Genomic DNA, 57671 nt, shown 5'->3' on the forward strand with positions numbered 1-57671 from the left:
GACGTGGCGCTGGCCGTCAGGGCCGCGGGCGGCGCGAAGTTCCGCAATGCCGGCCAGGTCTGCATCTCGCCCACGCGCTTCCTGGTGCACAACAGTCTCCGCGAAGAATTCGCCGCGGCGCTCGTCAAGCACGCTGAAGGCCTCAAGCTCGGCGACGGCCTGGCCGAAGGCACCACCCTGGGGCCGCTCGCCAATGCGCGCCGTCTGAGCGCCATGAGCAAGGTGCTCGACGACGCGCGCAAGACCGGCGCCAGGGTCGAGACGGGCGGCGAACGCGTGGGCTCGGAAGGCAACTTCTTCGCGCCGACCGTGCTGACCAACGTGTCGCTCGAAGCGGACGTGTTCAACAACGAGCCGTTCGGCCCGATCGCCGCTATCCGCGGTTTCGACACGCTCGAAGAAGCGATCGCCGAGGCGAACCGTCTGCCGTATGGTCTCGCGGGTTACGCGTTCACGAAGTCGTTCCGCAACGTGCATCTGCTGTCGCAACAGATGGAAGTCGGCATGTTGTGGGTCAACCAGCCTGCTACGCCGTCGCCGGAAATGCCGTTTGGCGGCGTGAAGGATTCGGGCTATGGGTCGGAAGGCGGACCGGAAGCGATGGAAGCCTATCTGGTCACCAAGGCCGTTTCGGTGATGGCGGTGTAGCCTGGGCCAGCCGACACCGCGACGGACCGCAACGGCCGAAGAGGATGTACTCGTGGTGACTTCCTCGCCACCTTTTCGGCCGGTGCGGGCCCGTCGCGGGAGTGGGAAATACGACGCTGCGCGGGTGGCGCCCCTCAACTATTGTCAGTGAGTAAGCGCCGCCTGCGTTGTCGGTCACGCGCCGGACAGCAGCGCGCCCGCGCCAGGGACGATCGGCTCAAGCTTGAGCCGATCCAGCATGCCCCGGACGGTGCATACCGCGGTCGAGACGGTGCGGATGCCCAGCATGTCTTCGATGCGCTGAATCGCCGGCAATGAGGGCATTTGAACGCATGCGGACGCCACCACGACGTCCGCGCCTTCCGTGTTCAGGCCGCGAACGTCGTCGACCAACTGCATTGGGTCGCGCAGACCGACTTCAAGGTTATCGGGAATCTCAAAGGAGAGGGAATCGATGACCTCAATGCCTTCGTTCTCGATATAAGCGACGACCAGGTCCGTCAAGGGCCGCATGTACGGCGCCATCAGCGAAATCCGGCGCGCGCCCATGATCTTCAGACCTTCTACCAACGCTCCCGCGGAGGTCATGATGGGCGCAAGGCAATGATTGGCACGAGCAACCTCCAGCAGTTCGCGTTCAGTTTGCCGATGATAGCCGGGCCCCATTGCCATGATCGCGACCAGGCACGCCGTGCTCATGACATCGACACGAGCGTCGGCGAGTTCGGCCGCACAGCGCAAGCCTTCCTTGTTCATCGCTTCCAATTCTTCCTTCGTAACCTTGTGCATTCTCATCCGGCTCGAATGGAAAGTGAACCGCTCCGGGCGGATCGCTTCACGGGCACGAAACATGGCGGGAATTTCAGTTTCCATGGTCGTATTCGAGCTTGGGACGATCTGTCCGATACGAAAATTTTGAGTCATCTTTCTCTCCAGAATAGGGTTAGGTATCCAAAATACTGAGCGGAATTAGTCCGGCATGCCTGCGCCATTCGTCTCAGGCAAGAACCACGGCAGCACGATACCGAGCAGATACACGGAGCCGAGTGCCAGCGCGGCCTGCGACACACCACCGAACGATTTGATCATGCTGCCCGCGATGATCGGGAACACCCACGCGATCAGGCGCGCCGCATTGAACACGAAGCTGATGGCAGTGGAACGCACGCTCGAACCAAAGAGTTCACAGGGGTAGATCGCCATCCAGACATAAGCACAGCCCAGGGTGAAGAAGCCATTGATCGGCGCCACGATCATCATCGCTTCGACGCTTGTCGTCAGTTTGTACGTGACGAACGTTGTTACCAGCGCGCCGACGAAAGTGAGTGACAGGAACGCCCGCCGGCCGATCGCATCCACCACGAAGCCCGCGATCATGTAGGCCGCAATCGCGCCAAGGGTGTACGCGATCGATATCTTCGAGCCCCACGACAAGGCGTCGGCGATACCTTCGGCTTTAGCGAGCGACACGGTGTAGGTCGGCAGCCAGCTGGAAATGGCCCACCAGCCGACCGTCGTGACGATCGACAACACCAGCAGAAGCAGCGTGCGGCGCAGCGCTTCGGGTTCACTGAACAGTTGCGTGAGCGTGAAGGGGCGCTTGTCGGATGCAGGCGCGTCGCCAGCAACCGGCTGCGTGTTCGTCGTGCTCGTCGTGCTTGTCGCGCTCCAGCGTTTCTCGCGCACCGCGCGTTGCCATTTCTCCGACTCGCTGACTCCGCGGCGGATGTACAGCACAAAGAATGCCGGGACCGCGCCAAGCACGAACATCAGCCGCCAGGTTTCGGCACCGAGTGGATGCGTCGACGAAAGCGCGTACCACACGACGGCTGCGATCAGCGTGCCCCAGCCGAAGCCCGATTGCAGGAAGCCCGCCCCTTTCGCACGCGCCCGCTCCGGCCAGGTTTCCGACAGCAGCGCGACGCCCGTGCTCCATTCGCTGCCCATGGCGAGGCCAGTCAGGAAACGCAGCCCGCACAACACCCAGAAGGTTTGCGAGAACGCAGTCAAACCCGAAAACACCGCATAGAGGAATACGGACCAGAGCATCATCCGTTTGCGGCCGACATAGTCCGCGAGAATCCCGCCGATCAGACCGCCCGCCCCCCAGCCAAGCAGTGTGATGCCGATTACCAGGCCCGCGTAAGTCGTGGGGGATGCGGCTTGCGTCGGCGACAGCACCGAATGCAGCATCGGCCCAAGCACGACGACGAGTGCCAGGGCCTCGTAGCCGTCGAAAATCCAGCCGAGAAAGCTAGCCTTCAGCACACGCCAGTGCATTGCCGTGAGACCCGCGTACCAGTGAGTTCGCGAGCTCAAGGCGAGTTGTTTGTGTTCCATCTATCGTCTCCTTCGTATTTTCAACAGCGTTGTCAAGCGTTCCCGCCGGGCACCGGCTTGTGCTTCTGACAAAGCCAATGTTCCGGCGTCCAGGACAACGTCGCCTCCTCGACATAGAATCGCGGTGCGCGCTGCCCGGCCGCGCGCCTTGACCGATGGTCCTGCGAGGATCGAACGCTATGGCACACAGAATGCCGGTCGCGAGGCGTGTTGAAAACTTCTCAATGTTCAATAGAGGCATCGCCAAACGCGATGGGTGAAAACCGAGCGGATATCCAACCCGAAGGAGTGAGGATGCGTGTTTCAGCAGATCGGCCGTTGCGACTCGACATGGAGTCTCTGCGCATTTTCGTGGCTGTCATCGAGGAGGGCAGCATTGCTGCGGCGGCGGCCCGCACGCACATCGTGGCGTCGGCCGTCAGTAAGCGCGTATCGGATCTCGAAGACGACGCCGGCACGCCGCTGTTATATCGGCACAGCCGCGGCGTACAGCCTACGCCCGCGGGAGAGGCCCTCTATCATCATGCGAAGCGGCTGAGCGAGCACTTGCAGCAAATCTCCGACGAATTGTCTGAATATTCGGCGGGGTTAAGGGGACATACCCGGATTTATGTGAACTTCACCGCCATGGTCCAGTATCTGCCGGGTGTGCTGCGTGCCTTCCTGCGCACCAATCCGAAGGTGCGGATCGATATGGTCGAGAAATCGAGCGATGAAGTGGTGCAGGCGATCGCCAGCGGCGTTGCCGATCTCGGCATCTGCTCGGCCACCGAAGACTCCCTCGGCGATTTGCAGTGGCGTCCGTACAGCGTCGATAAGCTGGTTGTGATCGTGCCGTCGGATCATCGGCTCGCCGGGCGCGCAAGCGTGAGCTTCGCGGAAGTGCTGGAGGACGACGTCGTCAGCATGCCGTACGGCACGTCCATTTCGAAACTGTGTCGTACCGCCGCCGAGCGTGCGGGCAAGCGGCTTCGCGTGCGTATCGAGGTGACAAGCTTCGAGGGCGTGCGCAACATGGTCAGCGCGGGGCTCGGCATTGGCGTGCTCCCCAAGGGAAGCGTGACGCCTTATATGCATTCGGTGCCATTTCGCGTCGTTGAGCTTGACGAACCGTGGTCGCTGCGGCCGCTGTTAATCATCGCGCGCCATTTCGACACGCTGCCGCTTCCTGCGCGCATGCTGGTCGACCACCTCGACAAGCAGCAAGGCAGCGTGTCATGAAGGCTGTTGCAAGTCGATGGCCAGCCATCGCGGTTCGCGATGGGTCGCGTCGCCACTTATTGATTTACGTGGTGGGCCGGGTTTCTTAGCATTCAGTTGGCAGCAACGTCAATAACTTATGGAGCGCGCAACATGAACCCCAAATTGCCTATCAAGGTGGCCGTCCTCGACGACTATCAGAACGTCGCGCTGAGCATGGCAGACTGGTCGCCTCTTAAGAACCTGGCGGACGTTACGGTGTTCAACGACCACGTCGCTGACATCGGGAGCCTGATTCAACGCCTGCAGCCATTCGACGTCGTATGCGTGATGCGAGAACGCACACCGCTGTCCCGCGCGGTCATCGAAAGCCTGCCGAACCTGAAGCTGATTGCCTCGACCGGCCCCGTGAACGCGTCGATCGATCAGGAGGCGGCTGCGGAACGCGGCATCGAAATTCGTCATACGGGCTATTCGTCCACGCCGACGATCGAGCTGACGTGGGCGCTGATTCTCGCGATGGCCCGCAACATTCCCCTCGAGAATCAGTCACTGCGTCAGGGCGGCTGGCAGCTTTCGCTTGGCGATCAACTCGCGGGCAAGACGCTCGGATTGCTTGGCCTTGGCCATATCGGCTCGGCTGTCGGCATCATCGGACGGGCATTCAGAATGAACGTCATTGCGTGGAGTCAGAACCTCACCGAGGAGCGCGCCGCGGAAAAGGGCGTGCAGCGCGTCAGCAAGGATGTGTTGTTCTCCACGGCGGATTTCCTGTCGATCCATGTGCGGTTTAGCGAGCGAACCCAAGGTTTGGTCGGTGCTGCGGAACTCGCGCAGATGAAACCCACAAGCCGGCTGATCAATACGTCGAGAGGCGCGATCGTCGACTCTGCCGCGCTGCTTCGGGCACTCACGACCGGTCAGATCGGCGGCGCCGCACTGGACGTCTACGACGTCGAGCCGCTCGACAATCCGCACCCTCTGCGTGAATTGCCCAACGTGCTCGCGACGCCTCATATCGGCTATGTGTCGAAAGAGCTGTACCGCACTTTCTATGGCGATACTGTGCGTAACATCGTTCGCTGGCTTGATGAAACCGGACGTTCGGCGCAAGTTGTATAAAGCGCGAGCTTCCTGACAAAGCAGGCATGCGGGTTGAGCGGAATGGCGAGACATGCGCCACGGATGAGTTAAACGCGTCTATCCGGCCACCACACGGTTGCGGCCATCGTGCTTGGCCTGGTAAAGGCGCTCATCGGCGACGCGTAAGAGGGTGTCGATCGTATCGCCGTCGCGGCCGAACTCGGAGATCCCGACACTGACGGTAACGGCGACGGCCCGCCCGGTTCCGGTATAGAACTTCTCGGTAGCCACGGCGCCCCGCACGCGCTCCGCAATCGAGCGTGCCGCGTCTCGCGCGGCTTTAGGCAGCAGCACCATAAACTCTTCGCCACCGACCCGCGCGACGCCGTCGTAGGGGCGAATGGCATCAAGGCATTTCTGCACGAATCGCTGCAATACCTCGTCACCCACCTGATGGCCGTAGTTGTCGTTGATCAATTTGAAGTTGTCGAGATCCAGCGCCAGCAGCGAGAACGGCGCACCACCTCGCTTGGCTCGTGCGATTTCCGCCGTCACTTGATGGATAAACTCGCGCCGGTTCGCGGCGCCCGTCAGCGGATCGGTCGCGGCGAGATGCTCGAGCTGGTGATTGGTACGCTGGAGTTCCTGCAGCGCGCTTTCCGTGCGCGCCATCGCTTCGGCGAGGCGAGCCATCAGTTCTTCCTGGCTGTAGATCGTCGAAAAGGACCGCGTCGTGCGAAACGCTTGAACCACGCCATAACTCAGCAGGAAAAAACCGGCGGCGAAGATCGCGTGCGCCAGCCACCACATATGATTCCAGGGCTTGCCGAGAATGAACGCGAGAGACGCAAGCGCGAAGGAGGTGACCGAGATGCCGTAGATCACCATCAGCGGGGAGCGAATGCGACGCAGCATGAGCACCATGACGTTCAGCGTCGAGAAGACGAGCGCCCCACCTTCCATGGATAACCGCACTGCGGGGGTGCCCGCAATTGGCGAGTTCGCAATGAGTCCGACGACCAGGTCGATCAGGACGAACACGGCGATCCACGTCAGCCACGGGCGCGGTTTCGAGCGCCGCTCGACTGCGTCTGGCGTGCTGTGGTACGAGAGAAGCCCCACCAGCAGCAGCACCGACATCACCAGACGCGATGCCGGTCCGTAGAGCAGGAATAGCCAGATATTGTGGTGAGCCATGCCGGTGAACGCGCCGTGCAGCGCATAGACCAGCACAAAGCCTAGAAAGCCCAATGTCAGCCACCGTAATAGCGGCTCGCCTGACGACAGATAGCAACGCCATGTCACGTAGGTGACAAACAGACCCTCGAGCGTCGCTGCTGCGATCGCGATTTCGTGAAACGCGTGGCTTTCGAACTTCAGGCTCGGGTCCTGAAAGAAAGCCAGATAGGCAATCAGGTAAGCGGGAATCAGCGCGCAACCAATGATCAGCAAACCCGAGTAGATCTTGGTCACGATCCAGATGATGCGGCGCGGCTCTTCGATTGAGATGGTCGTGCTCATGGGCCCGTCTCCGACAGTATTACCGTGGTTTTTCGCATCGCCGGGCGATTGACGCGTGAATCGCCCGACCCGGGCACGGCACCATGCCGTTATGCCGAGCCGAGCATACCGCGCAGCGGACTATCTTCAGGCAATTGGCAGTATAAGCGCCAGGTTTCATCTGACAAGACGTCAATGTTGCACCTGACTATCCGGATCTCGATGGCACCCCAGTAGCGCCACGACAAGGAGGCTGGCGGCAATCACCGGCGAGGGCCGCCGAATCCGGTTCAGCCTAAGCTGCAGCGCCTCGTAAATCTCTAATATGCTGGTAGACGGTCGCGCGGCCCATACCTAGGACGTTGGCAACGTAGTTAGCCGCGCTTTTTCCTTTGAACGCGCCTTCCTCCCACAGTGCCTCGACAAGCTCGCGACGGTGCTCCCGGGTCAGGGAGTTCAATGCCAGTTGGCGTTCCTGAAGCCATGCGTGCAGAAAAGTGTTGATACGCTCTTGCCAGTCGTCCTTGAACAGCTCCTCAGGCTGCTTCACGAGGCCTGCGCCTGACACCACGCGGTCGATGACATGTTTCATGTCCTCAAAGACGGCGATGTTGTAATTGACGCACATCACGCCGACAGCCGCGCCGGCGTCGTCAAAGAGCACCGTGCTGACACAGCGCATTCGCCTGCCGTCCCAATTGATCTTTTCGTACGGACCGATCGTGCCCGACTGCGCCGAATGATCAATTTCTTCCAGCGCGGATTCATCGCCCAGTTCACGCTTTGACAGGTTGTTTGCAATGTACGCAACCGTCTGGCTCTGCAGGTCATGAATGACGATTTCGACGTACGGAAAGAAGAGCAGCGCAATGCCGTCGGCGACACGGCCGTAGCGATCCAGCAAAAGCCGGCGCGCGGGTGTGGTCTTAGTCTTTCGCATAGGGAAGCATGGGATTGTCAGTTACGCCGGGTCTGGCGGCGTGTGCGTGCGTCGAGGGACAACGGATATTCGTTGCAGTGCACTATTTTGCCACGGGAGGTGTTCATGCCTGGTTGGGGCAACCCGTTCACAGCCGCCGCGGTCCTGCTTAACTTATCGGCTGTCCAGCCATGTGCCTGAACAAGGCGTAAGCGATCGCCACATCTTCCAGTCCGAGTCCGATTGAGCGGAAGAAGACATGCCGTCGCCGGGAGGGTTGCCTGGCCGTGCCGGATACCAGTTCGGGCAAATCTCCCAGAACACTTTCCGGCGACCAGTCATGCAGTTGCGCCGCCAATTTCATTTCACCGGCGCTGGCAGGCGTGGTGCGCCGGTAGTCGCAATAGACGTCCATGTCTTGAATCCACGCCGGTGGGATCTCGTGTGCGTTGGCGACATTCGTGCTGATCGACGTGATGAGCGCCGGCTTGGTCAGCATCGTGTCCGACAGTACGGGCGTGCCCGAGGATGTGCACAACGCCACCACGTCGGCATCGCGCACGCAATCGTCAAGCTGGGTGCAAATCCGCACGCGCTCATGAAGGGCGGCGACCGCTGCGCGCTTTGCCTCGTTTCGCGCAAGCTCCGGCGAAAACACATTGATCGAGTCCCACGGCCGCAGTGGCGCAAGCTGGCGCAAATGCGCCTGCCCAACTGACCCCGCACCGACGATGGCGAGTCGGCGCGCCTCGTTCGTCGCAAGGTGGTCCACCGCAAGTGCCGTCGCACCGGCGGTGCGCTCGATGGTGAGCAGACCCGCATCGCACCACATCAGCGGCTGGCCCGTTTCCATCGACATCAGTGCGGTCCACGCGGTAATGACGGGTTTCGATTCCGTCACGATGTACGGCGACAGCTTGGCTCCGAATACCTTGGCGTCCGCCATGACGCCGAGGTATGTAATGAAATCGCCAGCCCCGTGTGGAAACGGGGTGAAGGTCTGAGGCGGCTGCACCGCGGAATCGTTCGCAAGCACGAGAAACATGCGTGTCAACGCGCCGCGCACATCGAGGTGGGGCAGTGCTTTACGCACCGCGTCCTGCTGGACGATCAACGGGAATACTTTGTCTGTGCTGCTCATGGGCCTGCTCTCCACATCGTTGCCGGCTTGCGGCGTTAGCGCAATTCTAAAGTCAAAAAGTCCAGTCTGGACTTTTATTTTGAAAATTGCTTGCATTTGCGAGTGTCCAGAATAGACTGTTGTTCCAGAACGAGTGTGAGGACAGGCCCTTTGGGCATCTCATTCGTCTTCTTGAGGTCGCGCCGTCAGTTAGCGCCCGTACCCTAAATTTGCGAACCCCAATTTCATAGGGAACCATCATGCGTCTGAAGCTTCCACTCTCACTTTTCGTCGCGGCTGCGTTAATCGGGTCGGTCGGCACCGTCAGCGCCGAGACTCAAAGCACCTTGCGTTTCGGCATCGAGGCCGCGTATCCGCCGTTCGAAAGCAAGTCGCCGGCAGGGCAATTGCAGGGATTCGACGTCGACGTCGGCAACGCGGTGTGTGCAAAGATGGGCGTGAAATGCGAGTGGGTGGAGAATTCGTTCGACGGCCTGATTCCCGCATTGCAGGCGCGCAAATTCGACGTCATCAATTCCGCGATGAACATCACGGACAAGCGCAAACAGTCCATCGACTTCACGCCGCCGATCTACGTGGTGCCGATCGTGATGGTGGCAAAGCGCGGTTCCCCCTTGCTGCCGGACGTGAAGAGCCTGCAAGGCAAACGGGTCGGCGTCCTGCAGGGTTCGTCGCAGGAAGATTTCCTCAAGCGCCACTGGGCGAATGCCGGCGTGTCGATCGTCTCGTACCAGGACCAGGATCAGGTGTATGCCGACCTCGTTGCCGGACGCCTGGATGCCGCCGTCCAGGAAGCGCAGACGGTTGAGGATGGTTTCCTGAACAAGCCGTCAGGCCATGACTATGCAATTGTCGGCCAGCCGCTTAGCGATCCGGCAACGCTTGGCGAAGGAACGGGCTTCGGCTTGCGCAAAGGCGACAAGGCCCTGGCCGGAAAGATCGATGCCGCGCTCGACGCTTTGAAGAAGGACGGCACGCTCAGCAATCTTTCGCAGAAGTATTTCAAGCGCGACATCATCGCGAAGTAACCGGTTCATGACCCGATGCGATCGGATTCGCATCGGGTTCCGATATGAACATTCGAGCGAGCTTATGGATTTCGATGTGATCGTGCTGGGAGCCGGGATTGTCGGCGTGTCGTCTGCGCTGCATCTGCAGGATCGCGGTCGTCGCGTGGCGCTCATCGATCGACGCGGCCCCGGCGAAGAGACCAGTTTCGGCAATGCCGGCCTGATCGAAAGTTCGTCCGTGGTGCCTTACGGCTTTCCGCGCGATCTCGGCACGCTGCTGCGCTACATGCGCAATCGGTCGACCGACCTGTACTGGGACTACAAGGCGCTGCCTTCTTTTGCGACATGGCTTGCGCGATTCTGGTGGGAGTCGTCTCCGGAGCGGCTCGAAGCGGCCGCGCGCGACATGCTGCCGTTGATCCGGCAAAGCGTCGCCGAGCACGATGCGCTGATCGGGCGTGCCGGCCTCCAGAGCCTCGCGCATGACGGCGGCTGGCTCGAGGCATTCCGCACGCGAGCGGAATATGAACGGCAGGTATCAGCCGCCGAAGTCACGGCGAGGACATATGGACTGCGTGTGGCGCCGCACGATGCCGACGCACTGGTGGCGCGCGAGCCCGGTATCGCGCCGGGATTTTGCGGGGCATTGCATTGGCAGGACCCGACGAGCATCTCCAATCCGGGTGCGTTGACGAAGGGCTATGCACGGCTGTTCGAGGAGGGCGGCGGCGTGCTTCTCACTGGCGAGGCGGTCACGGTGCGTCAGGAAGCCGATGCATGGACTGTTCAGACGCCGCAGGGCAGGATCAGCGCCAAAGAGGTGGTCGTGGCGCTCGGCCCGTGGTCCGACAAGGTATTCGAGCCGCTCGGATATCGGATACCGCTACGGGCCAAACGCGGGTATCACATGCACTACGAGGCCATGAAGCCGATGCTCTCGGTACCGCTGGTCGACACGGAAAAAGGATACGTGGTCGCGCCCATGCAAGGGCGCCTGCGGCTGACGACCGGCGTGGAAATCGCCCGGCGCGAGGCACCGCCGACGGGCGTTCAGCTGGAACGCGCGGAAGCCGCCGCCCGGCCGATATTCGGTCTGGGCCGCCGGCTCGATGATGCCCCATGGCTCGGGTTGCGGCCGTGTACGCCCGACATGCGGCCCGTCATCGGGCGCGCGCCACGCCATCGAGGGCTGTGGTTTTCGTTCGGGCATAACCACCACGGATTGACGCTCGGTCCCGTGACAGGCCGTTTGCTGGCGGAAATGATGACGGGGGGCGAGCCTTTCGCCGATCCCTATCCGTTCCGTCCCGAGCGATTCCGATAATTCTGTCACCGTTGCGACAGTAAGCTGGCAGTGCGGTCTTCATTGAAATCAATCGACCTGTGCAGCGTCTACTGCGCGGATCGATTGCACGAAGGGCGCACCCAGCAGACCGGGATTGAGCTCGACGCCATCGGCGTCGGCCTCGATCGCGCGGGGACATGCCGTATGCTGTCTTGAATGGGTGCTTGAAATGCGCGCCGTCGTTGAAGCGGCGCGAAAACGCGATATAGGTAACAGACGATGGCTCATCCGTTCATGAAGGGTAGTTCAAAAGGCGCCCTTGTCTATTCCACCGATGGCGGGCGGATGTGTCCCAGATGCAGTCAGGTGCTCGCGGAATGTGTCTGCAAGACGGTCGGCAAGACCGCACCGACAGGTGATGGCGTGGTGCGAGTGACTCGCGAGACCAAGGGCCGGGGCGGGAAGTGCGTGACGATCGTTAAAGGGCTGGCGCTCGATCCTCTTGCCCTGGCCTTGCTAGGCAAGCAGTTGCGCACGGCCTGCGGTTCTGGTGGAACGGTCAAGGATGGCGTAATTGAAGTCCAGGGTGACCATTGCGAGCGGGTTATTGAAGCGCTCAAAAAGTGCGGCCACAGCGCGAAGCGGGCGGGAGGCTAATCGCTTCGGTGCGCTCGTGCCCGCTGCTTTTCATGTAGCGGACAAAAGCGCTTGAGCCTGCTTGAGAAGCGCGTGCGACGCGGCAAACTCATTTCGTCCAGCCATGGTGAGTGCGGCGTGACCCGTGCGCGCGAACAGCGCGTCGTCGGACGTTGCGACCGCGTTCGAACCGGCACCAGGATGGTCGTATTGGCGAAAGAACGCGAGCATCTGGAAAGCATCGGACCGCCAGTCTTGGGGGCCGGCCTTGGCTAGAATCTCAGCGGCGGCTACCAGCTGTCGCGTGGCGGCAAGAAATTCAGCGCGTTCCATGACTTCGGTCTCCTCATGCCGCCGACAACAGCCATGTGCGAAAAGCCGCGGCGTTAGGGCGGTTCAGTGCTGCCGGCGGATAGACAAGCCATTAACTGTAGTCGTTGGGCAGCACAATGTCGAAAGGCCGTACCAGTCGGCCACTATTCTGGTGATGTTTTCGCAGTTTCCCGATCCGGCCCAATCGCTCCCGACACAGGTCCTCCAACTTGCGACCGCGTTTCTTTGCGTGTGCGTGGCCTGCCACTTTCCATGGACATCCGCATGATCTTCGTGGCGGCTTATGCCGCGTTCGCCTGAAACCAGAAGTTGCAGGTGCAAATGCGACGGCTGATCGAATCTCTGCAGGCGGCTGAAGCCGGTGGAACGACAGCCTGGGTGCCTGATTGAACGGCTCAGCCGATCGTCTGCACCGGCTGGCCCTGCTTACATGACACCCTGTCTATACAGGATTACGCAAGCTGGTAAGTGTAATATGTATATACAACTTCGGCGATTTTCATACGGAGAGCGCTCGTTCAATCTGTCGCAGGTATTTGTAAACTCCCGTAAATTCGTGCGTAAATCGCGCATCATGCGCGCAAACCCTAGTTGCGGTGTCGAAAGCGGACTCGCTACTATGATGTCTAGACAACATAAGGCGATTCAGGTGCATGCGAAGAAAAAATCGTCATGTCTATACAACATCGCTGGGCAAAATTCACGGAGTTAGGGGCAGCTCGCCTCCTGCACCGTTCAGCGCCTTGAAGACCGTTTCTGGAGAGTTTATGAAGAAGTTTGTCCTGTGCATCGCCCTTGCCGCCATTGCAACCGGTGCGTATGCAAAAGACTGGTCGACCGTTCGGTTCGGCGTAGATGCCAGCTATCCGCCGTTTGAATCAAAGGGCACGGACGGCAAGCTCGCGGGCTTCGACATCGACCTCGGCAACGAAATCTGCGCGCGCCTGAAGGCCAAATGCGTGTGGGTTGAAAACGACTTCGACGGCATGATCCCCGCGCTGAAGGCGAAGAAGTTCGACGGCGTGCTGTCGTCGATGTCGATGACGCCGCAACGCGCGGAACAGGTTGCCTTCTCGGCGAAACTGTTCAACACGCCGACGCGCCTTGTCGCCAAGGCCGGCTCGCCGCTGCTGCCGACGCCGCAAGCGCTGGCCGGCAAGACGGTCGGTGTCGAACAGGGCACGATTCAGGAAACGTACGCGAAGACCTACTGGGAGCCGAAGGGCGCAAAGATCGTGCCGTACCAGAACCAGGATCAGGTCTATACCGACCTGCTCTCGGGGCGCCTCGACGCTTCGTTGCAAGATGCGGTGGAAGCTGAACTCGGCTTTCTGAAGACACCGCGCGGCGCAGGCTTTGCGTTCGCCGGCAAGGATATCGTCGACGAGAAGGTCCTGGGCAATGGCGCGGGCATCGGCATGCGCAAGGACGACGCCGACCTGAAGGTCAAGCTTGACAAGGCCATCGCCGACATCATCAAGGACGGCACCTACAAGAAGATCGAGAAGAAGTATTTCGACTTCGACGTCTATGGCGGCTAAGCGCTAGCCAAGCGCTTTTCCCGGCGCGCTTTCTTGTCGCGCTTTCTTATCGATTTACACGATCCACTCGCCGCGCGGCGGCGCGGCGTCATCTGTTCAAGCGTCCGAAGTCAGCCGTGCAGAACAGATGCGCTGCGCGCTCAAACGCCTCGCCATCAAGGATACGTAAGCATGTTATTTCACGGGTTTGGCCCGCTTCTTCTTGCGGGCATGTGGGAAACGATCAAACTGGCGATGTTGTCGCTGGCCGCTTCGTTTGTGCTGGGCCTGGGCGGCGCGGCGGCGAAACTGTCGCCCAACCGGGTGCTGTCCCGCATCGGCACGATTTATACAACGCTGATTCGCGCTGTTCCTGATCTCGTGCTGATGCTGCTGCTGTTCTACGGGATTCAGATCCTGCTCAACAATCTGACCGACTGGCTGGGTGTCGATCAGATCGACATCGACCCGTTTGTTGCCGGCGTCATCACGCTCGGTTTTATCTACGGGGCCTACTTTACCGAGACATTTCGCGGTGCTTTTCTCGCGGTTCCTCGCGGGCAACTCGAGGCAGGCTACGCCTACGGCATGAGCTCCTGGCGAGTATTCAGCCGGATCATGTTCCCGCAAATGATGCGTTTCGCAATGCCCGGCATCGGCAACAACTGGCAGGTGCTGGTCAAGGCGACAGCGCTAGTCTCGATCATCGGACTCTCCGACGTGGTCAAGGCGTCTCAGGATGCGGGCAAGAGTACGTTGCAGTTCTTCTTCTTCACGTTGATCGCCGGTGCGATCTATCTTGTGATCACAACCGTGTCGAACCTTGTATTGATCTGGCTGGAAAAGCGTTATTCGATGGGCGTACGGAGGGCAGCGCTGTGATTGAACTCGTCAGGCAATACTGGCAAAACTATCTGTACACCGATGGCTATCACTACAGTGGTCTTGTCATTACCTTGTGGCTTCTCGTCGCGTCGATCGGACTGGGTTTTGGTCTCGCCGTTCCACTTGCCGTTGCGCGCGCGTCGCGTAACCGCTTCATCTCCGGACCGGTCTGGCTCTATACGTATGTTTTCCGCGGCACGCCGCTCTACGTTCAGTTGCTGCTCTGCTATACAGGCCTCTACAGCCTCCAGGTTGTGCACTCGCACGAACTGCTCGATGCTTTCTTCCGCAGTGCGATGAATTGCACGTTGCTCGCGTTTACGCTGAACGAGTGTGCGTACGCCACGGAGATATTTGCAGGCGCGATAAAGGCGACGTCTTATGGTGAGATCGAGGCCGGGCAGGCTTTCGGGATGTCGAAATTCAAGCTCTACACCCGCATCGTCCTGCCGTCCGCATTGCGGCGCGCGCTACCCAACTACAGCAACGAAGTCATCCTGATGCTGCACGCAACAACGCTCGCTTTCACCGCTACGGTACCTGACATTCTGAAAGTGACGCGCGACGTCAACTCTGCAACCTACGCTTCCTTCCAGGCATACGGTATCGCCGCCGTGCTGTATGCCGCCATCGTCTTTACGCTGGTATGGGCGTTTCGCCGGATGGAAACACGCTTGCTGGCCTTTCTGAAGCCGCAAGGGCATTAACCGGCTACCCGCAGCCAAGATGGAGTGTATTGAGAATGTATAAGCTGATTGTCGATGACGTGCACAAGAAGTTTGGTGACAACGAGGTTCTGAAGGGCGTATCACTCAAGGCAAAGGCCGGTGATGTCATCAGTATCATCGGTTCGAGCGGCTCGGGGAAAAGCACCTTTTTGCGTTGCATAAATTTTCTTGAGCAGCCTTGCTCTGGGCGTATCACCGTCGACGCGGAAGAGATCCAGACGAAGCGTGACAGAAAGGGCGCATTGCAAGTGAGCGACCGCAGGCAACTGCAGAAAATGCGCGCCAAGCTATCGATGGTGTTTCAGCACTTCAACTTGTGGGCACACATGACCGTGCTCGAAAACATCATCGAGGCGCCCGTCAGCGTGTTGGGTTTGAGCCGGGCCCAAGCGGAGACGCGGGCTCGCAAGTACCTGACCAAGGTGGGGCTCACGGCCGGCACGGAAAGCAAGTATCCGGCTCATCTGTCCGGCGGCCAGCAACAGCGGGTGGCCATTGCGCGCGCACTGGCGATGGAGCCCGAAGTCATGCTGTTCGACGAGCCCACTTCGGCGCTTGACCCGGAACTGGTCGGTGAAGTGTTGAAAGTCATGCAGGCGTTGGCTGAAGAAGGGCGCACGATGATCGTGGTCACGCACGAAATGGGATTCGCTCGCAACGTATCGAATCACGTGGTCTTTCTGCACAAGGGCAAAATCGAAGAGGAAGGCAATCCGCAAGACATCCTCGTCAATCCGAAAAGCGAACGGTTGGGGCAGTTTCTTGCTGGCAGCCTGAAATGACGCAGCGGTTCGCTTAAGGCTCAATGCCCGAGCCCGCTCAGGGCGATCTGCTGCTCCACGTACCGGGCGAACAGTGCATGCAGATGGGTTGTCGGATGAAGGTCGTCGGCGAACATATAGGTTTGATCGGCATTGGACGTCACGTAGGTCGACGGTGAGCACAACAAAGCGGTGTCATCCGGCGTTTTCGTGGGGTCGCAGGCCTGGCCGGTGTTGGTCACGGCGAAGCCGTTGGCCTGAAAGTTCGCGATGATCTGGTCTACCCAGGTATAAGAGTCGATCTGGATGACCTTGCCTTGCAGGCCATCGGCTTGCAAGGCAGCGTTCAGGTCCTCGTTGAAGAGTTGCGATAGCTGGGTCAGATTGGCCCCGCCGTCGGACGAGGTGATGCCTTTGGGCGACAGGCCGACATTCGGCACATTGACCACCACCACATGAGTAGCGCCGTTCTGAACGATCTGCCCGACAATCTGCGCGAGGGTGGATGCCGCCGTTTGCACGGTCGGCGCCGCGGCCGGCAGCGAACCGGCGCGAAGCACGTCGTTTGCGCCAGCCCAGACCAGCACCAGTTGACTTGAATTGAAGCTTCCGTGCGTGCTCAGGTAGCTCGAAACCTGCTGGTTGACCGGCATTTCGATATTGCCGATCACGTCAGAAAGAAAGTCGTACAGATTTGCCGGCGTCGCGACCGTGGCGCCGCCCTCCGCATAACCGAGGCCGCTTTGCGCACTCAGCTTATGCGTGATGTCGATGGTAAACGCAGCGCTTAGCGAGCCGCCGTAGTATTGTGCGACGTCCTGAGTCCACACTTGACCCGGATTGGTCGTGAAACGCCCCCCGCCCACCGCGCTAGCGATCGGCGCAAAGGTCCCGACGTCCGACAGGCTGTCGCCGAACGAAACGACCTGGAGGTTAACGCCGCCCGGCGAAGTAACAGTGCCACTGCCGCTGCTCGAACTGCCTCCATGGCCGCCGCATGCGGTAAGCAGTGAAATCATTCCAGCAAGAATTGCAATACGTACCGTGTGTACCGTGTCATGGATCGCTCGCATAGCTCCTCCACTGCGGGTCGGCCGGGCAGATGCCCCGTACGTGGCGGGCGGATTGCCCGCCTGTCCGTTGCCTTGCGACAGGTACTTACGTGAAGCAAAAAACATGCTTGTACCGGGACCCTGGCGCAATCGAAACGCCCTCACCAGTTGTCCCGCAGCGGAATCGACTCGACCGACCCGGTCGCCAGCGCAAGCGCCGCCGCTGCCGACAATGCACTGCTGTAACTATCCGCGTCCGCGTTCTGCGCCGCGAGCAATTGATTCTGCGCGAGCAGCGCGTCGGTCACCGAGCCGACGCCTTGCCGATAGGCGTCGAACGCGGCGTTGTAAGTCGTCTGCGCAGCAGCAAGCAATTCTTTGGCCGCAGCCTGTGCGGCAAGACTCGTTTGCAACGTGTTTTGCGCAGCGACGATTTGCCGGACCGCTTCTTCACGGCTGCGAGTAAGACGGGTCGAGGCGCTGTCCGCGTCGTTGCGTGCCTGTGCGAGCACCGCCGAGCGCAAGCCGCCGTCATACAGCGGAATCGTCACGCCGACGATCACGCTGCCGCCGTAGCGGCCGCCGCTCAGGTTCACTGTCGGCAGTTGCTGACCGATGGCCGGAACCGCCGAAATCGACGAACTGCCGTTGTTGTACGCCCCGGTCGCAGAGACGAATACCTTCGGCATGAAGTCCGACTCGGCCGCTTTCACTTTTGCCAGATTGACCCGCTCGGCCGCATAGGCGCTCAACACGTCCGGGCGTCGGGCGATGGCGGACGACACGATCCGGTCGATCGAATCGTTCGTCATGGCTGGAAGTGTGTGCGCCGGCATCTCCGCGATCCTGGGCTTCGAGAGTGGAGAAATTCCCATTGCGGAAATCAGGCCGAGATAGCTGCTGCTTTCCGCGCCCTGGGCCTGGACGAGTGCGAGCCTGGCCTGCGCGCGATTCTGACTGGCCTGCGCCACTTCGATGACGGTGCCGATACCATGCTTGTAGCGCGACTGTGCCGCGGCCAGGATTGCTTCGGCGTTGTCGAGGCCTTGCTGCGTCGTGGCGATGCGGGCGCGCGCGGCCTGGTACGCGTAGAACGCGACGCTGACGTCGAAAATCACCTGTTGGTGGACCGCGGTGAAGCCGATGTTCGCCATCACCGATGCCTGCGACGCGGCCTCGACCCGCGCGGCGCGTCCGCCGAAATCGAACAGCAGCCATTGCAGCGCAACCACCGAAGTCATGCCGTGCCCCGTTGCGGTCGCCGACGAATTGCCGAGCACGGATGAACCCGAATCATGCAGGCCGGCGTACTGCCCCATCGCCGCGACCGACAGTTGCGGAAGGTACGCACTCTTCGCGATGCCGGCGGCGAGCGCCACATTGCGCGCGTCGTTCCAGGCGATGCGCGTCAGCGGGTTCGCTGTTTCTGCCAGATCGATCAGTTCGGGGAGGTCGTATGCATGCGCCTGCTCCAGCGCAGGTGGAGGCGGCACGGCGGCGAGGGCGGGATTCGCGGGGAGTTGATAGCTGCGTGCGGCCCCAGCCGACGCCGCCGGCCCAGGCACGATCGCGCCCGCCGCATCCGTCTGCGGTTGCCACGGACGGTCGGGGCTGTCCGGCGCCATGTCCAGCGATGACGTGGCGCATCCGGCCAAACCCGCTGCGGCCAGGATCGCCAGTGCGAATGAAGGGTTACGCCGGCGCATGGGTCGCGAGTTCCTTCGCTGCGTCGTTCGACGCTGCGTGTTCGAGTTGAGTGAGGCGGGCGTCGCCGAGGTGCAGCAAAGCGGTGCGTGTGTCGTCGTCGGCTGCTGCTTCCCGTAAAGCCGCGTTGGGGGCGACCGGCAAAGCCGCGTCCTGCGCGAGCGGCACCGTTGGCCCACCCACAACCCGTTTAAGCCAGCCTTCAATCGCGGCATCGCCCGGCCGACGTTCGGCGAGCAGAAACATCGGCCCTTCCAGCGCATCGAGCCTGGCCAGCGCGCCGCGGCGCTCGGCGATCCACTGCGCTTCGGGGCGAACCCACGACGGCTCGTAATGCATCAGCGCGATGTCCTGTTCCAGCGCGCTGCACTGAGCCATGGCGCTTGCGGCCTGCGCGCGGCGCGTGATGGAATCAGGCAGCGCCGCCAGCCGCGCCCACTGCTGCCGCAGCGCGACGAGCCCGGTGTCGACGCGCGCGGCCACGCTAACCGGCCACACGCGCGTGAAAACCAGATAGACGACCACATTGCCGATCAGGATCCCGATCGTGCGATCTCGCGCAAGCGTCAGATCGTAGCCAGGCGCCGCGCCTTGCAACACGCACATGAAAAATACCAGGGCGATCTGGAAGCCGGCATAAGCCATCCGTGGCGAACCGAAGGCGACCCACGCCGATAGCCACGCACCGATCAGCACGAGCGCCATCAGCCCGGCGACGGATGTCAGCATGGGTGTCACGAACACGATTGCCGCCGTGCCGAGGAGCGCGCCCACGAGACACCCGGCGATCCGCAGCGTCATCTTCTCGACGGTCTCGGCGGTGGTGCCGAGCGATACCATGTAGACCGTGATGAAACAGGTGTGGATGCCCGGCCAGTTGATCTGCGAATACAGCAGATAGCAGAACATCGCCGCCACGGTGGTCTTCAGCGCGTAGCGGACGTGGTCGGGATTGGTGAAGGCATCCGGGAGGAAGAAGCCACCGCGCTTGCCGGCCGCTGGTGGCGGGGTCCCGGCTTCGACGTGAGCCTGGGTTTGCGTTGCGGTTCGCGCGTCGCTTTCAGCTGTGCCTTCGCCTTTGCCTTTGCCTTCGCCTTCGCCTTCGCCTTCGACATCGGTTTGCGCTTCGACCACGGCGAAGCGGGTGATTGCATCGCGCAGATCCTCAGCAACGAGTCGCGCGAGCGGCGTCAGTTCGGCCACATTGGGCAGCTTCAGTTCGATGTCGACGGGATACCCGCCCGCCTCGAGCATCCGCGCCATGTTCTCCAGCGTCTCGGTAATCGGCGCGGCGAACGATGCCGGCAGCCGCCCCGACGGTTCGCTGGCCGCCAGATCGGCCGCGACCAGAATCGCCAGCGTCGATGACACGGCTTGCCGCAGCGGCCCGACATCGTCACGTACCGACGACCCGTCGACCACCGAGAGCTTGAGCCACGTGCCGATTTCCGCGTCGCCCTCGCGCAGGCATGCGCTGAGTGCCTCGGCCGCCGCCTCGGGTTCGGCGAGGCTCCGGGCCGCGAGCCGCAGACGCTTCGCCAGCGCGCGGCCGGCGAGCTTGCGCGGCGACGGCGCGATCAACAGGCTGACGCCGATCGAGACACCAAACGGAATCGCGACCATCAGCCAGACATAGAGCAGGGCGCGCGTCGCCACTTCGCCGAACGGCACGCTGCCGAGTTCGTCGAGCGCAAAGCCGACGATCATTGCGATGATCGCGCCCACCGGCCGCAGCTTGCTCGCCGAGGTCACGAACAGCAGACCGAACGAAAGCCCCGCGATGCACGCAACCCGCCACATCGGATCGTCGAGCGCGAACATGGCCACCACCATGACCAGTCCGATGAGCATGGAGACCAGCACGAGCAGGGCCGAGCCCAGCACCGCGCTCGAGACCCGGTCGGGACGGTTCAGGAAGAACACGACATAGGCGGAGATCGCGGCTTCCGGTGTGCCGTACGCGCTCGTCACGAACGCCGTCAACGCGCAGATCAGCGCGATGCGGGTCGCCATCGCCGCGCGCCCGGGATAGGGCGCAAGCAGCTTCAGGATGTCGGCGGCGCCCGGCCGGGAAAGATCACCGGCAGGCTGCGCCATGCCGGACCTCGACTATCGCACTCGCACCGATCCGCACCAGCCGGGCGGCCGGCTCGTCGAGCCGCACTCGCACGGGAAAGCGTTGGGCGACCCGCACCCAGTTCACGGATTGCTGGACGATCGGCAAGGTCCGCGGCAGATTAATCCGGTCGGAATCGGCCACGCCCGCGCTGATGCCGACCACCTCGCCGCGAATCGCCTGGCTGCGGTCGATCATGGAGTAAACGGTCGCACAATCTCCCGGCTGGATCCGCGCGAGCGCCCCTTCCCGGAAGTTGGCGACGGCGAACCATTCGTCCGCGTGGACGAGCGTGAAGATCGACTGATTCGGCGCGATCGTCTCGCCCGCCAGCACCGACAGACCTGTGACAAAGCCATTCTGCGGCGCACGCACGACGGTGTCGTCGAGGCCGCGCTGCGCGAGTGCGAGAGCGGCCTCGCGCGCATGCACCGTGGCGACGGCGCCTGCTTCGTCGCCGATCGTTTGTGCGGTGGCCTGCTTCTGCTCCTGCGCCTGTTTTAGCGACAACGCCGCGTCGCGCTGCGCGACCTGCGCCTGATCCAGTTGCTGGACCGGCACGTAGCCCTTCGCCACGAGTGGTGTGAGCCGCTGCACGGTGCGCGAGGCCAGTTCGTAGTTGTGGGCCGCCTTGCCGGTCTGGTCGCCGGCGATGACCGCATTGGCGCGCTCGCCGACAATCGACCTGCGCCGCGTTTCGAGTGCCGCGCGGGCCAGTTCGAGGTCGGCCTGGGTTTGCGCGACCGCCAGCCGATAAGGCAAAGGATCGATCTCGAAGAGCACCTCGCCCTTGGCGACCCGCTGATTCTCCTGCACCGCCAGCCGGATGATCCGGCCGCCGACGGGTGACGCAACGTGTACGACGTCGGCGTCGATCGTCGCGTCGTCCGTGGATGGAAAGCGGGTGGTCCGGTCATAGCCGTACCAGGCTGCCGCGACGCCAAGTACGACGATTACGCCCGCGATCGCGCGGCCTTTGACAGAAGCTTTGCGCAAGCCGGCGATTTTCATAAGAGCTGTCCTGTTCCCGAAAGCCAGAAGAGCGCCGCGACCGTCAGACCGATGGCCACGCAGACCGCGAGCTGAAACGGGACGATCTGCGCCCACCCCGTGGAGACAAAGATCCGATGGGCGATGAGTGCGCCGACGAACCCGACTACCGCGCTCAATAGCCAGAGTGGGAAATACGCGCCGAAGATCTCATACGACGGCGCACCGCGTAGCGTACACCCCTGCAAGGACAGGCTCAGGGCCACGACGGCCGGAAGATGCCGCGTGCGGAGCACGATCGAGTCGCGGGCGCTTCTTTGATTTGGCTTGAACGGCATTGCGGCGTCGTGGGGTGGGTGAATACGTTAGGGGAGCAACGGAATCACGGGCACTTTACCAGCGCGCCAGTTTTGTTTCGACTTTTTCCTGTGTACCAGCCGGTTACCTGTTCCAAATCATTGATATCCAATCAGATGTTCGTATTTGAAGCGAGTGTGTGCTATGCGTTAGGAATATTAAGCATCGTACCAGTGCCGATGTGAATCGAAAAAAATGCTTTCCGTCAAACCTGCATTATTGAAAAGCGGTTATTCAGTAAACGTTAAAGCATTTTTTGCTGCCGTTTACAAGATTTCGCGATTTTTCACAGAGTATATCGAGGTCCAATTAATCGTATTGCGGCATTGAGAGTCCGCACTACGAACTAATAATATGAACACAAGGCAGCCGGCAATCCGGTGATCGCCTACGGTCAGCTGACGAAGCAGTAAGCCGGTTCAGGGCCACGGCGCGCGCTAGCTCGCCGTGGCCCACGGGGCTCCTGATGACCCGGTTTCCCCACGGCGAGTCCAATCCGCAGCGGAGCAGATGGCAACGTTGGGTGCGTTGTGTGTGTGGCCGTTGCGGGCGCCGCCAGGCGGCTTACTGACCGACGAAGATCAGTCCATGCGGCGTTTTCATACCGGTGAACACCGGCGTCATCGCTCCCGTCGACGTGTTCACCTGCAAGAGCGTGCCTTGGCCGGCGCTGTATGCGGTGCCGGCAGTGAAGCCAGCGGTCGCGTCGATGCGATAGACCAGCTGTGCCGAATTGTCCGCCAGCAACATGAACGAGTTGCCCGACGGCGCCCAGCGCGTGTCATCGACCGGCCATGCGTTGCCGTACAGCGTCAGCGGCAGCACGCTTACCGACTGATTCGCACCGGGGTTCGCGACGAACACCAGCTCCGAATCCTGCTGGCTATCCACAACCAGATCGCCGCTCGGATCGATCGCCATCGAATCCGGGTCGGTCATATTGAGCGTCACTTGCGTCTTGGTGGGGATGTTCGTCGCCGTTGCGTTACCCATCAGCGCAGGCGTCAGATGGAACGTTTGATGATCTGAATTCAGCGTCACGCTATAGACCGACGGCACCGAGCTCACGCCGTTGGGCGCCGTCGCCGTGGAGGCACCCACACTGGGATTGGAGGCGGCCGCATACACGACGCCGTTGAGCATTTTCATGTCGTCCAGCCCCCCGCCATGTATCGGCGTTGCGTCAGGGGTGAGCGTTTGCTGGGTATTGGCGGTCGTGTCGATCACGATCAGCATTGGGCTCGCGTCTTCGTTGGTGCTGACCCACACGGTATGCGAATCGTATTCCATCAGCCCATCCGGGTGACCCGGTACGTTGAACGTCCGGACGATATTCCCGTTCATATCGTATTCGATCACTTCGCTTTGCGGCGAGGTCCCGGCGACGGCCGTGCCGTCCGGATTGTTATTGTTGTCCTGCGCAATGACGAAGAGGTTGCTGCCGTGCATGAGAAGGTCATCGGGGCGCAGTGTGCCGGGAATCTGCGCAAACACGGAGATCTTGTAGCCCGGGAGCGCCGTGGCAACCGACGCCGGAACCGCAACCGAAGCTGCAGCATTCGTGGGCGCCGATACGCTACCGCCACCACCACATGCCGCAAGGGTCGAAATAAGGCCGGCGATGTAAGCAAGTTTCTTCGGAACCATGTGTGTTTAGCGTCAAGAATTGGAATTTCATTACCTTATATTTCCACATTGAATTCTTAATGACACTAAGACTCCGTTTCACCGACGATTCGCCGACAATAACCCTACATCGCGGAAAGGTCGGCTGTGCAACTATATCGGTATCCTATTTAATTATTCGATCCGGGTGCCGCCGAGCCTGGCGTCGCAAATGGATGTTGATTGAAAATCAGCGCGGCTCCAGTCATGCACGCACCTGTGATTTGCCAATGTCCCGGAACCACGCCGGTCAATGAGTATCAGGAGACAGAAATCCGTCTGGAGCGATTGCGCTCATGGGTGCCGTGCCGAAGATGCGCCCGCTGCAGCCCGAATCTGGGCCAGCAGTGCTTCGCCCGACCATGAGGGCCGCACGTCGCTTCGCTCGGCCTCGCGCACGAGCTCGCATAGCCGTTCGTTCACCGGCGCCGTACGCCCGAGGCGTTGCGCGAGGCGCACGACTTCGCCATTGATCCAGTCGATTTCCGTGGTGCGCCCCGCCGCAAGGTCGTCGGACATCGACGAGCGCGCGAGCGGATCGATCGTCAGCATCGTGCGGCCCAGCCGTTCGAACACCGCATCGGGTACGCTGAGCACACGCGGTATCCAGGTGGTGGGAAGCGGCGTCACTTTGACTGGCCGAATGTCGGCCCGTTTCAGAAGCGCGAGCGCTTCTTTCTGCGCCATGGCGAGGCAGATTCGATAGGCACGTTGCGAGAGCTCCGCCTTCAAAGGCTGGTTAGATAGCGCGTTGATCGCATTGTTGAGATTGAGGAGCAGCTTGGCCCACTGCACCGGCAGCATGTCGGCGTGCTGGGTCAGCGGCAGACCCGCTTTCCTGAAAGCGTCGACGAACGGCTGCAAGGCCGGCGCTTGCCGGATCTCCAGCTTGCCCGCCGAACCTTGATGAAATGCGCCGGGGCCGCGTTCGACGACATTGAATGGCACCATGCCTTCCAGCACCGTGTGATGCGGCAGCGCAGCGCGCAGCACGTCGGCATTGCCAACGCCGTTCTGGAAGCTGACCACGACCGCGCCGGGGCGAAGCACGCTCGCCAACTCCGCCGCGGCCGTGGGTGTCGCGGCAGACTTGACGGTCACCAGAACGAGGTCGGCTGCGGCGGCCGTCGCCGCGTCCGTCGATACGTCGGTCCGCTCCGGCGGCACATACCAGCGGCTATCGTCGTGCCGCGACAGTGTGATGCCTTGACTGCGCAACTGGTCGGCCATGCGCGCACGTCCAATAAAGCTGACCTCGCTGCCCCCGGCAAGAAGCCGTCCGCCGACATAGCAGCCAATCGAACCAGCGCCGTAAACACAGATTTTTGCCATACCGTTTCTCAAGTGACCTGCCTGATGACATCCGCGATGCGTTGAATCGGCGAACGCGGCGCATGACGTTTGCGCCGCTTGCTTCGCGCATCGTGCTAATCGACAGCGCTAGTCGGCATAGCCGGGGTTACGGCGGTCGAGTCGGCGCAGCAGCCCGGGCCACACTAGCGCCCCTGGCGAGACGCCCCTCGTCGCCATCCGGATCTGCTCCTTGATGCCGTCGAGAATCGGCTGCGCGATGGGCGTCAGCTTTCCGCCACCGGCCTGGGCACGGACCTGAATCATGCAGGCCGCTTCGAAGAAGTACATTGCGACGAAGGCGTCGGCCGGCGCAGCGCCGACTGTCAGCAGGCCGTGGTTGCGCAGCATCAGATAAGTGTTGTTGCCGAGGTCTTGAACGAGACGAGGCTTCTCGGCTTCATTCAGCGCGATGCCTTCGTAGTCGTGGTAGCCGAGCGACGCCAGCACGCCGAGTGACTGCTGGGAGAGCGGCAGCAGCCCCGCCTCCTGCGCCGACACCGCGACGCCGTTGACCGAGTGGGTGTGCATCACGCAAAGGGCGTCTTCGCGTGCCGCATGCACGGCGCTATGGATCGTGAAGCCGGCCGGATTGACGTCATACGGCGACTCGGACACCTTGCGGCCGTCGAGATCGATCTTGACCAGCGACGACGCGGTGATCTCGTCGAACATCATGCCGTACGGGTTGATCAGGAAATGGTGCTCCGGGCCGGGCACGCGCGCCGAGATGTGGGTAAACACCAAGTCGTCCCACCCAAACAATGCGGTGAGGCGGTATGCCGCTGCGAGACTGACTCGCGCTTCCCATTCGGCAGGCGATACGTCGTTCTTCAGACTGACTTGAGATGAGACCACGTCGACACTCCTTATTGGATGATTCAAGCAATGGAATAACCTGATACAACGCTTTGTAAATCGCGTACACCGTGCTTGCGACGCAACGGGGGCACCCAGGCCCAAACTCATGACGTTGTGGGATGCGAGTCCAGATGATGTTCGCAAAGCCGCCTAAAATCTGTCGGATACCCGACAGGTCGACGCGCCCATGGAATCCAGCCTGCACCGCTACCGCTCACAACTCGAAACGACTCCGTGGTTTCATGGCCTGCCCGTCGAGTTGCAGGACTATCTGATCAGCCATGCCAACCTGCTCACGCTGGAAAGGGGCCAATTCCTGTATCGGCGTGGCGAACAGTCTTATGGCCTGTACGCCGTGCTGGGCGGCGCGCTCGCGTTCGGCACAGTAGGGGTGGATGGGAAAGAGGCGTTGCTCGCGGTGCTTGGACCGACTGCATGGGTGGGGGAAATCTCGCTGTTCGATGGGCTGCCGCGTCCGAACGACGCCACCGCTGTCAGCAGGACGCTTTTGCTGCACGTGCCCGAGTCTGCGCTGCAAAGCCTGCTCGACGCCACGCCCCGCTATTGGCGCGATTTCGCGTTGTTGATGGCCCAAAGACTTCGGGTTTCGTTCGAGACCACGGAAGCGATGACGCTGTTGCCCGCGGCGCAGCGCGTGGCGAGCCGCTTGTTGCTGATCGCAGGAGGCTATGGCGGCCTCAACGCCACGCAGAGCAAGATAAGGCTCTCGCAAGAAAGTCTCGCTTCCATGGTGTCCCTGTCGCGGCAGACCACGAATCAGTTGCTCAAGAATCTCGAAAGCCAATGCATAGTGAGCCTGAGGTCCGGGGAAATCGTCATTCTGGATTTCGACCGGTTGCGGGCGGCTAGTCTTGGTGACGCGAATCCGTAGTCCCCGGGTTGTCGTGCTGCCGCCCTCAAGTGCGCCGGTGAGCAAGCCGCGGTAAGCTGGCCGCCCTAGCGACGGCCGCTGCGGCCCCACACGTAGCGCACCCAGCGTTGCCACCTGCTGCGCTGCGGAGCGATAGCGTGGCGCGATGCCTGCTCCTCGCGGTCGCGCTCCACGCTCTTCTGCACCTGTTCGTGGATCTGACGCAACGTCAAGCCGCCAGGACCTTTCAGTTTGTCGGGATCGGAGTCGTCTGTCATGGCAATCGCCTGGTCCGGATGAGTCGATTCGATCTTGATACAGATGGACGGCCGGGGCAAGCATGGGGAAGCAGTCTGCCGACCGGCGTGGCGCTGCAGAGGCGCCCAGTTCTTCTGGACGATGCGTGGCGGACACGGAGGCACGCATGGATCAGTGCCAGGCTTTTACGCGAACCGCCTTCGAATCCGCAGGACTGGCACAATCTGGATGACCTTCGATTCGCTTGGGAATCTTCATGCCAGACGCTGTTCCGTCCTCGCCGCCTGCTTCACCTTCACGACGTATCGGCCCGCTGTTTGCCCTGTTTCCCTTCCTGCGCCCTTATGCCGGCCGCTGGGCGCTCGCGTTCCTCGCGCTGGTGACGTCGGCGGGCTCCACACTGGTATTGCCGGTGGCGTTCAAATACCTGATCGACCGTGGCTTCGCGGGGGGAGACCGGGCGCACATCGATCGTTATTTCTTCGCGCTCTTCGTCGTTTCGCTGGTATTGGCCGGCGCCACGGCGCTGCGCTTCTACCTCGTGTCATGGCTGGGCGAGCGGGTCACGGCCGACTTGCGGCGTGCGGTCTACGACCACGTGCTGGGGATGAGTCCGCAATTCTTCGAGACTACGCAGACCGGCGAGGTGCTGTCACGACTCACCGCCGACACCACCTTGATCCAGACGGTGGTGGGCACCAGCCTGTCGCTCGGGTTGCGCAACTTCTTTCTGCTGACCGGTGGCGTGACGATGCTGGCGGTGACGAGCCCCGTGCTGTCCGGCTACATCATCGGGACGTTGGTGGTGGTGGTCGCGCCTATCGTGATCTTCGGCCGGCGCGTGCGGCGGCTCTCGCGCGCGAGCCAGGACAAGATCGCGAACACGAGCGCGCTGGCGGGCGAGGTGCTCAATGCCATGCCGACTGTCCAGTCATATACGCAGGAGCCATTTGAGGCGCGGCGCTTTGCCGGCGCGGTGGAGGCGGCCTTTGAGACCGCGCTCACGCGCATTCGCGCGCGCGCCTGGCTGACCGCCGTGGTGATCGTGCTGGTCTTTACCGCCATCGTGTTCGTGCTGTGGCTCGGGGCGCAGGCGGTGCTGGCCGGGCGGATGACGGCGGGCCAATTGTCCCAGTTCATCCTCTACGCGGTGTTCACGGCCGGCGCCGTGGGCGCCGTCGCCGAGGTATGGGGCGATCTGCAGCGCGCTGCCGGGGCCACCGAACGTTTGCTGCAATTGCTGGCGGCGCGCTCGCCGGTGCTGGAGGCCGAGACCACGGTTGGGCTGCCGGCGCGAGGCGAGGGCATCCGTTTCGACAACGTCAGCTTCTCGTATCCATCGCGCCCTGGCATTGCTGCGCTCTCCGCACTTTCGCTCGAGGTCCGTCCGGGCGAACATGTCGCCCTGGTCGGGCCGTCCGGCGCGGGCAAGACTACGCTGTTCCAACTGCTGCTGCGCTTTTACGACCCACAGTCCGGCAGCATTCTGATCAACGGCGTCGCGATGCGTGACGTGCCGCTCGTCGCATTGAGGAAGGAAATCGGCGTAGTGCTGCAGGAATCGGTGATCTTTTCAGGGAGCGTGCTGGACAACATCCGCTACGGCGCGCCGGAAGCCACGCTGGCACAAGTACAACGGGCTGCCGACATGGCCGCTGCGGCCGGCTTTATCGAAGAACTGCCGCAAGGCTACGACACCTTTCTCGGCGAGCGTGGTGTGCGACTGTCTGGCGGACAGCGCCAGCGCATTGCGATCGCACGGGCGATCCTGAAGAATCCGCCGATCCTGCTGCTCGACGAAGCGACCAGCGCGCTCGATGCCGCCAGCGAACGGCTGGTACAAAAGGCGCTGGACAATGCCGCGCAGAACCGCACCACCCTGGTTATCGCGCACCGCCTCGCGACCGTTCAACAGGCCGACCGCATTGTCGTGCTGGATCAAGGCCGCATCGTCGCGCAGGGCCGTCACGCGGAGCTTCTTCTGAGCTCGCCGCTCTATGCCCAGCTTGCCGCGCTGCAGTTCGGCGGGCAGCCGGGGCAGCCGGTGCAGCGAGGCGCTGTGAGCGACCCGATTGGGTCCGCGTGACGAGGCGATCCTGGTCGCAAACCTTGTTCATTGCGGTGGCGCCACCGTTAGCGCTTCGCCTGCCAGCGCTGCATGAACGCGATCTCATCGTGTTGCGCCTTGATGATGTTTCGCGCCAGGCGCTTCAACTCGGGATCCTTGCCGTATTTCAGTTCCACCTGTGCCATTTCGACCGCGCCTTGATGATGCGGAATCATGTGGGCCACGAAGTCCTTGTCGGCATCGCCCGTGTAGGCCGGTGCGTCCATGGCCTGCATCATTTTCTCGTCGGCGTCCTTGAATGCCTGGGTCGATGCGCTCGATCCGGCGTCCGCCGAACCGGGCATGTCGATGCCGGGCATCGACGCACCCTGCTGGGCGTAGACGGGTGTTGCCGCGACGGCAAACGCAACGCCGCTGAAAAGGCAAAGGGCACGGAATGCGTGAAGGTTTTTCATATTGGGTTTTTCGGTGGGGGAAAGAGTTTTCACGATTTTAACGGGGACATCGACGGCGACCTTCGCGCGGGGTCGAGGCCAGTCACTGCACGAGCAATGGCATTGGCGCATCCGCCGCACGACCTATCCGGGATTTCGAATTCCATTTCTTGCCTCCGATGAGAAATCAGAACGCAAGCGTAGACCTTCCCACGGCGGGAAGGTCAAGCCTATATGCCGATGTTCATGCTGTCGCCAGCCCTGGCCTTATTCGAGTCCGTGCACACCGCCTCGGGCGCCGCGATTACCCATAAGGTGAGGCTCGTCTCGCCTGCGCGCCCGGATGCATTCTGGTTTCCCCGATAGCTGGCTCTGGCGGTCTCTCGCATCGTTCCCATCGTTTTTACGAAACTCCGTAATGTATTAACACTGCGTTTACGCGGATTTTCATAAATTTCACGGTGCAGGAGTCCCTTGTGGGAGACCAGACCATGGATCTGCTTTACCTCATCGCAATCATTGCGTTCAGTGGTCTCGTCGCGGCCTTCGTGATTGGCTGCGACAAGCTTCGCCGCGCGCCCGGAGGCCGTCCATGACGACCTGGATGACCTGGCTCGCGGCGGCCTCGACGCTGATTCTGTTCGCTTACCTCGTGTATGCCTTGCTACGCGCGGAGGCTCTCGAATGAACTTCAACAACCTGTTTCAGCCCGGCCTGTTCATCGTCGTGCTGATCGCGCTCGCCATACCGCTTGGCCGTTACATGACCGGCGTGGTGGACGGTTCTTCGGTCGTCGTGCGCCGGATAGGGCGGCCGATCGAAACCGCGCTCTACAAGCTCGCCGGGGTCGACCCCAGCGCCGAAATGTCGTGGAAGCGCTATGCGCTGGCCGTGCTGGCGTTCAACACGCTCGGCGTGCTCGCGGTGTATGGATTTCTGCGTTTGCAGCAATGGCTGCCCGCGAACCCGCAGAGCTTCGGACCGATGACGCCCGACGCCGCTTTCAACACGGCAATCAGCTTCGTGACCAACACGAACTGGCAGGACTACACGCCGGAATCGACTGTCAGCTATCTCACGCAGATGGCCGCGCTGACGGTGCAAAACTTTCTTTCGGCTGCCACCGGCATTGCGGTCGTGGTCGCGCTGATTCGCGGTTTCGCACGCCATACGACGGCGACGATCGGCAATTTCTGGGTCGATCTGACGCGTATCACGCTGTATATCCTCGCGCCGCTCGCGACGGTCATCGCGCTCGTCTTCATCAGCCAGGGCGTGATTCAGAACTTCAAGTCGTACGAAGACGTGCCGACGCTGCAGGTGACGACGTATCAAACACCGAAGACCGATGCCCAGGGCAACCCCGTCAAGGACGCCAAAGGCAATCCGGTGATGGTGGACAACAAGGCCGACAAGCAGACCATCGCCATGGGGCCGGTCGCGTCGCAGGAAGCGATCAAGATGCTCGGTACCAACGGCGGCGGCTTTTTCAACGCCAATTCCGCGCATCCCTATGAGAACCCGACGCCGTTCTCCAACTTCGTTCAGATGATAGCGATGCTCGTTATTCCGGCTGCCTTGTGCGTGGTGTTCGGCCGGATGGTGGGCGACCCGCGCCAGGGCTATGCGGTGCTTGCCGCGATGACGATCGCTTTCGCGCTCGCCTGCTGGGGCGAGATTTCGTCGGAGCAGAACGGCAATCCGCTGTATACGTCGCTGCATGTCGAGCAAACGGCATCGGCCACGCAAGCGGGCGGCAACATGGAAGGCAAGGAAACCCGCTTCGGCATCGCGCAGTCCGGCATCTTCACCGTGGCGACCACCGCCGCGTCGTGTGGCGCCGTTCTCAACACGCACGATTCGTTGACGCCGATGGGCGGCTTCGTTCCGCTCCTGCTGATCGAGCTCGGCGAGGTGATCTTCGGCGGCGTCGGCTCGGGTCTGTACGGCATGCTCGTGTTCGCCTTGCTCGCGGTGTTCGTGGCCGGCCTGATGATCGGGCGAACGCCGGAATACATCGGCAAGAAGATCGAGTCGTACGAGATGAAGATGGTGTCGATTGCCGTGCTGCTTACGCCGCTGCTTGTGCTGGTCGGAGCATCGATTGCCGTGCTGACGGCAGCCGGCGTGGCTGGCATCGCGAACCCCGGCCCGCACGGATTCTCCGAGATCCTCTACGCGTATAGTTCGGCCGCCAATAACAACGGCAGTGCTTTCGCGGGCCTCTCGGTCAATACGCCGTTCTATAACGGGACGCTGGCCATCGTCATGTGGTTCGGCCGCTTTGGTTCGATTGTGCCGGTGCTGGCGATCGCCGGATCGCTCGCCGCAAAGAAACGCATCTCCGCGACCGCCGGCACGTTGCCGACGCATGGCCCATTGTTCGTCGTGCTGTTGCTCGGCACAGTGGTGCTGGTCGGCGCACTGACGTACGTGCCCGCGCTGGCGCTCGGCCCGGTCGTTGAACATCTGATCATGGTCGCGGGACATTGACTGAGAGGACAGCATGACTAACGAACTCCAACCGCCGGTTCATCAGCCTGGCAACATCGGTCAGGCACGCAACGCCGCGCGTTCGATGTTCGACCCGGCGATTGCGCGGCCGGCGCTCGTCGATTCGTTCAGGAAGCTCGCGCCACGCCATCAGTTGCGTAACCCGGTGATGTTCTGCGTGTACATCGGCAGCATTCTGACGACCGTTCTGTGGATCGCGGCGCTCGGGGGCCAGGCCGAAGCGCCCGCTGGTTTCATTCTCGCGATCGCGCTCTGGCTGTGGTTTACCGTGCTGTTCGCCAACTTCGCGGAGGCGCTGGCCGAGGGTCGCTCGAAGGCGCAAGCGGCTTCGCTGCGCAGCGCGAAGCACAACGTGATGGCGAAGAAACTGCAGGATGGGCATCCCAAGTCGCCGATCCTTATGACGACGGCCACCGATCTGCGCAAGGGCGACGTCGTGCTGATCGAAACCGGCGACGTGATTCCGGCGGACGGCGAAGTGATCGAAGGCGTCGCCTCGGTCGACGAGTCGGCGATCACGGGGGAATCCGCGCCGGTGATCCGCGAGTCGGGCGGCGATTTTTCGTCGGTGACAGGCGGCACGCGTGTGCTGTCGGACTGGATCGTCGTGCGGGTCAGTGTGAATCCCGGCGAGGCCTTCCTCGACCGGATGATCGCGATGGTGGAGGGCGCGAAGCGTCAAAAGACGCCGAACGAGATCGCGTTGACGATCCTGCTGGTCGCGTTGACGCTCGTGCTGCTGTTCGCCACCGCGACGCTGCTGCCGTTCTCGATGTTTTCGGTCGAAGCCGCGAAAGCAGGGCATGTCGTCACGATTACCGCACTGGTGGCGCTGCTGGTGTGCCTGATTCCGACCACCATCGGCGGCCTGCTGTCGGCGATCGGCGTAGCAGGCATGAGCCGGATGATGCAGGCGAACGTGATCGCCACCTCGGGCCGTGCTGTCGAAGCCGCAGGTGACGTCGACGTGTTGCTGCTCGACAAGACTGGCACGATCACGCTCGGTAATCGCCAGGCTTCGGCTTTCACGCCGGCGCCGGGCGTCACGGAGGAACAGCTCGCCGACGCCGCGCAGTTGTCCTCACTTGCGGACGAAACCCCGGAAGGGCGCAGCATCGTCATACTCGCGAAGCAGCGCTTCAACATCCGCGAACGCGACATGCATGCGTTGCAGGCAGTTTTCCTCGCTTTTAGCGCACAGTCGCGCATGAGTGGTGTCGATCTACCCGACCGTGAGATTCGCAAGGGCGCATCCGATGCGATCAAGCACTATGTTGAGGAGCACGGTGGCAGTTTCCCCGCGGAGCTCACGGTTGCGGTCACGGAAATCGCACGTCGCGGCAGCACACCGCTGGTCGTCGCGCAGCACGTCCGCGGCGAGAGCGGCGCACGCTGCATGGGCGTGATCGAGCTGAAGGACATCGTCAAGGGCGGTATCAAGGAGCGTTTTGCCGAACTGCGCAAGATGGGCATCAAGACCATCATGGTGACGGGCGACAACCGCCTGACGGCAGCCGCGATCGCTGCCGAAGCAGGCGTCGACGATTTCCTCGCCGAAGCCACGCCGGAAGCGAAGCTCGCCACGATCCGCACGCACCAGGCCGAAGGGCGGCTCGTGGCGATGACCGGCGACGGCACCAACGACGCGCCGGCGCTCGCGCAAGCGGACGTCGCGGTGGCGATGAACACCGGCACGCAGGCAGCGAAAGAAGCCGGCAACATGGTCGACCTCGATTCGAATCCGACCAAGCTGATCGAGATCGTCGAGATCGGCAAGCAGATGCTGATGACGCGCGGCTCGCTCACCACCTTCTCGATCGCCAACGACGTCGCCAAATACTTCGCGATCATCCCGGCGGCTTTCGCGACGACCTATCCGCAACTGCGGGTGCTCGACGTGATGCATCTAAGCTCGCCGTCGTCGGCCATTCTGTCGGCGGTGATTTTCAATGCGCTGATTATCGTGGCGCTGATCCCGCTTGCCCTCAAGGGAGTGAGGTACCGGCCGCTCGGCGCGGCGTCGCTGTTGCGCCGCAATCTGCTGGTCTACGGGCTGGGCGGCATTCTGCTGCCGTTCCCGTTCATCAAGCTGATCGATATGGTGCTGAACGTGTTCGGCTGGGTCTGACCACAATAGAGTGGTGAACATCATGAAAACGCTGCTTCGCCCGGTACTCGTCCTGTTCATCCTGATGACCGTGATCACCGGGGTGATCTATCCGATCGTTGTGACCGCAATCGGTCATGCGGCCTTCGCGGCGCAAGCGAACGGCAGCCTCCTCGAGCGCAACGGCAACGCCGCCGGCTCCGCGCTGATCGGCCAGCAGTTCGACGCGCCGTACTATTTCTGGGGACGCCTGTCGGCCACCACGCCCCAGCCCTACAACGCGCAGAACTCGGGTGGTTCGAACCTCGGCCCGACCAACCCCGCGCTCGCCGATGAAATCAAAGGCCGTCTCGATGCCTTGAAGGCAGCGGGTAACGACATGTCGCAGCCGGTGCCGGTGGATCTGGTGACGTCGTCGGGCAGCGGGCTCGATCCGGAGATCAGTCCTGCGGCTGCCGCTTATCAGGCGGAGCGGGTGGCGAAGGCCCGCGGCCTGCCGGTCGAACAGGTGAACGATCTTGTTGCGCGCAATACGTCGGGGCGGCAGTTCGGCGTTTTCGGCGAGGCACGCGTGAACGTGCTGAAGCTCAACCTGGCGTTGGACGATCTCAAGCCGATGCATTGAGTCCGTTGCTTTACTGCCGTTGTTTTGCCGGCGCGCATGAAGCGCGCCTGTCCAATAATCTATGGAGACTCCGCCTGGAAGTTGGCCGCGACCTCAGGGGGGCTGCCGACGTGGCACATTCATGAGCGATCCCACCGTAACAATCGTTGTGATCGACGCTGACAAAGCCATCCGCCGCTTCATTCGCACGAGCCTCGAAGCGGCCGGCATGAGTGTCTTCGATGCGCAGACCGGCGCACAAGGCCTGGCGCAGGCTGCCACGCGGCTGGCGGATCTCGTCATTGTCGATCTGAGTTTGCCGGACATGGACGGCATCGAGGTGATCCGTGAGTTGCGCGGCTGGTCCGCGATGCCGGTGATCGTCCTGTCGGCGCGCAGCCGCGAGGAAGACAAGGTTGCCGCGCTCGATGCCGGCGCCGACGATTACCTCACCAAACCATTCGGCTTGCCGGAGCTCAGCGCGCGGATCCGCGCGCATTTGCGCAGACAGGTCAACGGCGACAGGGTTGGTGTGCCTCAGGTTCGGTTCGGCCTCGTCACGATCGATCTCGGCGAGCGGAGGGTCGTGCGCGGCAGCCGGACCGTCCATCTCAGCCCCACCGAATATCGCCTTCTCTCCGCGCTGGTGCGCCATCCCGGGCGCGTATTGACGCATGAGCAGCTGCTCGGCGAGGTATGGGGTCCCTTGCAAACCGACAACCACCACTACCTGCGAATCTACATGGGGCATCTGCGCCACAAGCTCGAACGCGATCCGGCGCATCCGGAACACATCGTCACCGAAGCGGGGGTGGGCTACAGGCTGGTTGGCGTGCGGTGAATTTCACAAGATTTTTATATCGCCGGCGGCAATCGTTTCTCGGCCTTTATGGCGTTGTCCGTTGTGTGACATGCGGGCTGCTAACGCTGTGGCTGCAATCCGATGCGCGGCGCGCGTTCGGTTTCGCGCGTGAGAAGGGGTTCGTGAAGACGGTCGGCGAGCGCAAGCAGGAGCTGCAGATTGCCGAGGATTGTCCGAAGCGGTGGCTGGTGATTTTGCATATCGAGCTGAATCCCGCAGCGATACAGGCAACGTGAGGCTGCTTTGCGCCGCTGTGGAATTCGCTCGTACGCTGCCAGACAATACAGCCGGCTTTTTACGCCACGTTAACGGCGCATTGGCTAAGCTCAAAGTATCAGTTACCCGCCAGGAGTTCTCGATGATACGCATGCTGATCCCTGTTCTCGACCAGGGCGGCGCGATAGAAGCCGCGCGCTACGCGGCGTTCATGTTTCTGGAGCGCGGCGTAACCGAAGTCGAACTGCTGGAAGTACTCGAGCCTGTCGATCAGGGGCGCGCGGCAGCCTTCCACAGTCGAAGTGCATTGGTGCGCCGGGAAAAGCAGGCCATGCTGAAGGCCTTGATCGACGTCCGCACCATTCTCGAAGAAGCCGGCGTGCCGTATCGCTGGAAGCGGGTCTTCGGCCACCGTACGAAAGCGATCGCCGACTACGCTGCGACCACCCAGCCCGACGTGATGGTGATCGATGCCAGCCATATGGGCTTTTTCCGCAGGCTGGCCATGTTCGCGTCGCTCTCAAGGCGCACGGTGACCCCGGTGACGATGGTTCACTGATTTAGCCAACGTTCATCGGCAGCGGCACCATCTGTTTGCCATGCTGGTGCAGGCGCGTCTGGATTTCCAGCGGCGTGCGATTGCGCAACCACATCGCAAGTCGCGAAAATCGACAGATCGTGCCTTGCACAAGACCGCGACGCGCGGAACCTTCTAGCCGCGCATACCCAGGTCCGCAAAAGCGATGGTTTTCGCCTCGCATGCTTGCGTAAAAGCCGGGTCGTAGCTCGAGAAAAAGACCGTGCGGGTTTCGGCCAGCGTTTTAAACAGCTCGACCAGAACTCCGCGCGCCGAGGCGTCGAGTCCGCCGGCCGGTTCATCCGCGATCACGACTTTCGTCTCGCCGAGTACGGCCGCGCTCAGGAAGAACTTCTTGCGCGTGCCAAACGACATCTGCTCGAAGCGCTTGTCGAAATGCGGTTCGAGTCCCAAGCGATGGGCCAGCTCGAGCGCATGGCTGTCGACCGCTGTCTTTCTTTCCGACGCCACGCGCTCCAGATACGCGCGACCGGTCTGGTCCGGATACGTCATGCAGTCTTCCGGCACATGCGTGAGCACGGATTTCGCCTCATGCGGCGCGGTGCGCAACGAATGGCCGCCCAGCCACACTTCGCCGGCGTCGGGGCCGATCGTGCCGGCGAGGATGCCAAGCAGCGTCGACTTGCCGCTGCCCGATTCATCGTTGAGCGCCACGCATCCTGCAGCCGTGTCGTAGTGCAGTCCTTGAAAGATGATGTGTTCGCTATAGCGCTTGCTGAGGTTCTCGAATCGAAGCATGGCGTGCGGAGTGTGTCAGCCGAAGAAAGTGCCGCACGACGCTCACGCAGATTGCGATCAGCACGATGCCGGGCGACGAGGATTCTTTGGGAAGTGGGCAGTGCGCAAGTGTAGCAGCGCGGTCCGACGTTTTCCCGCGTTCGAGCGTGGGCGATGTCGCCGCGCTCGTCATCATCACGTCGTACGTGGCGCTTGCGGTCAACAGCGCCGGCCCGAGTTCCGTGCTGATCATGGAAGCGTTTCCGGCAACTCGGCGCGCGGCCGGACTTGCGGTGATTTACAGCTTCGGCGTGGTGCTGTTCGCCGGATGCGCGCCTTGCCGGCGCTTCGCAACCGCCTGCGTAAGCTCCTCCGCGCTGCGGTGCTGCAGGTCCAGCGCGTGCGCCCGCATATCCTGCGGGCTCATGTCGAAGGCACGGCGAAATGCGCGGGTGAAATCGGACGCGCTTCGGAAACCGAGTCCGTAAGCGATTTCCGTCACCTGAAGATGCGGAAAACGGACCAGTTCGTCCGCTGCTTCCCGCAACCGGCGATTGCGGATGTAGGCGCCGAGCCCGCCGTCGTGCTCGAACCAGCGATAGATGGTGGCGCGTTTCAGCTGTAACGCCTGAACCACGCTGGTCGGCGTGAGGTCGTCCTGGTGCAGGTTGGCTTCGACGTAGCGCCGCACCTGTCCCATCACGGCAGCCTGCAGCGCCGCCCGGCTCGCTCCGGTCAGGCGCGCCTCCTTGCGGAAGGCTGCGACCAGCAGTTGGGCGCCGGCATGGAGTGCCTCCGCCGCGGCGGCCGGGTCGAGCGTGGGGATTTCCCGGGCGACTGCCGCGAGGTGGTCCAGCACGAGGCCGGTCAGCGGCGAACCCTGCTGGACAATCCGGCCGTGAATCGCCGCGCCGTCGCCCAGTTCCTCGTCCACGATCGCGGACGGTACGAACAGGCTCAGAAGCCGGCATTCGGGCCGTTCGGCCCGAAACGGCTGGTTCAGGTCGAACGCGACGATGCCCTGCACCGAGTCCGGCGCGCTGCGTTTCTTGCGCATGCCCGTCACATGGCCGATTTCGCCTTCCACGAACAGGTGAAAGGCGTAATCGCGCCGCGAGTCTGTGGAGACGCGCGCGACCGACCGTTCCAGCCGCAGCGCTTGCGTGCTGCAGTCCGTAAACACCATGCCGCCGACTGCATAAAAATCGATTTCACCGCGAAAGCCCCTGCCGATCTGTTCCTTCGACGGCGGCGTGTCGACCACATGGCCCACGCGCTGGCGCCAGGCCAGAAATTGTTCCTCGGCTGCGAGCGCATGCGTGCTGAAGCGGCTCGTGGAAATGGCGGAGCGCGGTTCGGCTGGGGCTGCAGCGGCCAGGGATGGCGGCAAGGTGCGCTGATTCATGGATCGGTTGCTGCGAATGGAGGATGCGGTTCTGGTGAAGTACCGATGGTAACCAGGTATTTAACACGCCGTCGTCCAAAATTGAGACGGATGGTAAAGCCAATCAGAAAACCTGCGGTATCGTCGGATGATTAGATGCAGATCGCTTCTCGACCAGCTCGGGAGTGAAGCGCAGATGAAGCCGGGGCGGCGTACAGCCGCCTGAGTCTGACTCTGTCGAGGGAAAGGTTGCGGGAATCGGGGGTAGTTGCGGGAGAGCAGACCGGTGCCACAAGGTACCGGCAATAAAAAAGAAGAACCTGAGAGTGCGGCGAGATGCGGACGGGCCCAAAGAGGCCCGCCGCTCAGCTGCTCGAACGTTAGGCGCCTTGCCTATCGAACGTTTAGTTCATTCCACGATTTTTTCGCTATTTGCTGTAATTCTGACCGCTTTTTAATAGGGCGCGGGTACTTTCACGTATACAGAATACGCAGTGAATATAGCGCTGATAAACTGTGCGCCGGTGCAGCGGGTCGTCGCTTTCAAGGCGCCGATCGCTCCCCCAAATTCGACGATATAAATCGCCGGATAGACGGTAGAAACCGGTCTTTTCTGCAATATGGAAAAAGTGGCCACCCGGCATACTGACCGGCGTGCGAGCTGCTAAAAGGGACATGGAGTCGAATGTCCTTCTTTCCGCCATGCGCGCTGTCGCGTCAGCAGATTCCCTCTCGCCAGCCTCTACCACCTGATTTTGACCAGTATTGAAGGCCAGCCCTGGCCTGTTTTTGGAAGTGACTTATGAAGCCGGGAAAGAACTCGCTTGGGAAAAGACGCGTGCGCAAGATCGCCATGGGAGCTGGTGCTGTACTCATCGCGGTGTTGCTTGCGTTGAGCGTCTGGATTTACCAGCAGCGCGACGGGCAGGCCACGCCGGCGCTTACCGGCATCGCGAGCCAGATGCGCCACGATCCCTCGGCGTGGACGCGCGACGAGCAAGATGCGTCGCAAATGTTGCGTGACATTCACAGCGCCAACGTGGCCGCGATCGGCGTGAGCCCCAACGCGATTCTGGTGTCGACGCGCGAGGGCGCGAAATACTTCGTCACCGACCATAACGCAACGTTCTCGCACGCACTGCTGCTTGGCGAGCCCAAAGCCGGCGAGGCCGCGTCCTATCAGCTCGTGTGGCTGCCCGACGCCGATATCCGGACCGGCGCATCGCGCTGGGTTCCGGTGTTCAACCAGGTGCGCGATGCAATCGGCCTGCTGCTGCCGCTGCTGTTGATCGGCGGCATGGCGTGGTTCATGCGCCGCGAGATGAGGGGCGGCGCGTCGCTTCTCAGCCGTGCACCCAGGCTGCGTTTCGACGACGTGATCGGCGCGGGTGAAGCCAAGGCGGCGCTGGCGGACATCCGCGGCTACCTGTCCGATCCGAAGCAATTCACGTCGATGGGCGTGCGCGCGCCGTGCGGCATTCTGATGGTCGGCGGCCCGGGCGTCGGTAAGACGCGGCTTGCGCAGGCGCTCGCCGGCGAATGCGGCGCGAACTTCATTTCGATCACGGGCAGCTATTTCAGTGCGAAGTACTACGGCGTCGGCATCCAGAAGGTCAAACATCTGTTCGAACTCGCGCGCAAGAATGCCCCCACGGTCATCTTCATCGACGAAGCCGACGGCCTCGCCAAGCGTACGGATACCGGCGGCGGTCCCGTCGAAGCCGAGAGCAACCGGATCATCAACCAGCTGCTGGCGGAAATGGATGGCTTTGCTTCCAACGAAGGCGTCATCATCGTTGCGGCGACCAACCATCCCGACAATCTCGATGAGGCGTTGCGCCGTCCGGGCCGGTTCGACCGCACGGTGCAGGTCCGTTTGCCCGACCGCGAAGACCGCGCAAAAATTTTCCGCTTCTATGCGGAGAAGCTGAAGTCGAAGGCCGCCGACATCGACTACGACCAGCTCGCTCGCCTGACCACGGGCCTTTCTCCCGCTACCGTCGCGATGGTCGTGAATCAGGCGGGGCTGGTCGCGCGCAAGGCCGGCGAAACGGAAATCGCTTCGAAGCATTTCATGGAGGCGATCAAGATTGCGCGCATCGGCGACGTAAGCGGCGCGGAACGGGCACTGAGCGAGGACGAACGCACGCGTATCGCAGTGCACGAAGCAGGGCACGGTCTCGTTGCCGCGCTGCTCGGCACCGGCGTGCTGGAAGAGGTCACGATCTTGCCGCGTGGCGGCGCATTGGGTGTCGCGCTCATCACGAAGGCGCAGGACAAGCACCTGTACCGTGAAACTGAAATCCGCAACGAAATTCAGGTCTTGCTCGGCGGACGCAACGCCGAAATTCTCACGTTCTCCGAAGCTTCTAGCGGCGCTGCGTCGGATCTGCAGGAAGCATCGCGCATCAGCCTCGACATGGTGTCGAAGTTCGGCTTCAACCGCGACGGCGATCTGTTCAGCCTGGCGGCGCTGCCGTCGCAGTACGCGGGCCTGCAAATGAAAGGTGCCATCGAACACGCCAACGTGCTGCTCAAGGAATTGAACGAGTTGTGTTATGGGCTGCTGCACGCCTATGAGCCCGTACTGCGCGCCATTGCCGACGAACTGCTCGAGCGGGAGACCGTTCCTGGTGAAACCGTTTACCGGCTGGTCAAGGAGCATAAGAGCGCGCTGAAGATCGTCCACGAGCCGGCGGCCGCCTGATCCGCATTGCGCCGGGAAAGCGCGAAAACGGGCGGCGGTTTTCCTTGTTCCGCCCCGATTGGACAAGCGGGAAACTGCGGCCCCGTCGTTATAATCCGCCGCGCTTTTGTCCGATATTCCCGGATGCGCGGCCTATACTGAATCTCGCGGTGCAATCTTAATGCGCCGCTGACTCACGAAGTCAGCCAATGCGCGGATTTCCGTGCGATTCCTCCGCACGCGTCCGCCGGCACCGGGCTATCAATCATTTGCCCGGTGAAGCAGTTCGCCAATCACTATCTTCCGCTATCGGCCCCCCCGGCACCGCGCGCCTGCGCTGCTCGAATCGCCGACGATACCATGCCGTATTTCCGCTGGACGCGAGCCTGTTGAGGGGCTTCGTCCTTTTATCGCTGGCTGCGCGAACAGCGTCGGCCGGGTACGGGCGTGCCTGTTAAATCGCTTTGAAAGGTCCACTCGATTCAGTTAGGTAGCCGAAGTGTATGAATTGAGTTGGGCGTCTGATTTGCTTGGAAAGGAGATGAACATGAATAGCAAGCGTATAAGCGTTCTGTCGGCCACAGCTATGGCGCTTCTGGCGCTCAGTGGCGCGGCAAAAGCCGCCGATAAGTGCTCGCTCGCCACGCTGAACGGCGCGTACGGCTTCAGCGCGCAAGGGAAACTGATTGGATTGCTGGATTCGACGGGGGGAGTCCATCCGTTTGTCACGCAACAGCTACTTAACGACGTTGCGCTCGTAATCTTCAACGGGTCCGGCCACTTCAAGCGGATCGACACCGGTACCGTCGGCGGCGCACCCAAGGGCGGTCAGACTGATTTCACCGGAAATCAGAGCGGCTACTACACGGTCAATTCGAATTGCACCGGTACGATGACGATCCAGTATGACAGCGGCGTGACGCTCCTTCTGGAGATGGTCGTGACCGATGATGCCAGATTGATCAAAGCCATTATCATCACCGAGACCCTCCCAGGCGCCGCGCCCACGATCGACAACACGCCCTGCCAGGCGCCTTGCGCTGAGGCGGTCGAGGTCAGTCTCGAGGGGCGCAAGGTGGAGGCTTTCGGATTCCGTTAATCGGCGGCGGATGCCGCTATTCTGGCGCCGCCGTAACCGCGGGGATGTCGCTTCGCGGGCGGTGGCGTTTCGCCCCTTTGAGGCAGCGGCTGATCGAGGCCCGGCTCGACCGGCTTGGGAATGGCGTCGCCAATGGGCCTGGACACTTCTGTGCCCGCGTGTCGCGCAAGGTTCGAAGCAGCCGGCTAAGTGAGGCCGCATGACACCGTGCCCTTACTCAAACCGCAGGAAAGAAGAACGTAATGAAGCCTTTAAGCGGCATCTGAAGCCGCGCCTTCATCCCTCAATGCGCGCCCGTTGCGAGCGACAAACGTGGCCGGTGTTTGCGTCGCCATAGGAGCCGTGGTGCGCGGCTGTGCGCGCTGTGTCTTCAAGCGAAGAATCGGCGCTTCGATCAGCCGCCAGGAGAGCACGGCCATCGTCAGCGAAATCAGGAACGACGCGACAATCCCGGCGACGTGCGCCCAGATCGGTACGGTGCCCCCGAAGAACGCCATGGCGTGGTGGTTGCGGGTCAGGTCCGGAATCAGATTGTGATAGAGATAAAAGCCGTAGCTGATGCGCCCGAAGTTCACCAGCCAGCCGGTTTCAAGCAGACCGATCACTGCCGCGTTACGGCAGCACGCAATCGAACACACAAGCGCCGCGATAGAGACGCCATACAACGCGCTGACCATCGTGAACGCAAGCGAACTGTCTAACTGACTCCACCTTGGCTCGGTCGCACAAAACCCCACAAGGCAAACACTCAACACGAACAGCGTCATGCCATGTCCGAGCATGACGCGTAAACGGCTTTCTTTCCCGGCGATCATCAAGCCGCCAATCCCGCCCAGCGCCAGCAACCAGAAGTTGGTCAGCGGATGCGTGTAGATGGTGATTTCCTGCCACTGTGCGGCCCGCATCGCCAGCAGAGAAACCAGACCAACCGCGACAATCGCGAGGCACACCGCGCGATGCCGCCGCGCCGCAACCAGCAGCAAGAACGGCGCAAAGACGAGATAGAACTGCTCCTCGATCGCGAGACTCCAGAGATGCGAGTAACACCCCGGCCAGTAATGCAGCACGGAGCCGATCCAGACGTTCGACAGATAAGCGAAATGAAACGGCATGCCGCTCGCTAACTCAGGGCTCGCCATCCCGAGCGCCATCAGCACGCACATCACCACCAGCATCAGGTAGTAGATCGGAAATATGCGTAGCGTACGGCGAAACAGGAAGCGCTTCAGTTCAGCGCCGAACCGGCTGCCGTTTGTTTCGATGCGCGTGCGTTGCGCGGACAGAATGCCGATAATCAGAAAGCCGCTCAGCGCGAAGAAGATCCATACGCCAAGGTGGCCGATTTCGCCAACGTCACCGAATAGACGGTGCTGAAAAAAGACCATCAGGACTGCAATCGCGCGCAATCCGTCGAAGCCGGCAATCCTGTTGTTCATGTGTATGTCTTCCAACGGGCGTGCGGGAACCCATCCTACGATGAAAAAAAGCGAAAAAAATCGCGCACCGACATGGGTGATTTTTTTCCGTGGCCTTTACCGATTATGCTCACGCTGGACGCAATAAAAGCCGCAAAACTTGCCGCAAGACTTTCCGTCAACCCAAGCCGTGACGACGCAGTATTACTTCACGCCGACATCCGAATTTCAGATTGCTGCCACTTCGCCCACACTTAAAGGGAGGTTGTCAGCACGCGTCGGCGTGGTGCGCGGCATCGGTGGGAAAGTTTTATTGTTATGGAGTTCCTACTGGGAACACCGGTGTATAACCGCTTTTCTCGGCGCATTACACGCATGCGCCATCTTGCGAGAACCTGAATGGACACCCGTCGCGGACGCTCGATTGAAGTGGATTTTTTCCGCGGCGTCGTGTTGATCGTCATCGTGTTGGACCACATTCCCGGTAGCACGCTCTCGCATCTGATGTTGCACACCTATGCCTTGTGCGACTCGGCCGAAGTGTTCGTGTTCCTCGGCGGCTATGCGTCGGCGGCAGCGTATACGGCAGTACTCGCGGGCCGCGGCGAGAGTGCGGCGGCGATGCGCTTCATCAGGCGCTGCTGGGAGATCTATCGCGCCTATCTATTGACGGCCGTATTAACACTGCTGTCCGGCGCCGTTCTCGCGCAATTGCATCTGAACCAGCCGATGGTCGACCTCACCGGCTGGCAGCCGTTCGCGGTGCAGCCGTTGCGCGAGGCGTTCGATATTGCGGTGCTGCGGCGCCAGCCGTATCTGTCGAGCGTGCTGCCCATGTACGTGATCTTTGCGCTGTGCGTACCGTTCGTGGTGCCGCTGGCGCGCCGTTCCCCGCTCGCGGCGCTGGGCGCGAGCGCGACGGTCTGGTCGCTCGCCCGGCCGCTGGCCGCGCTATTCAGCATTGACGACATGGCCGACTGGGCTTTTAATCCGTTTGCATGGCAACTGATGTTCGTGCTCGGCGTTCTGTGCCGGGTGCAACCCATCAGCGAGCGCTTTCACGCCACCCGCACGGCGCACTGGTTCACGCGCGCCGCGGTAGTCGCGGTGCTGGCGTTCGCCATTGTCAAACTCTTTGTGCTGACGCAGCCGCTGCCCGGTGTGCTTAAACAGAACCTTTCCGTGGAGCGCGTGATCAACTTTGTCGTCATCGCCTGGCTCGCCGCGCAGTTCGTGCGCGTGGGCAGCATCGCGTGGCTCGCACAGCGGTTGCCGGCGGTGGTGACGGTCGGCCGTACCGGGCTTGTGTGCTTTGTCGCCGGAACGTTGGTGTCATTGATCGTCGATACGGCGACGCCGCATACGTTCCACGGTTTTCGCGGCACGCTGATCGGACTCGGCGGCGATCTGGTCGCCATCGGCGCGGTATTGATGATCGCGCGCGGCTGGAACGACTGGAAAGGGCAGCAGTCGCGCACGGCTGCCAATAGCGCGGGTTACGGATGAGGGCGCGTGCGCGCCGTACGCGCCATGTGAATCTGACGCGAGGGTCGCGCACGGTCATGACGCTCGCCGGTGCGATGCTATGGCTGAACGCCTCAGGGGCATTCGCCGCACCCAATGAAGCGTCGCTCGCCATGCATTGCGCGGAATTCGCGGGCGCGGTGTTGCCCCCTGAGTTGATCGCTTTGCCCACGGCCGGCGTGCAGATCGAAAGCGCGGCGATGGTGGCGGCCACCGCGCCGGGCAATCAGCAAGGCGGCGAATATTGCCGTATCACTGGCCGCATCAAAGCGCTCACAGCCAGCACACCCGATATCCGTTTCGACCTGAATCTGCCGCGCCGCTGGAACGGCCGCGCGCTGCAGATCGGCGGCGGGGGCTACAACGGCGTGGTGGTGAGCGGTACGGGCGTGATGCCGTTCTCTCCGGATCGTGCGCCGCTCGCGCAAGGCTATGCGACTTTCGGCGACGACTCGGGGCATGTGGGCGATTCGTCGCTCGCGATCTTTGGCCTCGTCGATGAAGCGGTGACGAACTTCGGCTACGCGCATCTGAAGAAAACGCACGACGCCGCGCTCGCACTCATTGCGCGCGCTTACGGCCGGCCGCCGCAACGGATGTATTTCGCCGGCGGCTCGACGGGCGGCCGCGAAGGCTACACGGCGATGCAGCGCTATCCCGACGACTACGACGGCGTGATCGCCAATTCGCCCGCGCTCAATTTTTCGGGCGTGCGTTTGATGGGCTTGAAGCTTGGTCAGGCGGAATATTCGACGCCTGGTGGCTTCATTCCACCGCTGTTGCTCGAGCATGTGTATCAACGCACGCTTGCGGTCTGCGACCGGCTCGACGGCGCGGCGGACGGCATCGTCAGCGACGTTGCCGGGTGCCGGGAACACGAAGCGGAAATCATCGCCTCGTTGCGCTGCGCCGGACGAACCCCCTCGCACGACGAGTGCCTCGCCGACGCGCAACTCTCCACCTTGCTGGTGATGCGCGACGGCCTGACCTGGCCCTACCCGCTGGCGTGGAATGTCACCGGTTATCGCGGCTACAACATCTTTCAGGGGACGCGTCTGACCGGCATGCTCGGGCTCGCGCATCAACCCGAGCGTTTGCCGGTGCCGAGCTTCTTCGCCAACGGCTACCTGTTCGCGCAGGGCGACGGCTACATTCGCTATTTCGTGACGCGCGACGCCCGGTTCGACTCGCTCACGTTCGACCCGCTCCATCCCGGCAAATATCGCGGGCAGCTCATCGCGCTGTCCCAGGCGATCGGCGCGATGAACCCGGACCTCGCACGCTACATCGCGCGCGGCGGCAAGCTCATCACGCTGCAAGGCCTCGCGGACGAAGTCATCAGCCCGAACCAGACGATCGCCTACTACGAAGCGCTGATCGATCGTTTCGGCGTCGACCAGGTCGATGCGTTCATGCGGCTCTACATGGTGCCGGGTTTTCAACATGGCGGCGGGGTGTTCATCCCATCCGTGGATCTGCTGGGTGCACTCGATAATTGGGTGACGCGCGGTATATCGCCCGAAACCTTGATCGCTACCGATATCGCGGCCGCGACCAACGGACGCTCGCGTCCGTTGTGCCGTTACCCGCTGTTTCCCCGCTATGGCGGGAAGGGCAATGTGAATCTCGCCAGCAGTTTCGCGTGCGCCGAACCGTGACAGGATCGGGCCTGTCTGGCATGAACCACGGCCGGTCTTGAAAGGCAGACGGACCTTGCCGACGGATCTTGAGCCAGCGTATCGGCTTCCTCCGCATCTCGAGATTGCGCTGCACGCTTTCTCACTTTCAATTACATTGCGGGTGCGGTCGCACATTCGCGCCGCCTTCCTCCAATCAAACACCGGTGTCTGCCATCGTCGAATCCATGCAGCCAATCGTTTCAGTCACGAATCTGTCGAAAACCTATGCCACAGGTTTTCATGCACTCAAGAACATCAATCTGGCGATCAACCGCGGAGAAATCTTCGCCTTGCTTGGGCCCAACGGCGCGGGCAAAACCACCCTTATTAGCATCATCTGCGGCATCGTCAATGCGAGCGTTGGCAGCGTGATGGTGGACGGCCGCGACATCGCGACGGACTATCGCGGCGCACGCTCGCTGATCGGTCTCGTGCCGCAGGAGCTGACCACCGACTCGTTCGAAACCGTCTGGGCGACCGTCTCGTTCAGCCGCGGGCTGTTCGGCAAGCCGAAAAACCCCGCTTACATCGAAAAGATCTTGCGCGATCTGTCGCTGTGGGAAAAACGCGATAGCAAGATCATTACGCTGTCGGGCGGCATGAAGCGCCGCGTACTGATTGCGAAAGCGCTCTCGCACGAACCGCGCGTGCTGTTTCTCGACGAACCCACGGCGGGCGTCGACGTCGAGTTGCGCCGCGATATGTGGAAGCTGGTGCGCTCGCTTACCGCCAGCGGGGTGACGATCATTCTCACCACGCACTACATCGACGAAGCCGAGGAAATGGCCGACCGCATCGGCGTGATCAATGCGGGCGAGATCATGCTAGTGGAAGAGAAGACGGAGTTGATGCGCAAACTCGGCAAGAAGCAGTTGACGCTGCAACTGGAGGGTCAGCTCGCGGAGGTGCCGCCGGTGCTGGCCGGTTATGGGCTGGATGTCGCCAAGGGGGGCAACGAGCTGATCTACACGTATGAGGGCGACGGCGGGCGCACCGACATCATCGCGCTGCTCAAAGCGCTCGACGACGCCGGTATCCGCTTCAAGGATCTGCATACGACACAAAGTTCGCTCGAAGACATCTTCGTCAGTTTGCTCCGAGGTAATTAATGAATATCTACGCAATTCGCGCGATCTATAAGTTCGAGATGGCACGCACCTGGCGCACGCTGATGCAGAGCATCATCGCGCCGGTGATTTCGACTTCGCTTTACTTCGTCGTGTTCGGCGCGGCTATCGGTTCGCGTATCAAGGAAGTGGACGGCATCAGTTACGGCGCGTTCATCGTGCCGGGGTTGATCATGCTGTCGCTGTTGTCGCAAAGCATATCGAATGCGTCATTCGGCATTTACTTTCCGCGCTTTACCGGCACGATCTACGAGCTGCTGTCGGCCCCGGTGTCGTATCTGGAGATCGTCGTGAGCTATGTGGGCGCGGCGGCCACCAAATCGATTCTGCTTGGCTTGATCATTCTGGCTACCGCCGGGCTGTTCGTACCGCTGCAAGTGCAGCATCCGTTCTGGATGATTCTGTTCCTGGTGCTCACCGCGGTGACGTTCAGTCTGCTCGGTTTCATTATCGGCATCTGGGCGGATAGCTTCGAGAAATTGCAACTCGTGCCGCTGCTGATCATCACGCCGCTCACGTTCCTCGGCGGCAGTTTCTATGCGGTGAATATGCTGCCGCCGTTCTGGAAGATCGTGACGCTGTTCAATCCGATCGTCTACCTGGTTAGCGGATTTCGCTGGAGCTTCTATGGCCTCGCCGATGTGGATGTCGGTGTCAGCCTCGGGATGACCACGTTGTTTCTGGCGGTGTTTCTCGTGATCGTCGCGTGGATCTTCAAGACCGGGTATCGGCTCAAGAGCTAACCGGGCAGGTGCAACGCGTCGATCAGGCGCCCCGTGAATTGCGGCGTCTCCGCAGCCGGCCAGATACGTGCGCCGGCCGCGGCTCGCCTCCGTCTATATCGCCTACGTCACATAGCCCTGCGCCACATTGATCAGCTGCACGCGATTGCGCACGTTGAACAACTGCCGCAGGCGCCGCAAGTGGTAGTCGACGTTATGCGGCGACAGCCCGAGGAAGTAGGCGATTTCCTTGTCGCGCTGTCCCTGCACAACCGCCTTCAGCACCGCATGCTGCAAGTCGCTCAGCGTGACGCGCTGCTGCTGCGCGGGCGCAATCCCGATCACGCTCTTCGCGTGCGTCCAGATGAATTCGTGGATCGTATGCGCGAACATCAGCGTTTCGGCCACGATCGACTCTGTCATCCAGCGCGGGTTGCCGATCTCCGAGTTGAAGCACAGGCTCGCGCTCAGTTCCGGCTCGGGCAGCGGCATTTGCGTGAGAATCCCGCTTTTGCGGCCGGTGGCCTCCAGCATGTCGATCAGGCCGCCGAGCCTTTCGCTGCGCATCTGCGCGCGCGGCAGGTCGGCGCGCATGTCGGCGGTGTTCCAGAGGAACGGCATGCCGGTCGGCGACGCCAGCGCGATGCGCGGATCCAGCTCGAAATAACGCTCGCGGAAATAGCGCGTGAGCCATGCCTGCGACTCGTAGCTGGTCAGCACGAACATCGTCTTGTGATGCGCGGTGGTGCGCGTGGCTGTATAGCTGAACGAGTCGAAGCCGAGTTGCCTGATGCGCCGCCGCACGAATTCCATGCGGTCCTGCGCGCTGCCAAATCGCACCAGCGGACTGATTATCGGTGCGGCCCGCCGCGCGATGGGCGAGGGCGTGCCAATCTCCTCCTCGGTGAAGAGCGTGAGAAAACCTGTGGGCACCATGCCTGATGCGGTGCGGGTGGATGCCCTGGATGCTTCAGCCGCGTGGGCTGATTCCTCGGGTTGCCGCGTGCCGGCCGGGTAAGCCGGTTGTGCGGCAACCGCTGAGTTGTAAGCCGCCGACAAGTGGCTGGCCTCGCCTTGCGGCGAGCCGGTCAGCCAATGTGGCAGCGTATCGCATTCGTGTTCCATGAAACGGTAGCTCCGGCGTTCGAAACGCGTGATGGACGACAACCCGGATGATTAACTATTTCCAAATATTACGGAAGCCGGTTCCTCGCTATCATTTTTGAGATCTTGCGCTGACCGAGTTGTCGCTTGGCGACGCGATGCAGTTTCACGATCCATTGATCGCCGCGATGCTCGGCGCATTGCATCGTGCCACGGGCGACCCCGCCGACTCGCGGCTGTACGTCGACGCGCTGGCCCACGCGCTCGCCGCTCATCTGTTGCAACATTACTCGCGCGGTCGTCACGCCGGGGCTGGCCAGCCCCGGCAGCCCGAGCGCCTGGTGCCGCGCCGCATCCGCCGTGTAACCGATTACATTCGCGCCAATCTCGCCGCCGATCTAGCCATCAGCGAACTGGCCGCGCAGGCCGGGTTAAGCAGCTTTCACTTTGCTCGGGTGTTCCACCGCGAGACGGGTGAAACGCCTCATCAGTTCGTCACGCGCTTGCGGCTCGAGGAGGCCGCGAGGCTGCTGCGCGCCACCGATCAGACGGTGCTGCAAATCGCGATTGCGGTTGGTTTCGAGAATGCCAGTCATTTCTCCGTGCAGTTCAAGCGTGGCTATGGCGTGACGCCGCTTGCCTACCGGCTGCGCGGCTGAGAGTCGGGTTGCGCGGCTGGATCGTATGGGTGGCTCGCTAGCGTGCGATGCGCGAGCGGCATCCCGACGATTGAAAGCACGCTGGCATTTGCCGGCGCCGATGCCATGCAGCGCGGGAATGTTCGGTCGCCACGTGGTACAACGTATCGAGGCCGGTCGCGGTAGGTCATTGAGGGCAAATGAATCACCGAAACGACAACTACGCACTTCGCACAGTTTGCTGGGCATTGCGTGGCTTGCAAACTACGAACTTTCGTGGCGCGATGGGAGATGGACCTGGCATGGCCGGGCCTGAATTCTGGTCCGACCAGTTCAGAAGCCATGATGTTCACTATGCAATGAACCGGAGGTCGCGGGTAACCATTGCAGTTGCTGGGTTTAGATGATATGCAGCGGGCTGCCATGGGTTGGCGGCGGCCTGCGCGATGTGCAGTAGCCGCTATCACTGGATCAACTGGCCTGACCAGATGTGTGGCAACTGTATCTGTCGAAGCATTGCACCGGCCGACAGAATGTTATGCCTGCAGCCTGGCTTCAGCCGGCGTCTGACCGACCCTTCCACTCAACCCCTCACACCGGATACCTAGCGATGACCCGACTTCGAATCACCTCCTGCGGCCACGTCTTTACCGCCGAAACGCATCCTGACGCGCCGCAAACGGTGGCCGCCTTTCTGAAGCTCCTGCCTTACCGTCAGAAGATCATCCACGTGCGCTGGAGCGGCGAGGGCTGCTGGGTTCCGCTTGGCGACTTCAAACTCGAAAACGACGGCGCGGCAGTCGGTTTTGAAAATCACACGAGCCATCCGTCGGTTGGCGACATTCTGTTCTACCCCGGCGGTTACAGCGAAACGGAGATCATTCTCGCGTACGGCTCGTGCTGTTTCGCAAGCAAGATGGGCCAACTCGCGGGCAATCACTTCCTGACCATCGTCGAGGGCAAGGAAAAGCTGCGCGAACTCGGCACCAAGGTGTTGTGGGAAGGTGCCCAAGACGTGCTGTTCGAAAGGATCTGAAGCGGCCGTGCGGTGTTTGCGCGGTCTGCGGCGAACGCAAACGCCCTGGTTGATTTTCTCTGCATAAAGCGCCTCGGCACTGAGTCATGTCTGACTCGGCGAACGGCACCGGACCGCTCGCTGACTTTGTTCGCTCGATGACCGTGTGACGCAGGGTGTCACGCGGGGTGTCACGTTGAGGGCTTAATGCCCATCCTCCTGGTTTAAGAAGCGCTAAGAACGCGTCTTAACACCGCCTAAAGATATCCGGTTGATTTAAGACGTTTGGCACTTTGCGTCCTAAACCAGGTATGCCGTTTGTACTTATTCAAGCTAAAAAATTGCTTTTAAGAGTTTTCGTATTCGCGATCTTGTAAGCGGACGGCAAACTATGGGCGTCGCGTTTGTTGGTCAAGGGGCAGCGCGACGCATTCTTAAGTCTCTCGACGGTTGAGATAGATATTTAGGATGTCTTAAGACAATTCTTGATGGATGGATTTCGATAAAAAGACTGGGAGGAATGTTGAACAAGACTTACAAAACCGTTTGGAATAGATCGACCCTCACCTACATCGCCGCATCGGAGGCAGCGAAGTTCCGTGGCGCGAAGGGTGCTTCGGCATGCGGGGCGCTGGTGGCCGGTGCGGGGTTGTTGAGTACGCTGGTGTATGCATTGCCGGCTAGTGCGGCGGGTTCTATCGATCAATATATCGCTGTCAGCACGACATTGACCGAGGGCAGTGAGCCTACGTCGGTGGACAATACGAAGTTGAACGCGATGGCCCTTGGCCCAAATGCGGTGTCGAATGGCAACAACGCTTTGGCGGTCGGCGCCAAGACACTGGCAAGTCTGGACGGCACGACTGCCGTTGGTTCGGCTGCTGCCGCATTGGCAGTGAATGCCACGGTGATCGGTGCGGGCGCCACGACCGGTGGTGACGCGCTGAATGGCGTGGCTATTGGTTATATGGCGTCTGCAGAAGGTGTCAACACGCTGGGTCTTGGCGCGCACGCAAGCGCGCTTGGCGATGATTCCATCGCGCTTGGTACCAATGCCTCGACATCCGACGGCGTGGCGAAAACCATCGCCATCGGTTCTGGCGCGTCGGCCAGTGCCGCCGGCGGGATTGCGCTCGGGGCCGGCTCAAGGGCGGATCGGGCCAATGCGTTGTCGGTCGGGAATTCGAGCCTGAACAGGCAAATCATCAATGTGGCTGCTGGCACGCAGAACAGCGACGTGGTCAATGTTTCGCAACTGAAGGGCGCGATGGAGGCCATTGGTGGAGGCGCTACCGTCAATGTTGACGGCACGATCAGGAAGCCAATGTACATGATCGGTGGTCAGACTTACGCCGATGTCGGTGCGGCTCTATCCGCTTTGGTGACAAGCACGGAAACAGCGAGCGCCGACTGGGTTCGATATGACTCGACCTCGCACGACGCCGTAACGTTGGGCAACACTGGCACCCCGGCTCAGCTCACCAACGTGCGCGCCGGGGCACTCGCCGCCGACAGCTCAGACGCCGTGAACGGCTCGCAACTGTTCGCGACCAACCAGGCGGTGGCGCAGAACACCAGCGATATCGCCGCCAACACCGGCAGCATTACCAACCTCGACGCGCGCACCACCACGATCGAAGGAGACGTGAGTAACATCACAAACCAGATCACGAACGGCGAGATCGGGCTTGTCCAGCAGGATCAGGTATCGCGCAATCTCACGGTCGCCAAAGACCTCGACGGCGCCAGCGTCGATTTCACCGGGTCCGGCGGCGCCCGCGAACTGACGGGGATCGCGGCGGGCACCACGGATACGTCCGCGGTGAGCCTTGGCCAGCTCAAGCCGGTGGTGGCTGCGCTCGGCGGCGGCGCGCAGATCAATGCCGACGGTTCGCTGACCGGTCCCACCTATCACATGCAGGGTGGCACGCAAGGCAATGTCGGCGATGCACTCGGCTCGCTCGACAGCGGACTCACGACGCTGCAGCAGAACATGCAGACCGGTGGCATCGGCATCGTCACGCAAGATCCGGTGTCGCGCATCATCAACGTCGGTGCAACGACGGACGGCGATCTGATCAACGTGGCCGGCACGGCGGGCAATCGTTTGGTCACCGGCGTCGCGCCTGGCGCGGTCAATGCCGCGAGTACGGATGCGATCAACGGTTCGCAACTCTATACGCACGCGGCAAGTACGGCGGTGGCGCTCGGCGGCGGCTCGACGGTCAATCCGGACGGTTCGGTGACGGCGCCCTCGTACAGCGTGGGTGGCACGGTCGTGAACAACGTCGGCAGCGCGATCAGCAATCTGGATGGCCGCGTGACGCAGAACACCAGTGACATTGCCGGACTGCAAACCACGATCGGCAACATCAGCGGGTCGGTGGCGAATGCGGTCCAGTACGACAGTTCCGCGCACGACAAGGTCACGCTTGGCGGCACGGCAGCCACTACGCCGAGGGTCACGCTTACCAACCTGCAGGATGGCGAAGTATCGGCCACCAGCACCGATGCGGTCACCGGCGCGCAACTGTGGAACACCAATCAGCAGATTGGCAACCTCGGTCAGCAAATCGGAGACCTCGGTCAGGCGGTGAAGAATACTCAGGTTACCGGCAGTTCATATGTGGCCGTCAATAGCTCAGGCAATGCGGCGCAGGCGATCGGCAACGGTACCGTGGCGATCGGCGGCGGCGCAAAAGCGAGTGCGCCAAACTCGGTTGCGATCGGCGAAGGCTCGGTTGCCGATCAGTCGAACACGGTTTCTGTCGGGGCGACGGGCAACGAGCGCCGCATTACGAACGTCGCAGCGGGACAGGCGCCCGGCGACGCCGTGAATATGCAGCAGTTCCAGGGCGGCATGAGCGATATGGCGCGCAATGCGTATTCGGGCACGGCGTCGGCTATCGCGTTGACGATGGTTCCGGAGGTCGATGCGAACAAGAACCTCGCAATCGGTGTCGGGACGGCCGGCTATAAGGGCTATCAGGCGGTGGCGGTGGGCTTGTCGGCGCGTGTCACGCAGAGCCTGAAGGTCAAGCTCGGCGCGGGCATCAGCTCGGCCACGACGACAGTCGGCGCCGGTGCGGCGTACCAGTGGTAGCGGGAAGCAGGGTAGGAGGACGCGCGCCGCTCGCGCGCGCGTCGGCAGGCTTTTCTCACGCCCCGCACGTTCGATCGTGCGGGGTGCGGTGCAACATTTACTCGGAAGCGTGTGCAGGTAGACGGGAGCGGACCAGGCGGTTCTCGGTCGAGCCTGTTTGCCGCATTGATCGAGCACGCTGACCAACACCCTGTTTTCCGTTTTGGCATGTGCCTTTACTCGTATTCCGCGGCACGCGGCGCATACCAGTCAGGCGGATCTCGAATCGGCATCCCTTGTGGTTTGAGATGAGTCACCGAGACCATTGATTTCTGTCTGACGCTGATAACTTAGTGAGGCGATATGCCTCGCCATTCATAAAATCCAGAGCAGATTGTGCACGCTAATATTGGATTTCGTCCGATGCCGCCAAAAATCCCGGTTTTATCCATCTATTACTAGTGCAGAGAGTCTTCCGAATGCCGATATACGAGTCAGAAGATATTAAAGACGTTAAAAGGCAAGGTGTGCGATCTCATTCAAAAATTATGGGTTCCAGGAGGCGCCGCAAGATTTCAAATTCGGCTGATGCGGATTCGCTATTTGTTTTTGATCCGCAACACCAGGCTAATGGGGATGCTACTGATGAAAATGACTTGACAGAAACAGAAAATAAAATCGTGGAACCGGCTGTTCGTTATGACGCAATAACCGGTATGTTAATCAATCTGATGTTTTCGATGCAGAAAAAAGCTATCGAAAAATTAATTGATGCTCTGCCAGGGAGTTGTCGGAATTTTATCTCGAAAGGCCACAAATTAGCGGCCTTGTATCGTTCGTTGTGGGAAATTCATCGGGATAATAATAGCGGTTTATCGGGGCGGCTCGAGGCCATGATTTCCGTAATTGAAAATCATGGGGAACTATTGCCCGACAGCGTTGTTGCGTTGAAATCCTGGTTAGTGCTGGCATCCGATGCTTTACTGCTGAAGGATATCAATCTGGGACGGGCGATGTCCGGAAGCCTGCAGGACATCCTCAGCAGGACCAGGACACTGCTCGAAAATGAGGCGTTGCAGTCTCTCTTGCCGGAAAAGTATGTCGAACAGTTTGTGTATCTGTTGGACCAGTGTTCACTCGCATCCGGACTGATTGCCAAGCTGAAGAATTTGCCCGAAGGGGCAAGCTTTGCGGACTACCTCCAGTTGTTTAAATCCGATCAGATTTTAAGGAATATTGTGCCGGAAAGTCTGCTCGAGCTCGCCGATTTTGCGGAAAAAATAAAAACTAGAATTGAGAGGCTGGATAAGGAAGTCTTGGGATTTCTGCCTGTTTATCCAGATCAAGGCGGATATTCTGAAAAGCTGGAGTGGCTAATTGAGGTCCTGAGTTCACAGCGTGTTCAGCGCGAATTGGGACCCTATTTGGACTCCCGTTGGATGGCGTTGTTCAGGACGCCCGCAGCATTAATGCACTTCTTTCAAACCTATCCGGTCGAAGCAGGTGCCCTCGAAAAATTGCATTGGATCGCCGCCCAGGCTGCCGCCTCGAACGAAGCGCGTCCGTTCGAGGGTACTTTGCTGGAGCCGGTTCTTCTAAATCTGCAGCGGTCATTGGTTGACGGCAAAGACGTCAGGCCTGTCATCGACATGATAATGAAGCTGACCGATCCGGAGGCTGGCCGATTTGAGCGAATGAAAACATTGCTGCAACCCATTGCTACGACTGAAAATATCGTAACGATGACTTCGTATCTAACGCAGTGGGGCGCAGCAGTCCGTGCAGGGTTTGATCTGTTTAGCTGGTATCAAACAATTCCTCCAGAAAGTAGCTGGGAACAGACCTTGGCGGCGCTTGTGGGAAAAATAAAAGAACTCGCCTCGGCCAATTCAGACTGGTTACTGTCGGGCGTTGGATTAACCGGAAAGGCTGCCGGTGATCTGAAATGTGTTTTTGACGCGCTAACAGGTATCCGGAGCGAATGGACTTGGGGGCAGACGGTTAGCTGGTTGCTCGACAGGGCGAAGGAAAGTCCGTCCGGACGTTGGTACTACGACCGCTTACTCGAGTTTTGTCTGGTGTGGCAGCTTGGTCAGGCCGCACAGGGACAGGATGCGAAGAAGGTCGCAGAGGTGCTGCAGCAAGCGGGTAGCGCCTTGAGAAGTTATCTACCCGGGATCAGCGGCGCTGCTTTCGATAAGATCGCTTCGGTGCTCCCTCTGCTTCCCGGATTAATGGCGTTGCGCCGCGAAGTGCCACATTTGCCGAACACAGCGTCGTGGATAACGTGGCTGAATAACGTGGTTGCCGTCGCGGGAAAGAGCAAGGATCCTTCAGTACGCCGATTGATCGAGCAGATAGACGAATTTGTCGAGAATGTCTGCACTGATGCGATGCTGACTGCGTTTAATAGCCTGTCAGGCGCTGCCGAGACGCTGATGCAAGACCCTTCGGCGCCAGGAGCGGCAGAGAACACCGCCTCAGGGGCGCCCGATTTCCCAACACGGTCAAGCCACATGGCCTTGGTGCGGACTATTCGCGAAGCGGGAGGGCATGTCGCAACTACGCTATCCCATTTATCCATTGCGGTTTCGCAGAGTATTGACGAGTTCATTGAATCCCGGCTAGCCATCGGACCTCGCCGGCATGCGTTGCGGGATCCGACGTCTCTGGTTGACTTACTTCTGCCGCTCGGCGCTTTGGGTGTGCTGCGGTACGAGCTTGTGGCTGGTTTTGCGGCGGACAATATTGGAGAACGCGATCCCGCCGCTAATAAACCGCACATAATCTGGGGCGACGAACATGTAAGAAGTAAAAAGATCTGGGCTGGTGCGGTACTGGCTGCTTACTGGTTAGCGACGAG

The 57671-nt window shown here is 61.2% G+C and carries 50 protein-coding genes and 2 pseudogenes (1 of these 52 running past the window's edge); 29 read left to right on the top strand and 23 right to left on the bottom strand.

Annotated elements, in window-relative coordinates; translation table 11 throughout:
* Positions 1–648 (top strand): aldehyde dehydrogenase family protein (locus P3T22_RS05470; RefSeq protein WP_429324471.1); only part of this gene is annotated, 648 nt, incomplete at its 5' end.
* Between the two features lie 174 nt (positions 649–822).
* Here the strand turns inward: P3T22_RS05470 and P3T22_RS05475 are convergent.
* Positions 823–1572 (bottom strand): maleate cis-trans isomerase family protein, encoded by a 750-nt coding sequence (locus tag P3T22_RS05475; protein ID WP_082855420.1) that lies wholly within the window; start codon positions 1570–1572, stop codon positions 823–825.
* A gap of 45 nt (positions 1573–1617) precedes the next feature.
* Positions 1618–2988 (bottom strand): MFS transporter, encoded by a 1371-nt coding sequence (locus P3T22_RS05480; RefSeq protein ID WP_063500063.1) that lies wholly within the window; start codon positions 2986–2988, stop codon positions 1618–1620.
* A gap of 294 nt (positions 2989–3282) precedes the next feature.
* On the opposite strand from P3T22_RS05480, the gene P3T22_RS05485 reads away from it, so the two are divergent.
* Together P3T22_RS05485 and P3T22_RS05490 are read left to right on the top strand one after the other, a co-directional pair.
* Complete coding sequence (locus P3T22_RS05485; RefSeq protein WP_063500062.1) at positions 3283–4209, top strand: LysR family transcriptional regulator; 927 nt, start codon at positions 3283–3285, stop codon at positions 4207–4209.
* A gap of 132 nt (positions 4210–4341) precedes the next feature.
* On the top strand, positions 4342–5310 hold the full coding sequence (locus P3T22_RS05490; protein ID WP_063500061.1) for a D-2-hydroxyacid dehydrogenase family protein: 969 nt from the start codon (positions 4342–4344) through the stop codon (positions 5308–5310).
* 78 nt (positions 5311–5388) lie between these two features.
* On the opposite strand, the gene P3T22_RS05495 is transcribed toward P3T22_RS05490, so the two are convergent.
* The 3 genes from P3T22_RS05495 to P3T22_RS05505 all read right to left on the bottom strand — a co-directional run bounded on the left by P3T22_RS05495 (position 5389) and on the right by P3T22_RS05505 (position 8831).
* Complete coding sequence (locus tag P3T22_RS05495) at positions 5389–6792, bottom strand: GGDEF domain-containing protein (protein ID WP_429324472.1); 1404 nt, start codon at positions 6790–6792, stop codon at positions 5389–5391.
* Between the two features lie 274 nt (positions 6793–7066).
* Positions 7067–7711: a helix-turn-helix transcriptional regulator gene (locus tag P3T22_RS05500; RefSeq protein WP_063500059.1), complete on the bottom strand. Its 645-nt coding sequence runs from the start codon at positions 7709–7711 to the stop codon at positions 7067–7069.
* A gap of 148 nt (positions 7712–7859) precedes the next feature.
* Positions 7860–8831: an ornithine cyclodeaminase family protein gene (locus tag P3T22_RS05505; RefSeq protein ID WP_429324473.1), complete on the bottom strand. Its 972-nt coding sequence runs from the start codon at positions 8829–8831 to the stop codon at positions 7860–7862.
* Positions 8832–9070: 239 nt separating this feature from the next.
* On the opposite strand from P3T22_RS05505, the gene P3T22_RS05510 reads away from it, so the two are divergent.
* From P3T22_RS05510 to P3T22_RS05520, 3 genes are all read left to right on the top strand, one after another.
* Positions 9071–9859: an ABC transporter substrate-binding protein gene (locus P3T22_RS05510; RefSeq protein WP_063500057.1), complete on the top strand. Its 789-nt coding sequence runs from the start codon at positions 9071–9073 to the stop codon at positions 9857–9859.
* Positions 9860–9923: 64 nt separating this feature from the next.
* Complete coding sequence (locus P3T22_RS05515; protein WP_429324474.1) at positions 9924–11165, top strand: NAD(P)/FAD-dependent oxidoreductase; 1242 nt, start codon at positions 9924–9926, stop codon at positions 11163–11165.
* A gap of 255 nt (positions 11166–11420) precedes the next feature.
* A complete protein-coding gene (locus tag P3T22_RS05520; protein ID WP_429324684.1) occupies positions 11421–11783 on the top strand; it encodes a translation initiation factor Sui1 in 363 nt (120 codons plus the stop codon).
* A 30-nt stretch (positions 11784–11813) separates the two neighbouring features.
* Here the strand turns inward: P3T22_RS05520 and P3T22_RS05525 are convergent, their stop codons facing one another.
* Positions 11814–12095, bottom strand: coding sequence for a hypothetical protein (locus P3T22_RS05525; protein WP_063500054.1), 282 nt, complete (start codon positions 12093–12095; stop codon positions 11814–11816).
* A 767-nt stretch (positions 12096–12862) separates the two neighbouring features.
* Between P3T22_RS05525 and P3T22_RS05530 the strand changes: the two genes are divergently transcribed.
* The 4 genes from P3T22_RS05530 to P3T22_RS05545 all read left to right on the top strand — a co-directional run bounded on the left by P3T22_RS05530 (position 12863) and on the right by P3T22_RS05545 (position 16010).
* Positions 12863–13636 carry an ABC transporter substrate-binding protein gene (locus P3T22_RS05530; protein ID WP_063500053.1) on the top strand — a complete coding sequence of 258 codons (774 nt, stop codon included), beginning with the start codon at positions 12863–12865 and terminating at the stop codon, positions 13634–13636.
* Between the two features lie 171 nt (positions 13637–13807).
* A complete protein-coding gene (locus P3T22_RS05535; protein ID WP_063500052.1) occupies positions 13808–14497 on the top strand; it encodes an ABC transporter permease in 690 nt (229 codons plus the stop codon).
* On the top strand, positions 14494–15207 hold the full coding sequence (locus tag P3T22_RS05540; protein ID WP_429324475.1) for an ABC transporter permease: 714 nt from the start codon (positions 14494–14496) through the stop codon (positions 15205–15207). Before P3T22_RS05535 ends, P3T22_RS05540 begins: the two co-directional genes overlap by 4 nt.
* Positions 15208–15242: 35 nt before the next feature.
* Complete coding sequence (locus tag P3T22_RS05545) at positions 15243–16010, top strand: ABC transporter ATP-binding protein (protein WP_063500050.1); 768 nt, start codon at positions 15243–15245, stop codon at positions 16008–16010.
* A 20-nt stretch (positions 16011–16030) separates the two neighbouring features.
* On the opposite strand, the gene P3T22_RS05550 is transcribed toward P3T22_RS05545, so the two are convergent.
* From P3T22_RS05550 to P3T22_RS05585, 8 genes are all read right to left on the bottom strand, one after another.
* Positions 16031–17062 (bottom strand): SGNH/GDSL hydrolase family protein, encoded by a 1032-nt coding sequence (locus P3T22_RS05550; RefSeq protein ID WP_063500049.1) that lies wholly within the window; start codon positions 17060–17062, stop codon positions 16031–16033.
* Positions 17063–17202: 140 nt separating this feature from the next.
* Positions 17203–18747, bottom strand: coding sequence for a TolC family protein (locus P3T22_RS05555; protein ID WP_063500048.1), 1545 nt, complete (start codon positions 18745–18747; stop codon positions 17203–17205).
* A complete protein-coding gene (locus tag P3T22_RS05560; RefSeq protein ID WP_429324476.1) occupies positions 18734–20842 on the bottom strand; it encodes an FUSC family protein in 2109 nt (702 codons plus the stop codon). The genes P3T22_RS05555 and P3T22_RS05560 overlap by 14 nt, the downstream gene beginning before the upstream one ends.
* Positions 20823–21872 carry a multidrug transporter subunit MdtN gene (gene mdtN / locus P3T22_RS05565; protein ID WP_063500047.1) on the bottom strand — a complete coding sequence of 350 codons (1050 nt, stop codon included), beginning with the start codon at positions 21870–21872 and terminating at the stop codon, positions 20823–20825. Before mdtN ends, P3T22_RS05560 begins: the two co-directional genes overlap by 20 nt.
* Positions 21869–22189 (bottom strand): hypothetical protein, encoded by a 321-nt coding sequence (locus P3T22_RS05570; protein ID WP_236721013.1) that lies wholly within the window; start codon positions 22187–22189, stop codon positions 21869–21871. Before P3T22_RS05570 ends, mdtN begins: the two co-directional genes overlap by 4 nt.
* A gap of 583 nt (positions 22190–22772) precedes the next feature.
* Entirely contained in the window at positions 22773–23855 is a 1083-nt protein-coding gene (locus P3T22_RS05575) for a hypothetical protein (protein WP_429324477.1), read from the bottom strand.
* A gap of 312 nt (positions 23856–24167) precedes the next feature.
* Positions 24168–25205 (bottom strand): 2-dehydropantoate 2-reductase, encoded by a 1038-nt coding sequence (locus P3T22_RS05580; RefSeq protein ID WP_063500045.1) that lies wholly within the window; start codon positions 25203–25205, stop codon positions 24168–24170.
* Between the two features lie 108 nt (positions 25206–25313).
* A complete protein-coding gene (locus P3T22_RS05585) occupies positions 25314–26081 on the bottom strand; it encodes a class II aldolase/adducin family protein (protein ID WP_063500044.1) in 768 nt (255 codons plus the stop codon).
* A gap of 190 nt (positions 26082–26271) precedes the next feature.
* Between P3T22_RS05585 and P3T22_RS05590 the strand changes: the two genes are divergently transcribed.
* Positions 26272–26976 (top strand): Crp/Fnr family transcriptional regulator, encoded by a 705-nt coding sequence (locus tag P3T22_RS05590; RefSeq protein ID WP_429324478.1) that lies wholly within the window; start codon positions 26272–26274, stop codon positions 26974–26976.
* Between the two features lie 65 nt (positions 26977–27041).
* Here P3T22_RS05590 and P3T22_RS05595 read toward each other — a convergent pair whose 3' ends face one another.
* Positions 27042–27233 (bottom strand): hypothetical protein, encoded by a 192-nt coding sequence (locus tag P3T22_RS05595; RefSeq protein ID WP_063500042.1) that lies wholly within the window; start codon positions 27231–27233, stop codon positions 27042–27044.
* 236 nt (positions 27234–27469) lie between these two features.
* Here P3T22_RS05595 and P3T22_RS05600 point away from each other — a divergent pair, with 236 nt between their 5' ends.
* The gene (locus P3T22_RS05600; RefSeq protein ID WP_429324479.1) at positions 27470–29299 is read left to right on the top strand and encodes an ABC transporter transmembrane domain-containing protein; all 1830 of its coding nucleotides are present in this window, start codon (positions 27470–27472) and stop codon (positions 29297–29299) included.
* Between the two features lie 47 nt (positions 29300–29346).
* Here the strand turns inward: P3T22_RS05600 and copM are convergent, their stop codons facing one another.
* Positions 29347–29736, bottom strand: a complete 390-nt coding sequence (copM, locus tag P3T22_RS05605) for a CopM family metallochaperone (RefSeq protein WP_429324685.1) — start codon at positions 29734–29736, stop codon at positions 29347–29349.
* A gap of 18 nt (positions 29737–29754) precedes the next feature.
* Positions 29755–29882, bottom strand: a pseudogene (locus tag P3T22_RS05610) (heavy metal transporter); the annotation flags it as partial.
* A 324-nt stretch (positions 29883–30206) separates the two neighbouring features.
* Between P3T22_RS05610 and P3T22_RS05615 the strand changes: the two are divergent.
* From P3T22_RS05615 to P3T22_RS05645, 7 genes are all read left to right on the top strand, one after another.
* Positions 30207–30311: a potassium ABC transporter ATPase gene (locus P3T22_RS05615; RefSeq protein ID WP_199203111.1), complete on the top strand. Its 105-nt coding sequence runs from the start codon at positions 30207–30209 to the stop codon at positions 30309–30311.
* The gene (gene kdpF, locus P3T22_RS05620) at positions 30308–30403 is read left to right on the top strand and encodes a K(+)-transporting ATPase subunit F (protein ID WP_028193906.1); all 96 of its coding nucleotides are present in this window, start codon (positions 30308–30310) and stop codon (positions 30401–30403) included. The genes P3T22_RS05615 and kdpF overlap by 4 nt, the downstream gene beginning before the upstream one ends.
* Positions 30400–32208, top strand: coding sequence for a potassium-transporting ATPase subunit KdpA (kdpA, locus tag P3T22_RS05625; RefSeq protein WP_063500039.1), 1809 nt, complete (start codon positions 30400–30402; stop codon positions 32206–32208). Before kdpF ends, kdpA begins: the two co-directional genes overlap by 4 nt.
* Before the next feature lie 13 nt (positions 32209–32221).
* Positions 32222–34357, top strand: a complete 2136-nt coding sequence (gene kdpB, locus P3T22_RS05630; RefSeq protein ID WP_063500038.1) for a potassium-transporting ATPase subunit KdpB — start codon at positions 32222–32224, stop codon at positions 34355–34357.
* A 22-nt stretch (positions 34358–34379) separates the two neighbouring features.
* The gene (kdpC, locus tag P3T22_RS05635; protein WP_063500037.1) at positions 34380–34961 is read left to right on the top strand and encodes a potassium-transporting ATPase subunit KdpC; all 582 of its coding nucleotides are present in this window, start codon (positions 34380–34382) and stop codon (positions 34959–34961) included.
* A 121-nt stretch (positions 34962–35082) separates the two neighbouring features.
* The gene (locus tag P3T22_RS05640) at positions 35083–35781 is read left to right on the top strand and encodes a response regulator (protein WP_063500036.1); all 699 of its coding nucleotides are present in this window, start codon (positions 35083–35085) and stop codon (positions 35779–35781) included.
* 274 nt (positions 35782–36055) lie between these two features.
* Positions 36056–36577 (top strand): universal stress protein, encoded by a 522-nt coding sequence (locus P3T22_RS05645; protein WP_420488493.1) that lies wholly within the window; start codon positions 36056–36058, stop codon positions 36575–36577.
* A 153-nt stretch (positions 36578–36730) separates the two neighbouring features.
* On the opposite strand, the gene P3T22_RS05650 is transcribed toward P3T22_RS05645, so the two are convergent.
* The 4 genes from P3T22_RS05650 to P3T22_RS05665 all read right to left on the bottom strand — a co-directional run bounded on the left by P3T22_RS05650 (position 36731) and on the right by P3T22_RS05665 (position 39394).
* The gene (locus P3T22_RS05650) at positions 36731–37354 is read right to left on the bottom strand and encodes an ABC transporter ATP-binding protein (protein ID WP_063500034.1); all 624 of its coding nucleotides are present in this window, start codon (positions 37352–37354) and stop codon (positions 36731–36733) included.
* On the bottom strand, positions 37320–37586 hold the full coding sequence (locus P3T22_RS05655) for a hypothetical protein (protein ID WP_063500033.1): 267 nt from the start codon (positions 37584–37586) through the stop codon (positions 37320–37322). The genes P3T22_RS05650 and P3T22_RS05655 overlap by 35 nt, the downstream gene beginning before the upstream one ends.
* A 45-nt stretch (positions 37587–37631) precedes the next feature.
* On the bottom strand, positions 37632–38738 hold the full coding sequence (locus P3T22_RS05660; RefSeq protein WP_063500032.1) for an AraC family transcriptional regulator: 1107 nt from the start codon (positions 38736–38738) through the stop codon (positions 37632–37634).
* A 407-nt stretch (positions 38739–39145) separates the two neighbouring features.
* Complete coding sequence (locus tag P3T22_RS05665) at positions 39146–39394, bottom strand: hypothetical protein (protein WP_148662371.1); 249 nt, start codon at positions 39392–39394, stop codon at positions 39146–39148.
* A gap of 125 nt (positions 39395–39519) precedes the next feature.
* Between P3T22_RS05665 and P3T22_RS05670 the strand changes: the two genes are divergently transcribed.
* Together P3T22_RS05670 and P3T22_RS05675 are read left to right on the top strand one after the other, a co-directional pair.
* Positions 39520–41424, top strand: a complete 1905-nt coding sequence (locus tag P3T22_RS05670) for an AAA family ATPase (protein WP_063500031.1) — start codon at positions 39520–39522, stop codon at positions 41422–41424.
* A 520-nt stretch (positions 41425–41944) separates the two neighbouring features.
* Positions 41945–42502, top strand: a complete 558-nt coding sequence (locus tag P3T22_RS05675) for a hypothetical protein (protein WP_429324480.1) — start codon at positions 41945–41947, stop codon at positions 42500–42502.
* Between the two features lie 251 nt (positions 42503–42753).
* On the opposite strand, the gene P3T22_RS05680 is transcribed toward P3T22_RS05675, so the two are convergent.
* The gene (locus tag P3T22_RS05680) at positions 42754–43938 is read right to left on the bottom strand and encodes an acyltransferase family protein (protein ID WP_429324481.1); all 1185 of its coding nucleotides are present in this window, start codon (positions 43936–43938) and stop codon (positions 42754–42756) included.
* Positions 43939–44316: 378 nt separating this feature from the next.
* On the opposite strand from P3T22_RS05680, the gene P3T22_RS05685 reads away from it, so the two are divergent.
* The 4 genes from P3T22_RS05685 to P3T22_RS05700 all read left to right on the top strand — a co-directional run bounded on the left by P3T22_RS05685 (position 44317) and on the right by P3T22_RS05700 (position 48990).
* On the top strand, positions 44317–45423 hold the full coding sequence (locus P3T22_RS05685; RefSeq protein WP_063500028.1) for an OpgC domain-containing protein: 1107 nt from the start codon (positions 44317–44319) through the stop codon (positions 45421–45423).
* A gap of 56 nt (positions 45424–45479) precedes the next feature.
* Complete coding sequence (locus P3T22_RS05690) at positions 45480–47099, top strand: tannase/feruloyl esterase family alpha/beta hydrolase (protein WP_420488492.1); 1620 nt, start codon at positions 45480–45482, stop codon at positions 47097–47099.
* Between the two features lie 206 nt (positions 47100–47305).
* A complete protein-coding gene (locus tag P3T22_RS05695; RefSeq protein ID WP_063500026.1) occupies positions 47306–48229 on the top strand; it encodes an ABC transporter ATP-binding protein in 924 nt (307 codons plus the stop codon).
* Positions 48229–48990, top strand: a complete 762-nt coding sequence (locus P3T22_RS05700; RefSeq protein WP_063500025.1) for an ABC transporter permease — start codon at positions 48229–48231, stop codon at positions 48988–48990. The genes P3T22_RS05695 and P3T22_RS05700 overlap by 1 nt, the downstream gene beginning before the upstream one ends.
* A 102-nt stretch (positions 48991–49092) precedes the next feature.
* Here the strand turns inward: P3T22_RS05700 and P3T22_RS05705 are convergent, their stop codons facing one another.
* On the bottom strand, positions 49093–50094 hold the full coding sequence (locus P3T22_RS05705) for a helix-turn-helix transcriptional regulator (protein ID WP_063500845.1): 1002 nt from the start codon (positions 50092–50094) through the stop codon (positions 49093–49095).
* A gap of 116 nt (positions 50095–50210) precedes the next feature.
* Here P3T22_RS05705 and P3T22_RS05710 point away from each other — a divergent pair.
* From P3T22_RS05710 to P3T22_RS05725, 4 genes and pseudogenes are all read left to right on the top strand, one after another.
* Positions 50211–50732: pseudogene (locus tag P3T22_RS05710) on the top strand (helix-turn-helix domain-containing protein); the annotation flags it as partial.
* Positions 50733–51321: 589 nt separating this feature from the next.
* Entirely contained in the window at positions 51322–51747 is a 426-nt protein-coding gene (locus P3T22_RS05715; RefSeq protein WP_063500024.1) for a DUF3830 family protein, read from the top strand.
* A gap of 499 nt (positions 51748–52246) precedes the next feature.
* Positions 52247–54829, top strand: a complete 2583-nt coding sequence (locus tag P3T22_RS05720) for a YadA-like family protein (RefSeq protein ID WP_063500023.1) — start codon at positions 52247–52249, stop codon at positions 54827–54829.
* Positions 54830–55287: 458 nt separating this feature from the next.
* Positions 55288–57671 carry the start of a putative adhesin gene (locus P3T22_RS05725; RefSeq protein ID WP_429324482.1) on the top strand. Its footprint extends 7015 nt past the window's final position, so only the first 2384 of its 9399 coding nucleotides appear in the window; the start codon lies at positions 55288–55290; its stop codon lies off the right edge, out of view.

The sequence above is a fragment of the Paraburkholderia sp. GAS348 genome (assembly GCF_050434205.1).
In the GTDB taxonomy this organism is placed as follows: Bacteria; Pseudomonadota; Gammaproteobacteria; order Burkholderiales; family Burkholderiaceae; genus Paraburkholderia.

Bases quoted from the DNA above. Each gene is read 5' to 3' on its own strand.
- P3T22_RS05475 (WP_082855420.1), bottom strand. From the start codon at position 1,572: ATGACTCAAAATTTTCGTATCGGACAGATCGTCCCAAGCTCGAATACG.
- P3T22_RS05480 (WP_063500063.1), bottom strand. From the start codon at position 2,988: ATGGAACACAAACAACTCGCCTTGAGCTCGCGAACTCACTGGTACGCG.
- P3T22_RS05485 (WP_063500062.1), top strand. From the start codon at position 3,283: ATGCGTGTTTCAGCAGATCGGCCGTTGCGACTCGACATGGAGTCTCTG.
- P3T22_RS05490 (WP_063500061.1), top strand. From the start codon at position 4,342: ATGAACCCCAAATTGCCTATCAAGGTGGCCGTCCTCGACGACTATCAG.
- P3T22_RS05495 (WP_429324472.1), bottom strand. From the start codon at position 6,792: ATGAGCACGACCATCTCAATCGAAGAGCCGCGCCGCATCATCTGGATC.
- P3T22_RS05500 (WP_063500059.1), bottom strand. From the start codon at position 7,711: ATGCGAAAGACTAAGACCACACCCGCGCGCCGGCTTTTGCTGGATCGC.
- P3T22_RS05505 (WP_429324473.1), bottom strand. From the start codon at position 8,831: ATGAGCAGCACAGACAAAGTATTCCCGTTGATCGTCCAGCAGGACGCG.
- P3T22_RS05510 (WP_063500057.1), top strand. From the start codon at position 9,071: ATGCGTCTGAAGCTTCCACTCTCACTTTTCGTCGCGGCTGCGTTAATC.
- P3T22_RS05515 (WP_429324474.1), top strand. From the start codon at position 9,924: ATGGATTTCGATGTGATCGTGCTGGGAGCCGGGATTGTCGGCGTGTCG.
- P3T22_RS05520 (WP_429324684.1), top strand. From the start codon at position 11,421: ATGAAGGGTAGTTCAAAAGGCGCCCTTGTCTATTCCACCGATGGCGGG.
- P3T22_RS05525 (WP_063500054.1), bottom strand. From the start codon at position 12,095: ATGGAACGCGCTGAATTTCTTGCCGCCACGCGACAGCTGGTAGCCGCC.
- P3T22_RS05530 (WP_063500053.1), top strand. From the start codon at position 12,863: ATGAAGAAGTTTGTCCTGTGCATCGCCCTTGCCGCCATTGCAACCGGT.
- P3T22_RS05535 (WP_063500052.1), top strand. From the start codon at position 13,808: ATGTTATTTCACGGGTTTGGCCCGCTTCTTCTTGCGGGCATGTGGGAA.
- P3T22_RS05545 (WP_063500050.1), top strand. From the start codon at position 15,243: ATGTATAAGCTGATTGTCGATGACGTGCACAAGAAGTTTGGTGACAAC.
- P3T22_RS05550 (WP_063500049.1), bottom strand. From the start codon at position 17,062: ATGCGAGCGATCCATGACACGGTACACACGGTACGTATTGCAATTCTT.
- P3T22_RS05555 (WP_063500048.1), bottom strand. From the start codon at position 18,747: ATGCGCCGGCGTAACCCTTCATTCGCACTGGCGATCCTGGCCGCAGCG.
- P3T22_RS05560 (WP_429324476.1), bottom strand. From the start codon at position 20,842: ATGGCGCAGCCTGCCGGTGATCTTTCCCGGCCGGGCGCCGCCGACATC.
- mdtN (WP_063500047.1), bottom strand. From the start codon at position 21,872: ATGAAAATCGCCGGCTTGCGCAAAGCTTCTGTCAAAGGCCGCGCGATC.
- P3T22_RS05570 (WP_236721013.1), bottom strand. From the start codon at position 22,189: ATGCCGTTCAAGCCAAATCAAAGAAGCGCCCGCGACTCGATCGTGCTC.
- P3T22_RS05575 (WP_429324477.1), bottom strand. From the start codon at position 23,855: ATGGTTCCGAAGAAACTTGCTTACATCGCCGGCCTTATTTCGACCCTT.
- P3T22_RS05580 (WP_063500045.1), bottom strand. From the start codon at position 25,205: ATGGCAAAAATCTGTGTTTACGGCGCTGGTTCGATTGGCTGCTATGTC.
- P3T22_RS05590 (WP_429324478.1), top strand. From the start codon at position 26,272: ATGGAATCCAGCCTGCACCGCTACCGCTCACAACTCGAAACGACTCCG.
- P3T22_RS05595 (WP_063500042.1), bottom strand. From the start codon at position 27,233: ATGACAGACGACTCCGATCCCGACAAACTGAAAGGTCCTGGCGGCTTG.
- P3T22_RS05600 (WP_429324479.1), top strand. From the start codon at position 27,470: ATGCCAGACGCTGTTCCGTCCTCGCCGCCTGCTTCACCTTCACGACGT.
- copM (WP_429324685.1), bottom strand. From the start codon at position 29,736: ATGAAAAACCTTCACGCATTCCGTGCCCTTTGCCTTTTCAGCGGCGTT.
- P3T22_RS05615 (WP_199203111.1), top strand. From the start codon at position 30,207: ATGGATCTGCTTTACCTCATCGCAATCATTGCGTTCAGTGGTCTCGTC.
- kdpF (WP_028193906.1), top strand. From the start codon at position 30,308: ATGACGACCTGGATGACCTGGCTCGCGGCGGCCTCGACGCTGATTCTG.
- kdpA (WP_063500039.1), top strand. From the start codon at position 30,400: ATGAACTTCAACAACCTGTTTCAGCCCGGCCTGTTCATCGTCGTGCTG.
- kdpB (WP_063500038.1), top strand. From the start codon at position 32,222: ATGACTAACGAACTCCAACCGCCGGTTCATCAGCCTGGCAACATCGGT.
- kdpC (WP_063500037.1), top strand. From the start codon at position 34,380: ATGAAAACGCTGCTTCGCCCGGTACTCGTCCTGTTCATCCTGATGACC.
- P3T22_RS05640 (WP_063500036.1), top strand. From the start codon at position 35,083: ATGAGCGATCCCACCGTAACAATCGTTGTGATCGACGCTGACAAAGCC.
- P3T22_RS05650 (WP_063500034.1), bottom strand. From the start codon at position 37,354: ATGCTTCGATTCGAGAACCTCAGCAAGCGCTATAGCGAACACATCATC.
- P3T22_RS05655 (WP_063500033.1), bottom strand. From the start codon at position 37,586: ATGATCAGCACGGAACTCGGGCCGGCGCTGTTGACCGCAAGCGCCACG.
- P3T22_RS05660 (WP_063500032.1), bottom strand. From the start codon at position 38,738: ATGAATCAGCGCACCTTGCCGCCATCCCTGGCCGCTGCAGCCCCAGCC.
- P3T22_RS05665 (WP_148662371.1), bottom strand. From the start codon at position 39,394: ATGTCCCTTTTAGCAGCTCGCACGCCGGTCAGTATGCCGGGTGGCCAC.
- P3T22_RS05670 (WP_063500031.1), top strand. From the start codon at position 39,520: ATGAAGCCGGGAAAGAACTCGCTTGGGAAAAGACGCGTGCGCAAGATC.
- P3T22_RS05675 (WP_429324480.1), top strand. From the start codon at position 41,945: ATGAACATGAATAGCAAGCGTATAAGCGTTCTGTCGGCCACAGCTATG.
- P3T22_RS05680 (WP_429324481.1), bottom strand. From the start codon at position 43,938: ATGAACAACAGGATTGCCGGCTTCGACGGATTGCGCGCGATTGCAGTC.
- P3T22_RS05685 (WP_063500028.1), top strand. From the start codon at position 44,317: ATGGACACCCGTCGCGGACGCTCGATTGAAGTGGATTTTTTCCGCGGC.
- P3T22_RS05690 (WP_420488492.1), top strand. From the start codon at position 45,480: ATGACGCTCGCCGGTGCGATGCTATGGCTGAACGCCTCAGGGGCATTC.
- P3T22_RS05695 (WP_063500026.1), top strand. From the start codon at position 47,306: ATGCAGCCAATCGTTTCAGTCACGAATCTGTCGAAAACCTATGCCACA.
- P3T22_RS05700 (WP_063500025.1), top strand. From the start codon at position 48,229: ATGAATATCTACGCAATTCGCGCGATCTATAAGTTCGAGATGGCACGC.
- P3T22_RS05705 (WP_063500845.1), bottom strand. From the start codon at position 50,094: ATGGAACACGAATGCGATACGCTGCCACATTGGCTGACCGGCTCGCCG.
- P3T22_RS05715 (WP_063500024.1), top strand. From the start codon at position 51,322: ATGACCCGACTTCGAATCACCTCCTGCGGCCACGTCTTTACCGCCGAA.
- P3T22_RS05720 (WP_063500023.1), top strand. From the start codon at position 52,247: ATGTTGAACAAGACTTACAAAACCGTTTGGAATAGATCGACCCTCACC.